This is a genomic window from Thermoleptolyngbya sichuanensis A183 (assembly GCF_013177315.1).
GTDB classification, from domain to species: Bacteria; Cyanobacteriota; Cyanobacteriia; order Elainellales; family Elainellaceae; genus Thermoleptolyngbya; species Thermoleptolyngbya sichuanensis.
This window is the reverse complement of the sequence record NZ_CP053661.1, coordinates 3,163,775-3,221,445: the sequence shown is the minus strand read 5'-3', so window position 1 is coordinate 3,221,445 and position 57,671 is coordinate 3,163,775. Positions and strand designations below refer to the sequence as shown.

General features: G+C 53.5%; 47 protein-coding genes and 2 pseudogenes (1 of these 49 cut by a window edge). 28 read left to right on the top strand and 21 right to left on the bottom strand.

Annotated features, from left to right (window positions below):
- Nucleotides 1-1,216, top strand: partial view of a glycine oxidase ThiO gene (gene thiO / locus HPC62_RS24195; protein ID WP_172356460.1) — the 3' portion only. 833 nt of this gene lie to the left of the window's left edge; only the last 1,216 of its 2,049 coding nucleotides appear in the window; its start codon lies beyond the left edge, outside the window; the stop codon is at nt 1,214-1,216.
- Between the two features lie 57 nt (nt 1,217-1,273).
- Here the strand turns inward: thiO and HPC62_RS13455 are convergent, their stop codons facing one another.
- From HPC62_RS13455 to psbA, 3 genes are all read right to left on the bottom strand, one after another.
- On the bottom strand, nt 1,274-1,696 hold the full coding sequence (locus HPC62_RS13455) for a bactofilin family protein (RefSeq protein ID WP_172356458.1): 423 nt from the start codon (nt 1,694-1,696) through the stop codon (nt 1,274-1,276).
- A 252-nt stretch (nt 1,697-1,948) separates the two neighbouring features.
- Nucleotides 1,949-2,845: a peptidoglycan DD-metalloendopeptidase family protein gene (locus HPC62_RS13450; RefSeq protein WP_172356456.1), complete on the bottom strand. Its 897-nt coding sequence runs from the start codon at nt 2,843-2,845 to the stop codon at nt 1,949-1,951.
- Nucleotides 2,846-3,112: 267 nt separating this feature from the next.
- Nucleotides 3,113-4,195: a photosystem II q(b) protein gene (gene psbA, locus HPC62_RS13445; RefSeq protein WP_172356454.1), complete on the bottom strand. Its 1,083-nt coding sequence runs from the start codon at nt 4,193-4,195 to the stop codon at nt 3,113-3,115.
- Between the two features lie 364 nt (nt 4,196-4,559).
- Here psbA and HPC62_RS13440 point away from each other — a divergent pair.
- Together HPC62_RS13440 and HPC62_RS24190 are read left to right on the top strand one after the other, a co-directional pair.
- A pseudogene (locus HPC62_RS13440) lies at nt 4,560-5,156 on the top strand (IS1 family transposase); the annotation flags it as partial.
- A 141-nt stretch (nt 5,157-5,297) separates the two neighbouring features.
- A pseudogene (locus HPC62_RS24190) lies at nt 5,298-5,474 on the top strand (hypothetical protein); the annotation flags it as partial.
- Between the two features lie 2 nt (nt 5,475-5,476).
- On the opposite strand, the gene coaE reads toward HPC62_RS24190, so the two are convergent.
- The 3 genes from coaE to glgB are packed head-to-tail and all read right to left on the bottom strand — an operon-like array spanning nt 5,477 to nt 10,179.
- Nucleotides 5,477-6,145 (bottom strand): dephospho-CoA kinase, encoded by a 669-nt coding sequence (gene coaE / locus HPC62_RS13430; protein ID WP_172356450.1) that lies wholly within the window; start codon nt 6,143-6,145, stop codon nt 5,477-5,479.
- A 17-nt stretch (nt 6,146-6,162) separates the two neighbouring features.
- Complete coding sequence (gene cobA / locus HPC62_RS13425) at nt 6,163-7,821, bottom strand: uroporphyrinogen-III C-methyltransferase (RefSeq protein WP_172356448.1); 1,659 nt, start codon at nt 7,819-7,821, stop codon at nt 6,163-6,165.
- Nucleotides 7,822-7,866: 45 nt separating this feature from the next.
- Entirely contained in the window at nt 7,867-10,179 is a 2,313-nt protein-coding gene (gene glgB / locus HPC62_RS13420; RefSeq protein ID WP_172356446.1) for a 1,4-alpha-glucan branching enzyme, read from the bottom strand.
- 617 nt (nt 10,180-10,796) lie between these two features.
- Here glgB and HPC62_RS24050 point away from each other — a divergent pair.
- Nucleotides 10,797-12,737, top strand: a complete 1,941-nt coding sequence (locus tag HPC62_RS24050) for an ABC transporter ATP-binding protein (protein WP_172356444.1) — start codon at nt 10,797-10,799, stop codon at nt 12,735-12,737.
- 31 nt (nt 12,738-12,768) lie between these two features.
- On the opposite strand, the gene HPC62_RS13405 is transcribed toward HPC62_RS24050, so the two are convergent.
- From HPC62_RS13405 to HPC62_RS13395, 3 genes are all read right to left on the bottom strand, one after another.
- Nucleotides 12,769-13,332 (bottom strand): Uma2 family endonuclease, encoded by a 564-nt coding sequence (locus tag HPC62_RS13405; RefSeq protein WP_172356442.1) that lies wholly within the window; start codon nt 13,330-13,332, stop codon nt 12,769-12,771.
- Between the two features lie 618 nt (nt 13,333-13,950).
- Nucleotides 13,951-14,905, bottom strand: a protein-coding gene (locus HPC62_RS13400; RefSeq protein ID WP_205370770.1) for an IS630 family transposase whose coding sequence is annotated in 2 segments (ribosomal slippage) — nt 13,951-14,563 and nt 14,562-14,905 — 957 coding nt in all. Because the reading frame shifts where the segments join, the coding sequence is not laid out codon by codon here.
- 330 nt (nt 14,906-15,235) lie between these two features.
- Nucleotides 15,236-15,661: a helix-turn-helix domain-containing protein gene (locus tag HPC62_RS13395; RefSeq protein ID WP_216655256.1), complete on the bottom strand. Its 426-nt coding sequence runs from the start codon at nt 15,659-15,661 to the stop codon at nt 15,236-15,238.
- 99 nt (nt 15,662-15,760) lie between these two features.
- Here HPC62_RS13395 and HPC62_RS13390 point away from each other — a divergent pair, with 99 nt between their 5' ends.
- Together HPC62_RS13390 and HPC62_RS24185 are read left to right on the top strand one after the other, a co-directional pair.
- Nucleotides 15,761-16,417, top strand: coding sequence for a nidogen-like domain-containing protein (locus HPC62_RS13390; RefSeq protein ID WP_216655255.1), 657 nt, complete (start codon nt 15,761-15,763; stop codon nt 16,415-16,417).
- 134 nt (nt 16,418-16,551) lie between these two features.
- Entirely contained in the window at nt 16,552-16,839 is a 288-nt protein-coding gene (locus tag HPC62_RS24185) for a PTPA-CTERM sorting domain-containing protein (protein ID WP_172356440.1), read from the top strand.
- Between the two features lie 389 nt (nt 16,840-17,228).
- On the opposite strand, the gene HPC62_RS13380 is transcribed toward HPC62_RS24185, so the two are convergent.
- Entirely contained in the window at nt 17,229-17,408 is a 180-nt protein-coding gene (locus HPC62_RS13380; protein WP_172356438.1) for a hypothetical protein, read from the bottom strand.
- Between the two features lie 21 nt (nt 17,409-17,429).
- On the opposite strand from HPC62_RS13380, the gene HPC62_RS13375 reads away from it, so the two are divergent.
- A complete protein-coding gene (locus HPC62_RS13375) occupies nt 17,430-19,205 on the top strand; it encodes a DUF3352 domain-containing protein (RefSeq protein ID WP_172356436.1) in 1,776 nt (591 codons plus the stop codon).
- Nucleotides 19,206-19,253: 48 nt separating this feature from the next.
- Here the strand turns inward: HPC62_RS13375 and HPC62_RS13370 are convergent, their stop codons facing one another.
- On the bottom strand, nt 19,254-21,443 hold the full coding sequence (locus HPC62_RS13370; protein ID WP_172356434.1) for a GumC family protein: 2,190 nt from the start codon (nt 21,441-21,443) through the stop codon (nt 19,254-19,256).
- Between the two features lie 564 nt (nt 21,444-22,007).
- Here HPC62_RS13370 and HPC62_RS13365 point away from each other — a divergent pair.
- The 15 genes from HPC62_RS13365 (at nt 22,008) to HPC62_RS13295 (ending at nt 41,485) form a co-directional block, all read left to right on the top strand.
- Complete coding sequence (locus HPC62_RS13365; protein ID WP_172356432.1) at nt 22,008-23,792, top strand: ABC transporter ATP-binding protein; 1,785 nt, start codon at nt 22,008-22,010, stop codon at nt 23,790-23,792.
- A 55-nt stretch (nt 23,793-23,847) separates the two neighbouring features.
- The gene (locus tag HPC62_RS13360; RefSeq protein WP_172356430.1) at nt 23,848-25,014 is read left to right on the top strand and encodes a polysaccharide pyruvyl transferase family protein; all 1,167 of its coding nucleotides are present in this window, start codon (nt 23,848-23,850) and stop codon (nt 25,012-25,014) included.
- A gap of 57 nt (nt 25,015-25,071) precedes the next feature.
- A complete protein-coding gene (locus tag HPC62_RS13355) occupies nt 25,072-25,998 on the top strand; it encodes a glycosyltransferase family 2 protein (protein ID WP_172356428.1) in 927 nt (308 codons plus the stop codon).
- A 207-nt stretch (nt 25,999-26,205) separates the two neighbouring features.
- Nucleotides 26,206-27,132, top strand: coding sequence for a phytanoyl-CoA dioxygenase family protein (locus tag HPC62_RS13350; RefSeq protein WP_172356426.1), 927 nt, complete (start codon nt 26,206-26,208; stop codon nt 27,130-27,132).
- A 2-nt stretch (nt 27,133-27,134) separates the two neighbouring features.
- Nucleotides 27,135-28,394, top strand: a complete 1,260-nt coding sequence (locus HPC62_RS13345; protein ID WP_172356425.1) for a glycosyltransferase family 4 protein — start codon at nt 27,135-27,137, stop codon at nt 28,392-28,394.
- Between the two features lie 11 nt (nt 28,395-28,405).
- A complete protein-coding gene (locus HPC62_RS13340) occupies nt 28,406-29,674 on the top strand; it encodes a glycosyltransferase (RefSeq protein WP_172356424.1) in 1,269 nt (422 codons plus the stop codon).
- Nucleotides 29,652-30,830: a glycosyltransferase family 4 protein gene (locus HPC62_RS13335; protein WP_172356423.1), complete on the top strand. Its 1,179-nt coding sequence runs from the start codon at nt 29,652-29,654 to the stop codon at nt 30,828-30,830. Before HPC62_RS13340 ends, HPC62_RS13335 begins: the two co-directional genes overlap by 23 nt.
- The gene (locus HPC62_RS13330; protein WP_172356422.1) at nt 30,827-32,074 is read left to right on the top strand and encodes a glycosyltransferase family 4 protein; all 1,248 of its coding nucleotides are present in this window, start codon (nt 30,827-30,829) and stop codon (nt 32,072-32,074) included. Before HPC62_RS13335 ends, HPC62_RS13330 begins: the two co-directional genes overlap by 4 nt.
- 17 nt (nt 32,075-32,091) lie before the next feature.
- Nucleotides 32,092-33,249 (top strand): glycosyltransferase, encoded by a 1,158-nt coding sequence (locus HPC62_RS13325; RefSeq protein ID WP_172356421.1) that lies wholly within the window; start codon nt 32,092-32,094, stop codon nt 33,247-33,249.
- Nucleotides 33,250-33,342: 93 nt separating this feature from the next.
- A complete protein-coding gene (locus HPC62_RS13320) occupies nt 33,343-34,509 on the top strand; it encodes a glycosyltransferase (RefSeq protein ID WP_172358942.1) in 1,167 nt (388 codons plus the stop codon).
- 33 nt (nt 34,510-34,542) lie between these two features.
- The gene (locus HPC62_RS13315; protein WP_225910547.1) at nt 34,543-35,922 is read left to right on the top strand and encodes a hypothetical protein; all 1,380 of its coding nucleotides are present in this window, start codon (nt 34,543-34,545) and stop codon (nt 35,920-35,922) included.
- A 198-nt stretch (nt 35,923-36,120) separates the two neighbouring features.
- On the top strand, nt 36,121-37,293 hold the full coding sequence (locus tag HPC62_RS13310) for a transposase (RefSeq protein ID WP_172353422.1): 1,173 nt from the start codon (nt 36,121-36,123) through the stop codon (nt 37,291-37,293).
- Nucleotides 37,294-37,339: 46 nt separating this feature from the next.
- Entirely contained in the window at nt 37,340-38,683 is a 1,344-nt protein-coding gene (locus HPC62_RS13305) for a GumC domain-containing protein (protein WP_172356419.1), read from the top strand.
- 231 nt (nt 38,684-38,914) lie between these two features.
- Nucleotides 38,915-40,228 (top strand): NF041680 family putative transposase, encoded by a 1,314-nt coding sequence (locus HPC62_RS13300; protein WP_172356418.1) that lies wholly within the window; start codon nt 38,915-38,917, stop codon nt 40,226-40,228.
- 302 nt (nt 40,229-40,530) lie between these two features.
- Nucleotides 40,531-41,485 (top strand): IS630 family transposase gene (locus HPC62_RS13295; RefSeq protein ID WP_205370770.1). Its coding sequence is split into 2 segments (ribosomal slippage): nt 40,531-40,874 and nt 40,873-41,485, totalling 957 coding nucleotides; the frame shifts between segments, so codons are not numbered across the junction.
- On the opposite strand, the gene HPC62_RS13290 is transcribed toward HPC62_RS13295, so the two are convergent.
- On the bottom strand, nt 41,467-41,628 hold the full coding sequence (locus HPC62_RS13290) for a hypothetical protein (protein ID WP_172356417.1): 162 nt from the start codon (nt 41,626-41,628) through the stop codon (nt 41,467-41,469). The genes HPC62_RS13295 and HPC62_RS13290 overlap by 19 nt on opposite strands.
- Nucleotides 41,629-41,635: 7 nt before the next feature.
- Entirely contained in the window at nt 41,636-42,604 is a 969-nt protein-coding gene (locus HPC62_RS13285) for a DUF362 domain-containing protein (RefSeq protein WP_172356416.1), read from the bottom strand.
- Between the two features lie 91 nt (nt 42,605-42,695).
- Between HPC62_RS13285 and HPC62_RS13280 the strand changes: the two genes are divergently transcribed.
- The gene (locus HPC62_RS13280) at nt 42,696-43,508 is read left to right on the top strand and encodes a class I SAM-dependent methyltransferase (RefSeq protein ID WP_216655253.1); all 813 of its coding nucleotides are present in this window, start codon (nt 42,696-42,698) and stop codon (nt 43,506-43,508) included.
- Complete coding sequence (locus HPC62_RS13275; RefSeq protein ID WP_172356415.1) at nt 43,508-44,077, top strand: GNAT family N-acetyltransferase; 570 nt, start codon at nt 43,508-43,510, stop codon at nt 44,075-44,077. The genes HPC62_RS13280 and HPC62_RS13275 overlap by 1 nt, the downstream gene beginning before the upstream one ends.
- Nucleotides 44,078-44,089: 12 nt before the next feature.
- On the opposite strand, the gene HPC62_RS13270 is transcribed toward HPC62_RS13275, so the two are convergent.
- From HPC62_RS13270 to HPC62_RS13255, 4 genes are all read right to left on the bottom strand, one after another.
- The gene (locus HPC62_RS13270) at nt 44,090-45,421 is read right to left on the bottom strand and encodes a ferrochelatase (protein ID WP_172356414.1); all 1,332 of its coding nucleotides are present in this window, start codon (nt 45,419-45,421) and stop codon (nt 44,090-44,092) included.
- Between the two features lie 349 nt (nt 45,422-45,770).
- The gene (locus tag HPC62_RS13265) at nt 45,771-46,514 is read right to left on the bottom strand and encodes a hypothetical protein (protein WP_172356412.1); all 744 of its coding nucleotides are present in this window, start codon (nt 46,512-46,514) and stop codon (nt 45,771-45,773) included.
- 77 nt (nt 46,515-46,591) lie between these two features.
- Nucleotides 46,592-47,731, bottom strand: a complete 1,140-nt coding sequence (locus HPC62_RS13260) for an aldo/keto reductase (RefSeq protein WP_172356410.1) — start codon at nt 47,729-47,731, stop codon at nt 46,592-46,594.
- 9 nt (nt 47,732-47,740) lie between these two features.
- Complete coding sequence (locus HPC62_RS13255; RefSeq protein ID WP_172356408.1) at nt 47,741-48,769, bottom strand: M28 family peptidase; 1,029 nt, start codon at nt 48,767-48,769, stop codon at nt 47,741-47,743.
- 18 nt (nt 48,770-48,787) lie between these two features.
- On the opposite strand from HPC62_RS13255, the gene HPC62_RS13250 reads away from it, so the two are divergent.
- From HPC62_RS13250 to HPC62_RS13235, 4 genes are all read left to right on the top strand, one after another.
- The gene (locus HPC62_RS13250) at nt 48,788-48,943 is read left to right on the top strand and encodes a hypothetical protein (RefSeq protein ID WP_172356406.1); all 156 of its coding nucleotides are present in this window, start codon (nt 48,788-48,790) and stop codon (nt 48,941-48,943) included.
- Nucleotides 48,940-49,851, top strand: a complete 912-nt coding sequence (locus HPC62_RS13245; protein WP_172356404.1) for an AAA family ATPase — start codon at nt 48,940-48,942, stop codon at nt 49,849-49,851. The genes HPC62_RS13250 and HPC62_RS13245 overlap by 4 nt, the downstream gene beginning before the upstream one ends.
- 333 nt (nt 49,852-50,184) lie before the next feature.
- Nucleotides 50,185-50,559, top strand: a complete 375-nt coding sequence (locus HPC62_RS13240; RefSeq protein WP_172356402.1) for a hypothetical protein — start codon at nt 50,185-50,187, stop codon at nt 50,557-50,559.
- A 67-nt stretch (nt 50,560-50,626) separates the two neighbouring features.
- On the top strand, nt 50,627-51,154 hold the full coding sequence (locus HPC62_RS13235) for a DUF456 domain-containing protein (protein ID WP_172356400.1): 528 nt from the start codon (nt 50,627-50,629) through the stop codon (nt 51,152-51,154).
- 60 nt (nt 51,155-51,214) lie between these two features.
- Here the strand turns inward: HPC62_RS13235 and HPC62_RS13230 are convergent, their stop codons facing one another.
- The 4 genes from HPC62_RS13230 to HPC62_RS13215 all read right to left on the bottom strand — a co-directional run bounded on the left by HPC62_RS13230 (nt 51,215) and on the right by HPC62_RS13215 (nt 57,496).
- Nucleotides 51,215-52,231, bottom strand: a complete 1,017-nt coding sequence (locus HPC62_RS13230; RefSeq protein WP_228721621.1) for a DUF389 domain-containing protein — start codon at nt 52,229-52,231, stop codon at nt 51,215-51,217.
- A gap of 276 nt (nt 52,232-52,507) precedes the next feature.
- Nucleotides 52,508-53,554: a glucokinase gene (locus HPC62_RS13225; RefSeq protein ID WP_172356398.1), complete on the bottom strand. Its 1,047-nt coding sequence runs from the start codon at nt 53,552-53,554 to the stop codon at nt 52,508-52,510.
- Nucleotides 53,551-55,941 (bottom strand): GumC family protein, encoded by a 2,391-nt coding sequence (locus HPC62_RS13220; protein ID WP_172356396.1) that lies wholly within the window; start codon nt 55,939-55,941, stop codon nt 53,551-53,553. The genes HPC62_RS13225 and HPC62_RS13220 overlap by 4 nt, the downstream gene beginning before the upstream one ends.
- A gap of 274 nt (nt 55,942-56,215) precedes the next feature.
- Nucleotides 56,216-57,496, bottom strand: a complete 1,281-nt coding sequence (locus HPC62_RS13215; RefSeq protein ID WP_225910546.1) for a polysaccharide biosynthesis/export family protein — start codon at nt 57,494-57,496, stop codon at nt 56,216-56,218.
- Nucleotides 57,497-57,671: the final 175 nt, after the last annotated feature.

Below are 57,671 nucleotides of genomic sequence, written 5' to 3'. Positions count from 1 at the left end.
GGGCCTGAACGAGCTGCTGGCGGGGGCGATCGCCGTCTATCCTGCCCTCCAGCACTTCCCGATTCAAGAAACCTGGTGGGGCTTTCGCCCAGCCACGCCAGACGAGATGCCTATCCTCGGCCCTGGTCCCTGCGATAACCTCACCCTCGCCGTCGGGCACTATCGCAACGGCATTTTGCTCACGCCGATGACTGCCCGCCTGATTGCCGACTGGGTGTGTCATCAGCAGGCTGACCCGCTGCTGGCTGCCTTCTCCTGGCAGCGATTTCAAGCGGGCGCTGGCTTGCTGCCTGCTCCAGTTCCCCAGCCACCTTCCTCCCAAGCCTCTCCCCCACCCTTAAATTCCGCTGCCATGATCCAAACTGCTACACCTGCTGACCCAATCTCCGCTGAAGTTCCCATTGCATCCACGTCAACGCCTGACCCAAAGCTGCTGATCATTGCTGGACGCAAATTCCGGTCGCGGTTGATGACGGGCACGGGCAAATATGCCAATTTCGACCTGATGCGCCGCAGCATTGCCGCTAGCGGCAGCGAGATCGTGACGGTGGCGGTGCGCCGCGTGCAGACCAACGCGCCGGGGCATGAGGGGCTGGGCGAAGCGCTGGACTGGAAAACGCTGTGGATGTTGCCCAATACCGCAGGCTGCAAGACGGCAGAAGAGGCAATCCGCGTCGCCCGACTGGGGCGGGAAATGGCGAAACTGCTGGGACAAGAGGACAACAACTTTGTGAAGCTGGAAGTGATTCCCGATGCCAAATATCTGCTGCCTGACCCGATTGGCACGCTCCAGGCGGCGGAGCAGTTGGTGAAGGAAGGCTTTGCCGTGTTGCCCTATATCAACGCTGACCCGCTGCTGGCCAAGCGCCTAGAAGAGGCGGGCTGCGCGACGGTGATGCCGCTGGGTTCCCCGATTGGCTCTGGTCAGGGCATTCGCAACGCTGCGAACATTCAAATCATCATCGAAAATGCCAGCGTGCCTGTTGTCGTGGACGCAGGGATTGGTGCGCCCAGCGAGGCCGCTCAGGCGATGGAAATGGGGGCCGATGCGCTGTTAATCAATACGGCGATCGCCCAGGCGCAAGATCCCGTCCTCATGGGTCACGCAATGGGCTTGGCGACCCAGGCCGGCCGTCTGGCCTATCTCTCGGGCCGCATCCCGGTGAAAAGCTACGCCAGCGCAAGCTCGCCGCTGACGGGCACAGTCACGGGATGACGCGATGACTGGGTGGCGAGGTAACGGGGAATAGGGTCGGGCGATCGCCCCTGATCCCTAGCCCCCAAGCCCGCCAGTCTGCTCTCGTCCAATTAGCTCTGGCAAGCGGCCGGTTCCAGGAAGCGACTTGGCATCCGTCGTGGCCATGTGCCCGGTGTAGAATGCGCCACCTTCGATGTCAATCGCGCCAGCCGTCACGTCGCCTTCCAGACGGGCGGTTTTGCTGACTGACAGCTTGCCATCTACCATGAGACGCGCCTTGACCACACCGTGAATAATCAGGTTGCGGGCGCGAATTTCCAGCCCTTCAACCAACCCGGTGTGCGACACTTCCATATCGCCCAGAACTTCCACATTGCCGTGGACAATGCCATCAACCCGCAGGTTGCCTTCCAGGTGGATATCGCCATTGATCTCGCACTTTTCACCCAGATAGGTCAACGAACCCGATGAAACCGCTGGCTTGCGTGCAAAAAACATCTTTCAATAACCCCCCAAACTGAGTTGCGTTGTCCCTCTACCCTGCACGAAATAACCTGCACGAAATAACTTGACTCCTCTAGGCAGAATTCTACAGCAGACCCAGCTTTGTACTATCAAAGCGGATACGTTCAAAGCGGATACGTTTGGCTGGTCGAGGCTGATCGAGAAAGTCAACACGACATCCAGAGAGATCCGAAGAACTACCGACGCGGTGCTTTAAGACGTAGATGCGCTGCTTCCAGCTAAATCCTACTCCAGATAGTCTTTGGGGTCGATGGGCTGATCGTTGTAATACACCCCGTAATGCAGGTGGGGGCCGCTGGAGCGTCCGGTGCTGCCTAGATAACCCACAAGGCGATCGCGCTCGATTTTCGCCCCCGCCTCGACCTCAACCTTGGTCATGTGGGCATAGAGCGTGCGATAGCCATAGCCATGATCCACAATGACGTGATAGCCATAGCCGCCCTGCGACCAACCCGCCGTCACAACCCGCCCCGGAGCCGTTGCATGAATCGGCGTGCCGTAGGCTGCGGTAAAGTCCATCCCCTGGTGTAGCTCGTAGCCGCTGCCAAAGGGGTTGCGTCGTAGCCCAAACTCAGAAGAAATCTCCACGCCTCGCCCTTTTAGCGGAACTCCCTTGGGGCGTGCGTCTTCGCGGATCAGCGTCTTTTCCAATGCAGGCTGCACCCGCTGCTGCAACTTTTGGAGCAATCCGGGAATTTGCGCCTGGGCCGCTTGCAGCATTAGTTCCGGCGGCACTGCCTGCGAGAGTCCACCCTGGAAGTTGCTGCTTTCAGACTGTCGAACGGGAGGACGCAGGGGGCGATCGCCCGCCGACTCAGCCTCAGCAGTCCCAGAATCGTCTTCCATGCCGGCCCGCTGCTGCAAGTCACCAATCTGCGCCTCCAGCACCTCAACTTGCTCTAGGATTTCCTTTGCCTGCTCTGCCAGGGCCGAGTTTTCCTCCGTAAGAGAGTGATTTCGCTGGGTGTAGTTGTAAAAAACTTTGCCAACTCCGACGATGGGGATCGCTGCAACCACGGCCAGAGTTGTCAGCACAACGGCAGGCCGAAAGGTGATTGTGAGGGGCGATCGCCCAGTGCAGGCGATCATCAGCGTGTAGCGTTTGGGGATACGTGGGTTCATGGAAACTCGAACAAACAACTCCGCTTTAAGTTCTTAAAACAGAATTAAGAAGCAATGAAACAAGACCTGAGAATACCAACAAAAAGGCAATCCCGCAACGGGGATCGCCAAGCCACAGGCTTTTCAGCTTGCAATCATAACGTTTGAAATTCGCTAAAGCACTATAAAAATTGGGCTAAAGCAGCATAAAAAATTGGGATGGAAGAACAAACTCCTCCATCCCAATCTGATGAATTCAAACTCAGCAACGCTGAATTGAAACAAACCCTAGCTGTTGATTGCCGGAGCCGTCAGCGCCACAGGAATCGCCTCACCCGAAGCCAGGTCAAGCGGGAAGTTGTGAGCGTTGCGCTCGTGCATCACTTCCATACCCAGGTTGGCGCGGTTCAGGATGTCTGCCCAGGTGTTGATCACGCGACCTTGGCTATCCAACACCGACTGGTTGAAGTTGAACCCGTTCAGGTTGAATGCCATCGTGCTGATGCCCAGCGCCGTGAACCAGATGCAAACCACCGGCCATGCACCCAGGAAGAAGTGCAGCGAGCGGCTGTTGTTGAAGCTGGCGTATTGGAAGATCAACCGACCAAAGTAGCCGTGGGCGGCAACGATGTTGTAGGTTTCTTCTTCTTGTCCGAACTTGTAGCCGTAGTTCTGCGATTCAACTTCGGTGGTCTCGCGCACTAGGGAGGAGGTCACCAACGAACCGTGCATGGCGGAGAACAGGGAGCCGCCGAACACGCCTGCTACGCCCAGCATGTGGAAGGGGTGCATCAGGATGTTGTGCTCTGCTTGGAACACGAACATGAAGTTGAAGGTGCCGGAGATGCCCAGGGGCATACCGTCGGAGAAGGAGCCTTGTCCGATGGGGTAGATCAGGAACACCGAGGTGGCGGCGGCCAGAGGTGCGCTATAGGCAACGCAGATCCAGGGACGCATACCCAGGCGGTAGCTCAGTTCCCACTGACGACCCATATAGGCAAAGATGCCAATCAGGAAGTGGAAGCACACCAGTTGGTACGGACCGCCGTTGTACAGCCACTCGTCCAGAGAGGCGGCTTCCCAGATGGGATACAGGTGCAGACCGATGGCGTTGCTGGAGGGAACCACTGCGCCGGTGATGATGTTGTTGCCGTACAGCAGGGAGCCTGCGACGGGTTCACGGATGCCGTCGATGTCCACGGGGGGAGCAGCGATGAAGGCGATAATGAAGCAGGTGGTTGCGGTGAGCAGGGTGGGGATCATCAACACGCCGAACCAGCCCACGTACAGGCGGTTGTTGGTGCTGGTGACCCAAGCGCAAAACCGCTCCCAAGCCGAGGCGCTATCGCGCCGCTGAATGGTTGTAGTCATAATAAATGCGATCGAATTGCGAATGGATAAATGAGACGGGCTAGCATAAAACCTTCCCGTTCTTTGCATAATAGTTACATTGAGTCAATCTAGCCAAGGTTCTTTACATTTATTTGTATGTTGAAAGGCTCCGATTTTCTTTAGAATTGCCTCAATTTGAGGGGCAGAATTTGAAATAAGGCTGGGGAGGAAGATTCCAGCTTTTTCTAAACAGCAATGGGCGACTTTGTATCAGAATGTGAAGCGAGCGATCGCCCCTTGATTTATTTCAAATTGTGGTAGTGGATTAACGTAAAGGATGGAGAGAAAAAGGAACGCCATCGCCTTTTGAGAGTTTGAGCGAGTAGGCTCCACGACTATCGAGATGACCTGTCCAACCCGTGGGTCCCATGACATCTCCAAGAACGGCACCACCCGGCGCGGTAAGCAAAACTACAAGTGCCAAGACTGCAACCGCTAGTTTGTCGAGAACCTCCAGTGGAAGCCGAAAGACAAGGACACTCGATCTTTCGTTGGTCTACTGCTGTTGGAGAAACTTCCGTTAGCGGGTATCGCCAGGGCTGCCAAGGTTTCGGCTCGCTGGCTCCAGGCTTATGTCAACGCGTGCTATGCAGCCGTGCCGCAAGCAGCAGCGGTCATCCCCAAGGCTAAAGGCAAGCTGAGCGTGCAGATGGATGAAATCGGGTCTTTTGTCGATCGCAGAGGCAACAAGCAGTGGGTCTGGGTGGCCATCGATGCCGACACCCGAGAGATCATCGGCTGCCACATCGGTGAGCGCTCTCGAACATCAGCGATCGCCCTATGGCAGTTCATCCCGGCGGTCTATCGACAGTGTGCCAAAGTCTATACCGATTACTGGGAGGCTTCTGTCACCGTCATTCCCAGCAAACGCCATACGGCTGTGGGCAAAGAGAGCGGCTTGACAAGCTACATTGAACGACTGAACAACACCCTGAGAGCTAATTTGTAAAGGAGCCTGAAAGCCTTGTTAATCAAGGATTTCCGAGAAACCGCTTTTCCTGGGCAAGCATGACCTCAAAGCCACACATGCCAAGAGTTTCAGGCTTCTTAAGATTTGCTTCATAAATTAGCTCTGAGGCAGCGGATTTCTCGGTTGGTGAGGAAGACGTTGTCCTTTTCCAAAAAGATTGAGAATCACATCGGTGCGATTTGGATGTTCATCCATGACTACAATCGTTGTGTCAGAGAGAAGCTAGCAGAACAGGAAGAGGCTATCTTTCCCTTACTAAAAGGCATTACCTCGTTATCTGCTGCCTAGTGTCAAGAGGCTGATGATTCTGATGCGTGTTGGAGTGCCCAGTCGATCTGTTTGAACAGATTGTCCAGGGTTGAGGTGTTTTGAATGATGACGTTGGCGTGGCTGATTTTCTGACTGATTGGCATTTGGCTGTCGATGCGAGCGTGGATCTGTTCTAGGCTGAGGCGGCCGTTGCCGGAGCCTTCTACGTCTCGCTGCATGAGTCGTTCAATTTGCTGTTCGCGAGGGCAGTTGACGACCCAGATTTCGTTGACTAGATCTGTCATGCGGGCTTCGAATAGGAGCGGCACGACGACGACTGCGATCGCCTCTCGCCGCCGTGCCAATTCCTGTAGCTCTGCGGTGATACGATCACGCACGTAGGGATGAATGCGCTGCTCGATCCAAAGACGCTCTGGCGGACTATGGAAGATAATTTCTCCGAGTCGGGCGCGATCGAGTCGTCCATTGGGCATGAGGATACTTGGCCCATATCGTTCCACAATTTCATGGAGTACGGCACACCCAGGTTCAACTGCTTCTCGTGCATATACATCGGCATCTAGTACGGGAAGCTGTCGGACTGTTGCTAGATAGTTTGAAATCGTGGTTTTTCCCATCCCAACGCCGCCAGTGAGTCCAATTGTGCGGGGTGGCGCACTCCGGGTAGAACTATAGCCGCAATCGCTCATAGAGTCACCCTGCTTGTTTAGGAACTCTTTGCCCATTTGACTAATGCTTGCGTCAATCCCTCCAAAGTATACTCTTCTGCCTCTATGTCCACTCGTCCAAATGCGGCTTGGCAGGCTTGTGAGGTTTGGGGACCGATCGATGCCAAGCAGATGGAGCTTGACAGTAAGCTGGGATTAGTGTCCAGAGTTTGACAAAAAGCGGTGAAAAGTTGCTTGAAGCAGTGTACTGTTTTCGAGCTTGCAAACGTAATGATATCGACGTTTTGGTTTTGAAAGGCGTGTTGTACTTCTGCCGCGATGGCTTTCGCGCAGCTTGATTCGTAAGCAGGGACTTCGACGACTGCTGCGCCGCTGTGGGTAAAAGCCTGAACGAGAACGTCTCGACCGCCCGTTTCGACTCTTGGGAAGAGAATGTTTAACCCTTGCAGAGGTTCGGGAAAATGCTCGACTAGGGCATCAGCCACAAAGTCAGGCGGGATAAAGTCGGGCTGAATGCCATAGTGCTGGAGCTGGGCGGCTGTTTTTTGTCCGACCACAGCGATTTTGATTCCGTTTAGGGAGCGGGAGTCCTGATTTTGGGCAAACAGGCGCTGAAAGAAGGCATCAACCCCGTTTGTTGAGGTCAAGATCAGCCAGTGGAACTTGGGCAGATGGGCGATCGCCCCATCGAGGGCATCCCAGCTTGAGGGCGGGCCTATCTCCAGAGTCGGCATTTCCAACACAGTTGCGCCCTGGGCTTGCAGGAGTTGTGTAAAGGAGCTAGATTGCCCTGCGGCGCGGGTTACTACCACTGTTTTGCCGGAGAGGGGCAGCGGCATGGGCTGATCTGCTGGAGAATTTATCTGCAAGGTGGAGTTGGACACGGGCGCGATTGCAGGTGACGAGGGAACTGAGCTAACTCCATTTTGGGCTGAGGACGGGGGATCAAGATAGGGGCGGAGGGCAACAACTTCACCAATTGTAATGACGGCGGGTGACAACGCTTCGTGGGCGGTTTGTCGTACGACCGCTTCCAGAGTGCTTGTCCACACTTGCTGCTGAGGATGCCCGGCCCAGCGAATAATGGCGATGGGGGTGTGGGGCGATCGCCCGTTGGCAATTAACCGCTCCACAACGACCGCAAGCTGCTGGGTTCCCATCAGCACGACCAGCGTATCGATCCCCGCCAGCGCTTGCCAATTGAGCGCATCTGGCTCATGGGCACTCACCACAGCAAAACTGCGGCTTAGCACCGGGTCTGTGAGAGGGATACTTGCCAACAGGGGCCCTGCCAGGGCTGAGGAAATACCAGGGATGACTTCAAAGTGACAGCCTGCTGCGTTCAAGGCCTGAATTTCAGACGCAGTCCGCCCAAAGATGAACGGGTCGCCGCTTTTGAGCCGAACAACTTGCAGCCCTTGCTGACACAGGTCAACCAAAAGGCGATCGATTTCTGATTGCTTGAGGCTGGGCTGCCCCCCGCGCTTTCCAACGTGAATGCGCTGGCAGATTGGTGGCGCAAGGTCGAGCAACTCTTGAGAAACAAGCGCATCGTAGACAACCGCTTCAGCCCGCTCCAAGCGTGATCGCCCCTGCAAGGTCAGGTAATCTGGCAGCCCTGGGCCCGCGCCGACAATGGACACGAACCCTGTCGGCACCCTGTCAGGACGCAAAGCCCGGTGGGGGGCGATCGCCATCAATCTCTACCTGTAAATGACACAAAAACCGGCTCAGGAGATTCGCTAAAGTGATTCCTCCGGAGGCTCCGAACCCGCAATCTCGCGAGTCTTGCTGCGATCGACCTTCAGCACTAGCACCCCCAACGGCGGCAGGCAAAGATCGATCGAGTAAGGACGGCCGTGGAACGACCACTCATCAGCCCACTTTCCGCCCAGGTTGCCCATGTTGCTGCCGCCATATTCCCGCGAATCGCTATTAAACAACTCACGATAGAATCCAGGTTCCGGCACGCCGACACGATAGTGCGCGTGAGGCTGGGGCGTAAAGTTGCAGACCGTAATCACATATTCCTGAGGATCTTTGCTCTGGCGAATGAAAGATACAACGCTGTGGCGATTGTCGTTGCAATCAATCCACTCAAAACCGTCGTAGGAAAAGTCTTGCGTGTAGAGCGCTGGCTCACTTCTATAGAACTCGTTGAGCTTGCTTACGAAATGCTTCAGCTTTTGGTGCGGTTCGTATTGCAGCAGATGCCACTCCAGGTCGCCCCACACGTTCCACTCACTCCACTGGCCAAACTCGTTGCTCATGAACAGCGTCTTCTTGCCCGGATGCGTGTACATGTAGGTATACAAGCATCGCAGGTTGGCATATTTTTGCCATTCATCTCCTGGCATCTTGCCGATCATGGCGCTCTTTCCATGCACCACCTCATCATGAGAAAACGCCAGCATAAAGTTTTCGCTGAAGGCGTACATGATGCTGAAGGTAATGTTGTTTTGGTGGAACTGGCGGAACCACGGGTCCATGTGGAAATAGTCCAACATGTCGTGCATCCAGCCCATGTTCCACTTCAGGTTAAACCCAAGCCCGCCAACGTAGGTCGGCCAGGACACCATCGGCCAGGTCGTCGATTCCTCTGCAATGCTGAGGATGCCAGGGAAGTAGCTGAAAATAACGTGGTTCATCTGGCGCAAGAAGTCTGCCGCTTCCACGTTTTCTCGACCACCATACTGATTAGTCACCCATTCTCCAGGCTTGCGCTGATAGTCCAGATAAAGCATGGAGGCGACCGCATCAACCCGGATGCCGTCGATATGATACTTGTCGAACCAGAACAGGGCATTGGCAACGAGAAAGTTGCGAACCTCGTTTCGAGAGTAGTTGAAGACCAGCGTGCCCCACTCTTTGTGTTCGCCCTTACGCGGGTCAGCGTGTTCATAGAGGTGTGTGCCGTCGAATAGTGCCAGCCCATGACCGTCTTTGGGAAAATGACCCGGAACCCAATCTACCAGAACGCCGATGCCATTTTGATGGCACTGATCGATGAAATACATCAGGTCTTGGGGAGAGCCGTAGCGCGAGGTCGCAGCGTAATAGCCTGTGACCTGGTATCCCCAGGAGCCATCAAAGGGATGTTCGGCTATCGGCAGTAGTTCGATATGGGTGAAGCCCAATTCCTTGACGTAGGGAATGAGCTTGTCAGCAAGTTCACGATAGGTCAGAAAGCGTGCGCCCGGTTTGAGGTCGGCGACAATGACAGGCGGCTCCTCGGTTCCATCAGGGCGGATGTAGGGTTCGGCAGAGGAGGCGTGGAGCCAGGAACCGAGGTGGACTTCGTAGACAGAGATGGGCTGGGTTAGCGGATCGGTCTGGCGACGCTTTTCGATCCAATCTTGATCCTGCCATTCATAGGTTTCCAGGTCTGCCACGATAGAGGCAGTTTTGGGGCGCACCTCTTGGAAGAACCCGTAGGGATCGGATTTTTCGTAAATATGCCCTTCCTGGTTTTTGATTTCGTATTTGTAGTGCGTGCCCACGCCTAGTCCTGGGATGAATAGCTCCCAGATGCCGTTGCCTATGCGACGCATCTGGTGTTTGCGGCCATCCCACCAGTTGAAGTCACCCAGTACGGAAACGTTTCGGGCATTGGGGGCCCAGACGGCGAAGTATACCCCCTTGACTCCATCGACTTCGGTGAGATGTGCGCCAAGTTTTTCGTAGATTCGGTGATGGTTTCCCTCGGCAAAGAGGTGGATGTCGAAGTCGGTCAGCAGCGGCGAGCGAAAAGCGTAGGGATCGTAGGTGACCCGCTCGTGGTCGCCCTCTTTGATGCGGAGTTGATAGTTGGAGAGTTCTGCACGATCTAGGAGGCACTCAAAAAAGTGGGGATGGTGAGTGATTTCCATCGGGTACTCGGTGCGCTCTTCGGGGCAAACCACCCAGGCTGCGTCGGCATTTGGCAGATAGGCGCGAACAACCCAAACCGTTTTGTCGTCTTGTGTGATCTGGTGGGGGCCAAGTACCTCGAAGGGGTCGTGGTGCTGGTTCCAGACAATGCGATTAACCTGGTCGGGTGCAACGGTCGATGACATGAAACTACCTGCCTGCAAGAGCAATCTAGACTAAGGGGCGGACGTAGCAAAACTCAACTTGACCTTACTATACAGGTCGCTTTGTCCAGTTCATCTATCTATCCTGATGGAACTATCCTGATGGAACAATCCTGACAGAATTGGTGGATGCACGCTAATGCGGAGTGTGGCTGCGGGGTGCAGATGGGCGATCGCCCCTGCCTAGGTCAACAAACGGTGAGCATTAAATCACTACTGCCAACCTGGCCCAGTTCTCAAGTACAAACACTCTGGGAAATCGTGGCCAACACTCTGAGCAATCCGTAAAAGGTCATTTAGGGTCAAGAAACCAAAACGTCAAAGAGCTTTGTAAACAAAATCCAACATTTGCTTATTTATCTGTAATAAACCGTAGCAAATTACGGCTCAAGTCTCAAACGATGTTTAATTTTCTGAAAAACAAAAAATACTGCTAGACCCTTTGGAGCAGTGGGGTGTCTAACCTCAAACTTTCTATCCATAACAAAGGCGCGATCGCAGGTGTGGACGGAGGCGTGGGGGATTTCTCGCCGACGCTGCTAGAATCACTAGAATTACAGATATCTTTGCAAACTCACTGATCCTATGGATCGTTCGCTATGCCAAATGTCGTTGATTTCGCGCCAGTGCTTGAGGTTCGCAACTTGCAGGTGCAGTTCAAAACCGAAGATCGGCTGAATACCGCGGTTGACAACATTTCGGTGCAGGTGAAGCCGGGACAGACGCTGGGCATTGTGGGCGAATCGGGGTCGGGGAAGTCGGTCACGTCGCTGGCGGTGATGGGGCTGCTGCCGCGGCCGGCGGGGCGGGTAACGGCGGGCGAAATCTGGTTTCGCGAGTCGCCGGAGGCAGAACCCGTGAACCTGCTGGCGCTGAGCGAGGAACAGCGGCGACGGCTGCGGGGCGGCAAGATTTCGATGATTTTTCAGGAGCCGATGAGTTCGCTGAACCCGGTTTATACGTGTGGGTTTCAACTCGTGGAGGCGATTCGGCAGCACACGGATATTTCCGAAGCTGAGGCGCGGCGGCGGGCAATGGGGCTGCTGCAAGAGGTGCGGCTGTTGCCCAGCGATGCGGAACTGGAGCGGCGCGTGGTGGAGGATTGGCAAAAGCGAGTGCCCACGGTGGGACGGGGGGGCATAACGGAGCGGGAACTGAGCGATCGCCAGATTCAGCAAGAGGTGATCCGTCAGAAGCAGGCGATGCTCGACCGCTATCCGCATGAACTCTCCGGCGGGCAAATCCAGCGGGTGATGATTGCGATGGCGATTTCCTGCAATCCGGTGCTGCTGATTGCCGACGAGCCGACGACGGCGCTGGATGTGACGGTGCAGGCGACGATTCTGGGCTTGCTGCGAGAACTGCGCGATCGCCGCAATATGTCCATTATTTTCATTACCCACGACCTAGGTATTATTGCTGAAATTGCCGACTGGGTGGCGGTGATGTATCGCGGGCGGGTGATGGAGATGGGCCCGGTGATGGACATTTTTTCTAACCCCCAGCATCCCTATACGCGGGGGCTGCTGGCGTGTCGTCCCCAGCCGGATCGTCGCCTGCGGTTTTTGCCGACGGTGGCAGATTTTATGGAGGTGGAGACCGGGCCCGACGGGGCGATCGCCATTACCGAAAAGCCGATGGATCGGGAACGCCAGCGCCAGTTGAGCGACGAGATTACCGATGCCGAGAGCCAGGAGCGGCTGGCTACCTTGCAGGGGCGATCGCCCTTAGTGTCTGTGGAAAATCTGGAAGTCGGCTTTCCGGTGCGCGGCCTGTTTGGCAGAACCCAGCGCTATCTGCTGGCGGTCAACGGCGTGACCTTTCAGGTGTATCCGGGTGAAACGCTGGGGCTGGTGGGCGAGTCGGGCTGCGGCAAATCTACCCTGTCGCGGGCGCTGCTGCGGCTGATTCCCACGATGGGTGGGCGGATTGTCTTTGACGGGCAAGACGTGACGCATCTGGATCAGCGCCAGCTCCGGCAGCTTCGCCGCGACATGCAGATTATTTTCCAGGACCCCTTCAGCGCCCTCGACCCGCGCATCAGCATTGGTGCGGCCGTGCTGGAGCCGCTGAAGATTCACAACATCGGCAACGCCCGCAGCCGCCAGGAGCGTGTCGCTTACCTGCTAGAGCGCGTTGGGCTAGACCCGCGCTGGAGCAACCGCTATCCCCACGAGTTTTCCGGTGGGCAGCGGCAGCGCATCTGCATTGCTCGCGCTTTGGCGCTAAACCCGCGCTTTATTGTGTGCGATGAGTCGGTTTCGGCGCTGGACGTGTCGGTGCAGGCGCAGGTGCTGAATTTGCTGAAGGAATTGCAGGACGAATTTAAGCTGACCTACATTTTTATTTCCCATGACCTCAGCGTGGTGAAATTTATGAGCGATCGCATTATGGTGATGAATCGCGGGCGCATTGAGGAAATCGGCCCGGCAGAGCAGATCTATCGCCAGCCCCAGCAGCCCTATACCCGCCAACTCATCGACGCAATTCCGGCAGGCACTCTCGACGCGATTCGTCAGCGGCAGTCTCAGCCCGGTTAAGGTGGCTAACTGTCTTGCGTGAGAGCTAAGGCTATTGAAAAACCGCCTGAACCCGCAGCGAAAACCCCGGTAGCAGCGGCGAAGTGAGTTCATCCTGCGGCGAGAACGTCCCAACCAGACGCAGCATTCCTTCACTGTGGCGATACACTGCGATCGCCTGAGCCTGCCAATCCACAATCCAATATTCCTGCACTCCGTATAGCGAATAGAGCTTAAGTTTGAATTCTTTGTCTCGTTGCTGATTCTGCGCCCCCTCTGAAAGAATTTCCACGACCAGCTCTGGGGCGATGATGAAATGTCCTGCCTGATCGATTCCAGTTTCCAACCGCTGATGACTCGCCCACACCACATCAGGAATCACCGCATCCGTCGGCGTAAACACCAGACCGGGCGTTTGGTAGGCATGACCTAACCCTGTTTCGTCTGACCAAACTTCGAGCCGTGTGCTAATCCGATTGGCAGCACCTTGATGGCGAATATGAGGGGCGTGGGTCACGTAAAGCTCTCCATCCACAATCTCATAGCGCTTCCAGCCCCCATCATCGGGCATGACTTCAAGGTCTCTGGTTGTCCATTTCAGAGAGTCTGCCACCATAGAATTTACCGCTGGAAGTTATTGATGGAATTTTGGATTAATTATACTTGAGTATCGAGAATGGTGACGATTTGGCGATGGCGATCGCACTAAGTTCGTCATGGGTAGAAGCGCGATCGCCCCGTTCCCATCATCCATGCTTTTTACGATACAGAAAGCACCCAACACCTGCTTTATGAACTTACTACGTAGAAACTCGCAGCCTTTATTAAGGTTTCCCTGAAGAACTACGGAAACACTAGATTATTTCGGGGGGGGAGTAAAACTGTGAACAGTGTTGACCGGAACCAAAAGACCTTTTGGGCAAGCATCTTCCACGTCATCCATTTCCAGTGCTGTGAAGTCTACGCCATCTCGATCGAATCAATGGGATTCGCATGGCGTTATGCCCACAAGCACTCAGAATCAAGCTTCTACCCACTAAAATCAAAACTTTAAAAGCCAAATTGGTCTAGCTTCTGCTGGTCACGCTTCAGAGCTAATTTGTAAAGGAGCCTGAAAGCCTTGTTAATCAAGGATTTCCGAGAAACCGCTTTTCCTGGGCAAGCATGACCTCAAAGCCACACATGCCAAGAGTTTCAGGCTTCTTAAGATTTGCTTCATAAATTATAGCGTTTTTCATTCTGGCGAGGCATAGTAACAGCAATGGGAGAACCAATTCTGTAGGTCATTCAATGACACTTGGGAGAAGGACTCCTCAATGGCTTTGTCTAGATCAAGATAGCTCCGTGCCCCAAGGGAGCGCAGAATACTCTTAATCTTTGAAAAGCAATTCTCGATGGGTGAAAAGTCCGGCGAGTACGGCGGTAGAAACATCAGTTTAGCACCTGCATCCTCAATCAACCTCCTAACTTCTTCACCAAGATGAATCGAGCAGTTATCCATGATGACACATGCCCCTTTCCACAACTTAGGAACGAGTCTCTGGGAAATGAAGGCTTCAAAGGTAAGTCCATCGACTGAACCGATGAGATTGGAATAGGTAATTACCTTTTTAAGGCTAATTGCACCAAGAATCGAGACCCGTTTCCCTCGTTTGCTGGGACGCTTGCCATGGGCTCGTTTTCCTTTCGGGGCACGTGCCCGGAGTCGAGTCAAAGCCAGGTTCACTCCTGATTCGTCAATAAAGATTAAGTCTTGAGCCAGGAATCCTCGAACCAGTTGCCAAAATTTGACTCGTTCGATTTGCACCCGTTCAGTTTCCTTTTTGTCGGGATACAGCGTTTTTTTTAAGGGTTAAGTTCAGTTTCTCTAACATACGAAACATCGTCGAAACGCCAATCCGAACACCGACCCTTTGTTCCAGCAAGTCACACAACTCTGCCAATGTCGCGTCATGATTTGATTCAGCAATCGTTTTTAGGATCTCTAGTTGCTCATTACTTAATTTGGTTGGCGTTTGCTCAGTGCGGCGTTTGGGGGCAATCTCACCTGTTTCCCGATATTGTTTGATCAGCTTTCGCACGAAACTGTAAGCAACTCGAAATTGTTGAGCGATTTGACGTTGCGACGTATTCCCTTCAATGTAGACATCAATAATTTTTTGTCTAAGATCTAGTGAGTAGGGTCGCATTTGAGTTAAGGGTAAAGTAAATTCACTGAATAGATTAATCAAAATACGCCTCACTAGGCTAGAAATTGCTATAGCTCTCAGGGACTCCTACCATTCACCTTGACTTATCTTGACTTATTAGGAGTACAAATGATAGCTACTTTTTCTTCGCGTCAATCCAAGTCAGTAGCAAGATTGATCAGTGCTAGTCTCGGTTTAATGGCTCTTTTGGCAACAACAATATCCCTTACTGAATCGGCTAGTGCTGCAGCTGTGCGTATAGGGGTATTTAATGCCAACACGCTTCTTGCAAACGATGATGGTTCCACAGGAGCAGTAGGTATTGGGTTTTCAATTGACTTCTTCGGAAGTACCTACTCTGACTTGTTCGTTAACAACAACGGAAACGTAACGTTTAATGCCGCGTTGGGTACTTTCACTCCATTTAACCTTCTGTCCACCAGCACCCCAATCATTGCGCCGTTCTTTGCAACCGACCCTTTGTTCCAGCAAGTCACACAACTCTGCCAATGTCGCGTCATGATTTGATTCAGCAATCGTTTTTAGGATCTCTAGTTGCTCATTACTTAATTTGGTTGGCGTTTGCTCAGTGCGGCGTTTGGGGGCAATCTCACCTGTTTCCCGATATTGTTTGATCAGCTTTCGCACGAAACTGTAAGCAACTCGAAATTGTTGAGCGATTTGACGTTGCGACGTATTCCCTTCAATGTAGACATCAATAATTTTTTGTCTAAGATCTAGTGAGTAGGGTCGCATTTGAGTTAAGGGTAAAGTAAATTCACTGAATAGATTAATCAAAATACGCCTCACTAGGCTAGAAATTGCTATAGCTCTCAGGGACTCCTACCATTCACCTTGACTTATCTTGACTTATTAGGAGTACAAATGATAGCTACTTTTTCTTCGCGTCAATCCAAGTCAGTAGCAAGATTGATCAGTGCTAGTCTCGGTTTAATGGCTCTTTTGGCAACAACAATATCCCTTACTGAATCGGCTAGTGCTGCAGCTGTGCGTATAGGGGTATTTAATGCCAACACGCTTCTTGCAAACGATGATGGTTCCACAGGAGCAGTAGGTATTGGGTTTTCAATTGACTTCTTCGGAAGTACCTACTCTGACTTGTTCGTTAACAACAACGGAAACGTAACGTTTAATGCCGCGTTGGGTACTTTCACTCCATTTAACCTTCTGTCCACCAGCACCCCAATCATTGCGCCGTTCTTTGCAGATGTAGACACCCGTGGATCTGGTTCCGGTATCGTATCCTTTGGTACTGGCACCGTAGATGGACGTACAGCATTCGGTGTTAATTGGCCCGGAGTAGGGTATTTCAGCAATCAGACTGACAAACTAAACACATTCCAGCTTGTGCTAATTGATCGTTCTGACACGGGTGCAGGTAACTTTGACATTGAATTTAACTACGACCAAATCCAGTGGGAAACAGGTGATGCCAGCAGCGGCGATAATGGTTTAGGCGGGTTTTCTGCACGGGTGGGCCTGGTTGCCTGACACAAGTCCCGAAAGCCCAGAAAATTCGTTGTCTTGGGATCGAAGCCCATAGCTCCTGAGTTGGAGCCGGAGGGCTTGGTCAGAGGAGCTTTTGGGCCAGCGTCCCCTACGAGAAATCAGGGGTTTCCAGAGATGTGTCAGGCAGTCAGCGGGTGGGCTATTCTAACGGAGTTAACACGGCGTTTGAGCTTCCCGGATCAGCTATTAACGGAGCATTCTTAGATGGTGGTTCAAACAGTCTAATTGCTAATCGCTTGAACTCAACTGTAGACGGACGTTATGTCTTTCAGGCAAGGAATGGGACGGTTGTGAACCCTGACTCCATTCCGACTCCGGCTCTGTTGCCTGGTTTGGTTGGCATGGGTGCAATGGCACTGCGGAAGCGGAAGGCGGAAGCGGTTGAGCAAGAGAGTGAGGCTTAATTGGCGTTAGGCGCTTGTTAAAACTCGGAGTTCTAAAGTCAAAATGAAGGCTCTGCCTGAAGACTGGCTCAGAACTCCGAGTTTTGTGTGACTGGGCGCGATCGCTGGGCTAAAACTCGGAGTTCTAAAGCCAAAATAAGGCTCTTGCCTGAAGGATGGCTCAGAACTCCGAGTTTTGTGTGACTGGGCGCGATCGCTGGGCTAAAACTCGGAGTTCTAAAGCCAAAATAAGGCTCTTGCCTGAAGGATGGCTCAGAACTCCGAGTTTTGTGTGACTGGGGACGATCGCCCTAACTTCCAAAATCTTTGATTTCTCCCGATATGCAATGCTGATGGTGGAGGTTTACCTACCATGATTCAGTTCTCTGCGTCTGAGTCAATCATTCGCTCTAAAACGGCTCGTCCCACGGTTCTCCCAGCAGCCAGGAAAAGAGCATCGCGCCGAGGGCGATCGCCAGCCACGCGGGCCAATGGAACAAATGGTTGACCAATACAATCGGGAAGTAGACCACCGCTTGCACTAGCGCCAGCGTGATGAAAAATGCCAACAGACCGATTGCAAACGCCACGAGTTGACCTGCTCCTTTGCGATGCGTGCAACCCCATGCTACAGCAAAGCGATTGGAGCGAAAGCCGTCTGCATTGCCCCGCTTCCTCGCTATCCTGATGGCAGCATCGGCATGAAAGGAAAGAAAGACATGAATCAAAAAAAGCCCAAGGGAAACGGTGCGGGGGCGTGGCTGGTGGCTGGGGCGGCGATCGCCCTAATTGCAGGCGGCGGGCTGGGCTACTGGCTCTCTCGCCAGCCCAAACCGGGCGCAGTCTCCGATGTACCCGCTGGGCTGGAAGCCGCTCCCCGCGATGCGCTGCTGGCGCTGTCGATTTCTACCCGCCCGGCCCAGTGGCGACAACTGCGTGAATTTGGCACGCCCCAGACCCGTGCCCGACTCGATCAAGCGCTGGTGAACTGGCGCGATCGCCTGCTCACGTCCAAGGGCTATCGCTATGCTCAGGACATTCAGCCCTGGGTAGGCGACGAGGTGACGCTGGTGCTGCTGGCTCCGGCTGCGGAAACCGAAAAACCGCCTGCCCTCTGGATCTTGCCGATCGAAGATGTCGAAAAGGCACAGCAAAGCCTGTCGCGACTGGGGGCGGGCGCATCTGCCCCTGCTCGCAGCCACAAGGGCATTGCCCTCCGCACCCTCGCGGGAACCGAAGGACAGACCCTCAGCGCGGCGGTGCTGGAGGATCGCCTAGTGCTGTTGTCGGACACGGCTTCAGCAATTGAACGGGCGATCGATACCTATCAGGGCGGCGAGGCGCTGACCCAGTTGCCGAATTATTCCCTGGCCCTGGCGCAAACGGCTGTGCCTGAACCCTTTGCGCGGCTGTATGTCAACGGGCCCCAGGCAAAGGCGATCGCCGCTGCGAATTCTATCCAGCCAGCGCCGCTGTTGGGCCTAACGCCCCTACAAAACAATCAGGGTCTAGTCGCCAGTGCCCGTCTTACCGAAACGGGGGTGCAACTGCGGGGTTTTAACTGGCTACCCGCCGACAGTCAGAATCGCTATCGGGTGATCAACAATGCCGGAGATTTGCCGAAGCGATTGCCAGACGATGCGCTGATGGTGGTTTCGGGCAGCAGCTTCCAGCAGTTTTGGCAGGGCTATAGCCAGCAGGGCAGCGTAGTCAATCCCCGCAATCCGCTGAACCCCAACATGCTGCGCGAAGGGCTGCTCAGCACCACTGGGCTGAACCTGGAAACGGATCTGGTGGACTGGATGAATGGTGAATTTGCTCTGGCGCTGTTGCCGCAGCCCGATGCGACGGGCGAACGTCGTCTGTCGCTGGCCTGGGTGGCGGAAACGAGCGATCGCCCCGCAGCAGAGGCCTCCCTTGCCAAATTAGACGAGGTGATGGGCAGTCGCTATCGGTTTCGCGTTACCCGAGCAGAGGTGGGTGGGCAACCCGTGGTGGGCTGGGCATCGCCCTTTGGCTCGATCAACGCAACCCACGGCTGGCTGAATAACAACACCGCCTTTTTGACTCTGGGTACGGGCACGCTTCCCAGCCTGCTGCCCCAGTCCGAAACGCCCCTGTCTACCGATCCAGACTTTTTGGCCGCCACCACGACCTCTCTGAACAATCAAAACGGGCAATTTTTTATCGATATTGAGCGGCTGCTGACGAGCGACACCCCCTTTCCACTGCCCAATCTGCCGAATGGGGCCGAGATTTTTCTAACAGGAATGCGATCGCTCGGCATTACCACTGCCATTGAGGGCGATCGCACGACTCGCTATGACCTAAACCTGATCCTGCAAAAATCGACCGAACCCGTTGCGCCCCTGCCGCCGCCAGAGTGAGGGAGGCGCAAACTTCGTTCTTCGTTTTTCGTTCTTCGTTCTTCTCCCTTAAACCCTCGTATAAGCAGAATAGACTGCTTTCTCGTTGACCCGCACCCGGTTTGCCACAATGCCCAAAATGGGCAGATTCGACACGCGGAAGGTTTCCAGCGCGTCGGACAATTGCTTACGCTGCACTTGACCCAGGCTGGCGACGATCAGCGTACCGTTGGTGTAGGCGGCGACGACGCTAGAATCTGCCAGGTTCAGAATTGGTGGTGTATCGTAAATCACTAGGTCAAACAGGCCAGCGCACTGGCGGGCGACTTCCTGCATCCGGGGAGACGTGAGCAGACGGATGGGGTTGGGAGCCATTGAGCCTGCGGTGATGACGTAGAGCGAGGAGTCGGGCGATCGCCGCCGGATCACCTGCTTTAGCGACACATCGTTGTCGCTCAGCAAATCCGTCAAGCCTAGATCATTCGGCAGGCTCAGCCGCTCGTGCAGCGTCGGTCGCCGCAAATCGGCATCCACCAGCAGCACCCGCTGCCCCAGCGAGGCCGCCGCCTGCGCCAGATACAGCGCCACGGTGGATTTGCCTTCCTCCGGTGTAGCGGAGCTAATGGCGAGCGATCGCAGCGGCTGCGACGCACTCAGCAAATTCACCCGCGTTAGCAAGGACTGGAATGATTCCAGAAACAACGGCGAGAGCTGCTGGTCAGCCGTGAAAATTGGCATCGGCTGGAGCGGAATTTGCCCCAGCACAGGCAGCCTCGCCCCCATCTTCAGTTCATCCGGCGCGTGATAGCGATCGGCCAGGATTTCGATCAGCAGCCCCACGCCAACGCCCAGCAGCGACCCTAACAATGCTGCGAGAAGCAAATACTGGCTAACGTTGATGCTGGCGATGTTGGTTGGATCGCCGTTCGCATTACGCAGCAGGGTTGGGGGGTTGATCAGCTCCCACGGGGTTTGCTCCTGGGCAGCATCGACCTGGAGCGCCTTTTGCCGGGCCGAAAACTCGGTGAGAATGCCAGTGGCAATGTTGAGCTGCCGCTGGAGTTCGTCGTATTCGTTGGCGGCGGCAGGCAGATTGCGGATCTGCTGCTGAATCTGGCTCTCGGACTGGGCGATCGCCCGGTTTCGGTCTTCTAGCACACGGATCTGGTCTTCGACTTTATCCAACACGCGCCGCGCTTCGCGGTTAATCAACTGCTGGATGTTGTTGCGCCGCTCCTGGAGATACTGCATGTCGGGGTTGAGGTCGGTCATGCGAGCGGCCTCGGTGGCCAGTTCTGCTTCATACTGCTGAAACAGTCCCAGCAGCGTGCCATATTCGGGTGCTTGGCTGAGGATGGCGACGGGATCGTTCGCAGCTAGGGCCGCATAGCGCGATCGCGCTTCGACCAGGTTGGTATTTGCGGCCAGTCGCTCTTGCCGCAAAGTGCCCGACTGCTGCGTCAGTTGCGTGCCCTCCAGAGCCGGATCAATCAGCGTGTTGCGCTCTCGAAAGGCCTGCAGCCGTGCCTGGAGGCGATCGACCTGCTCCTGCAATGCCGGAAGCTGGTCATCAATGAACTGTACTGCTTGCCCAATGCTGGTTTGGCGCTGCTCTAGGGCGTATTTTAAGTAATTACCTGAAAGCTCTTCCAGCGCAGCCAGCACCACTGCTGGATCACTATCTTGATAGGAGACTCGGATAATTTTCGTGTTTTCGTCTCTGTTGCCGATGCGGTTGCTGAGACGTTCCACCACAAGCCGCCGCTCCAAAATCTGCCGCGCAACTTCATCGGTCAAGTTGGGATCACGCGCCTGGAGGCGATCGACTAGGGGCTTGATCAGTTGCGGATTGCGGAGAATCCGAATTTGAGTAGGGTAGTCTAACCTTGGCCGACTCACGTCTGTGCTGCCAACTCCGTCAACCTGGGCAGCCGTTGTTTGGCGACTGGCTTGGACATCGCTGGTAACTGGCTCTACGAGTAAATCAAAGCTGCCGATGTAAGACGGTGGCGTGTTGTTTGCCTGGTTCAAGATCAAAAACGCGGCGGCTGCTGTAGTGCCAGTAGCCACGCCCAGGATAATTGGGGCGCGTCGCCGCAGCGCTGCAAAGACCCAGCCGATATTCCAGGATTCTTCTCCCGCAGCGCTATTGATAGTACCCTGATCGACTGTCTCTAGCCTGGCCAGAACAGGTTCTGACGTGGGCCAGCCAAAGCGCTGGGGATTGGAATTGGGTTGAAAGTTGGGTTCGCTTTTCATAGGCTGCTGAGAATCTGTGGGAGGCTTGACAACAACGTTCCGAATGCTGAGATAGATTCCCAAAATCGGTCGGTTGCTCAGACGACATGGGTTCTGTTAGATATTTACGCTTTTCCGCATTCGGGCCCGGATTTTTACGGAAAGTCGGATTAACGGCAGGGGTCGATTTTTTCTGGAGCAGCGGGCGATCGCCCCACAATTTCCTGCTCATCACCCCCTAATCCTCTTCAGATCCTCAGCACATCTTCAGATCCTCAGCACATCTGCCCTCAGCAAAGCGTCGCGAAAAGCACCCTCCGAAAATCTGGACAAACCAAACACCGCATCAGCAAATTTTCGAATACTCCGGATTTCCACGAAGCCTTCATGAACTTGGATACAGAAGGCTTCGAGTTCATGTTGCATTCTGTTAACTTGCCTTCGAGAGGCAGAAGGGCGATCACGCTGTTTATTTTTTGGAGAGCACCAGTTTAGAGTTAGAAAGCTAGCTTGAGTACCAAAGCTTTTAATTTAAAGCTAATGAGCCGAAAGCTCTAGAAGAATTAAGAATCGCACTACCTTCCTATGCTGCAATACTTGAAGAAGATCTGGTTTATTTTAGGGAATTCAAAGAGGCAGATCCCGCTGTTATTTCTGGTATTTACTATTTCTTCACTTGCTGAAACTCTGGGAATTGGGATGCTCGGGCCCTTTTTTACAATTGTTTCAGATCCACAAATTATTGAGCAGAATTCTGCTCTGTCAGGAATATTTGGTGCTTTAAGGATATCTTCTACAAGAGGCGTGATTACTTTTCTCTGTATTTTCATAGCTGTAACTTTTATTCTGAAGTCAGCACTCTACTTCTTTTCTAAGCTGTATATTCTTAAGTTCAGCCATATGCATAGGGCTAACATGATTCAGACTTTAAATCATGCCTATCTTTATAGTGATTACAATTACTTCATTTCCAAAAACTCATCAAGTCTAATTAAGAATATCACACTCGAAACGCAGGAGTTCTGTTACAAGATTCTACTGTCCTTGCTGTACGGCGTTTCAAATCTGTTTATTCTAGTTTTTCTATTTGTCTTAATGGCGGCAACAGATTTGCTTCTTTTAGCCGCAACCCTTTCCGCATTGCTGCCTGTTGTGCTGCTGATTTACTTCATGAGACATCGATTAAAGCGCTGGGGACGAAAGAGTTCAGAGGCACTGCAAGGCATTATTAAGACGCTCAATCATGGGCTAGGTGGATTTAAAGAAACTCGTGTTATTGGCTGTGCGCCCTACTTTGAAGCGCAAATGGCTAGCAATGCAAAGCAATATGCTCAGGCGGCTTCCTTTGCTGCAAGCTTTGACATGTTGCCTCGCATTTTGATTGAAACAGTGTTAGTTGTGTTTATCGTGTCATTCATTGCAATTTCACAGCTTTTTCTATCTCGTAGCACAGATCTACTAATTTCTAGCCTCAGTGTGTTTGCAGTTGCTTCGATTCGCCTGGTGCCTGCCGCTAGCCAACTCATGTCTACCATTGGTAATCTGCAAAGCACTCGCCACGTCCCGGATATTTTATATGCTGATCTGAAGGAAATTGAACAACGGTTCTCTGTATCTAGCAATAGCAGCCTAGGGTCTAGGGAAAGAGCTTTGAACCATACAGTTGCGATGGACTTTCAGCAGCAGATTCGATTATCGAATGTGGTTTATCGCTACTCAACGTCTTTAGACCCAGCAATTAACGATGTATCGTTAGAGATTCAAAAGGGAGAATCGATTGCGTTTATCGGAAAATCTGGAGCAGGCAAAACCACGTTGGTCGATATTATCTTAGGTTTGCTTACGCCTCAAAGTGGAGATATTACCGTTGATGGGGTGTCTATTTACCGAGATTTGCGAGCATGGCAAAACTTGGTGGGCTACATTCCACAATCTATTTTCCTGTTAGACGACACGATCGAACGAAATATTGCCTTTGGGGTTCCGGATCATCTGATTGACTATAGAAGGTTAGAGCAGGCGATCGCCGCTGCTCAGTTAGAGGAACTGATTGCCCAGATCCCCAAAGGCATTCATACTCGCATCGGAGAGCGCGGCGTGATGCTCTCCGGTGGACAGCGACAGCGAATCGGCATTGCCAGAGCGCTCTATCATGAGCGAGAAGTGCTGGTACTCGACGAAGCTACTTCTGCCTTGGATAACGAGACCGAAAAGAAGGTAAGCGAAGCAATTCAAGCACTGTCAGGTAAGAAAACAATAATTATTATTGCCCATCGCTTATCGACAGTAGAACATTGCAATCGAGTCTATCTATTGGAGACTGGAAAAGTTTTAAGATCTGGAAAATATAGGGAAATTATTGCCTCTTGAGAATTCTGAAAATTATTAGCTTACGCAGGAAATACTAGGCTGAAATATAAGACTTATGAAAAAGATGATTGATAGCCCAAGCAAAGCTTTGGCCTTCTATAGTGCAATAACTCAATTTGATAATCTTGGCGATCTCCTCATTAATAAGATTCTGATATCAGAAGTGAGGAATTATGCACGACTGGTAGTCAATGTCAATGGTGTTCCAGAATGGTACAGACAAGAACTTGGCTTGCTACCAGAGGAAATTATTGAGGAATCCAGAAGTAAATTTCGTGTTCGCATTATCTTGGCAGGTATCAGAAGGCTGTCCGGGTTCAAAAAAAATACCTTTGTGATTATCAATCCTGGACACAGTTATGGAGATATGAAAGTGCTAGGAGGTGTTTTTTTCAGAATATTGATAAACTCGACCCTGATCTACTTGTCTGGAGTCAGACGTTGCCGTTTTGGTTGCTCCATTGGCCCCTTTTGGGGAAGACGGGAAAGCCTAGAAAGATGGCAGTCTAGACTAACGTACTTTAATTCTGTAAGAGACAGCTCGTCAAAAAGCTATGCCGAAAGTATAGGAATCCAGAATACAGTATATTTTCCTGATTTAGCTTGGTTAATGGAAACACGATATACGCGAGAAAGGCCCTCTATTGAGTCTCGAGAGTTTGTAATTCTTAGCTTCCGAGATTCAACTCCTGGTTTCTTGGGTCAGCATTTAGACGCTCAAGAATATCAAAATCTACTATTCTCCAAGATAGATAGAATTGTAGAATATGCTTCGAACGTTCTATCAAAGAAGATTCTGGTTTGCCATCAAGTTGAGCGCGATGAATCTATGTCAAAGTTGATATATGAGCGCTACAAAAGCACGCATAAAGTTGATCTTCTGGACTCTAGAGTGACAGCAAGAGATATGGAAAAGGTGTATTCAAGTTCATGTCTTGCTTTTAGCAATAGGCTTCATGTCCTAATGTTTTCTATGGCTTTTGGATCTCTGCCTGTGGCTGTTATAGACTCAAAAAGGCATACGAAAATATCAGGAATTTTTATTGATTATAGTATGGAATCCTTGATACTAGATATTCATGATAAAGATACATTTGTACGGCAGAGGCTGGATGACTTGTTGCAGAGACAAATGCCATCCTTGAATGAAATTATTGTTGATTCTTATCAGAAAAACTCTGCTATTGCCAAATCTTTGATTCAAAAGACCATTTTGGGATAGTTTAATCTTTTGGATTTGATTTGCGACGGAATAAACCGTTTTAGACTGGCTAGAATCATGAAAAAAGCTGTGGCAATTATTATATTTAATCGACCAGATAAGACCCTGAAAGTGCTTGATAAAATTCGTCAAGCTAAACCTGAAAAGCTCTTTGTGATTGCAGATGGGCCGAGAAGTGAGAATATTAATGATGCAAAGAGGTGTTCTCAAACTCGTGCAATCATCGATCAGGTTGATTGGGAATGTGAAATCCTAAAAAACTATTCGGAACATAATTTAGGCTGTGGAAAGCGAGTCGCATCTGGTCTGGATTGGGTATTTTCGTTAGTTGATGAGGCAATTATTCTGGAAGATGACTGTGTCCCTCACTCCAGTTTCTTTTCTTTCTGTGAAGAACTTTTAGACCGCTATCGAGACGATGCTAGAGTTATGTCCATATGCGGAAAAAATGTTCAGTTTGGACGCAATTCAACTAAATTTAGCTATTATTTCTCTCGCTATGCTCACTGTTGGGGATGGGCAACATGGAGTCGAGCATGGAAATACTTCGATTATGACATGCTTAATTGGGAGATGGTAAAGTCTGAAAATCTTCTGGAAGATATACTGGGGGATTCTCGCTCTGTTGGTTATTGGACTAGTATCTTTCAGTCAGTTTACGAGCGAAGGTATCAGTCTGCTTCTTGGGCTTATCGCTGGCTGTTGTCTAGCTGGTTGCAGAATGGTTTAAGTATTTTGCCAGGTGTAAATTTAGTTTCCAATATTGGCTTTGGCGAAGATGCAACACATACAACAACGACGAGCGAGCGAAGCCAGTATGCCAATATGCAGACGGAAACAATGCAGTTTCCTCTTAAGCATCCGCCTTATTTAATTCGTAATCGAGCGGCTGACAAGTTTGAGCAAGATACCCTGTTTGACCCTAGCTTAATGACCCGTGCCAGAGCGAAACTGCTACGCATGCTTGGCAAAAAAGTGATTTAAGGTAAAGTAACTTCATTTCTGTTAGTTCCCTTGGTTTTCCGCGACCTTGATCTGCTAGCCTCTGAACCCCTTACAGTATGGTTAATCCTGATTGGCATTTTGAGGGTGGTGAATGAATCAGAATGCTAATGATTTCTTGATTTGTTCAGGCAATGTTCTTCCGGTGCTTCATAAAAATAGCTTGCAGTCTATTCCTGGAAATACATCATGTCAATTGCAAAATTTTCAGTTAACCAGCCGAAGGAGATTCAACAGTATTACCGAGAGCAAGGTTATGTTATTATTTGCAAGGCCTTGAAGCTTGACAAGATTGACGTATTGCTGGATCTGGTTGAGCAAAAGAAGCGCGATCGCCTGTTTGTCTTCAACAGCCAGGATACCCATATCCCCACCCGCCCTCGCCTTACCGAAGCAGGATTTATTGAAAACTCGATGCTAAATCCTGCGAATTTGAAGTTTTCGCCTCGACTATCTCGCGCTATTGAAAGCTGCTTGGTTGACCCAACGGTGGCCGAGATTCTGAGCGTTTTATCGGGCGATCGCGCTCATGTGATGATACAAAATATGCTGTTTGATAAGTCAACTGGCACAATCGAGCATCAAGATCACTATTACCTAGATGCTGATCCACCCGGCAATATGGTTGCAGCCTGGTATGCATTAGAAAATATTCAAGAAGATGCAGGCTGCTTTTTTGTTTTACCCGGAAGCCATAGGGGACGAGTAATTTCCAGAGCCAATGCCAAAAATTTTAGTGATCATGAAGACTATCGCAAGGAAATTATCACGCTGATTCACAATAGCGACTATCAATATAAGGCTTTTCCCTTAGAAAAAGGGGATGTTTTATTCTGGCACCCTTACACCATTCACGGAGCCTACAAAAATACTAATCCACAACATAGCCGCAAGTCGCTAACGGCACACTTTTATCCGGCTCAGTACAAGCCACTCTATGCAGCAAACGCACCCAAACTTCACGCTTCCATAAACCCGCGCATTTTGATGACAGGCGATGCGATCGCCCCCTATGTGGATAGCTTCAAAACCTACTTGCGCTTTGTTGCCAATGCTCTTCGGGGGCGCGGTCCAGAAATGGTCATGCGTCGAGAAAACTATGAAGAGGCTGCCTGAGCATGAAAATTTTACATCTCAGCACCTTTGACACCATTGGCGGCGCAGCGCGGGCAGCCTACCGGGTGCATCAGGGGTTGCGATCGCTCGGAGCAGATTCCTGGATGCTTGTGCAAAAAAGCACCAGTGGCGATCGCACTGTCTTGTCTCCAAAGACCCTACTGGGACAAGTCGCGAGTCGCCTTCGTGCTGAAATAGATGGACTAGCGCTGCGTCCCTATCCCCACGTCAACAAATCAGTTTTTGACATCCAGCGTACGCCCAACCGAATCTCTCCCCGTATCCAGCAGCTTAACCCTGATATTATTAATCTTCACTGGATTTTAAATAGCTACTTGCCTATTGAAAGCTTGACGCGCATCCCAAAGCCGATCGTGTGGACGCTGATGGATATGTGGCCGTTCACTGGCGGCTGCCACTACACGCAGGGATGCGATCGCTACACCCAGGCTTGCGGAAGCTGTCCCCATCTCGGCAGCACCAGCGAAAATGACCTATCTCGTCGCACCTGGCAGCGTAAAGCGAAGGCGTGGAAGGATCTCAACTTGACGATTGTTTCCCCAACGCAGTGGCTCGCAGAGTGCGCTCGTGCCAGTACCCTGTTCAAAGACTTGCGTATCGAGATTATTCCCTTTTGCCTCGATACGCAAACGTATAAGCCGATCGATCGCCAGGCGGCCCGATTCGCCCTCAACCTGCCGCCAGATAAGAAGCTGATCCTGTTCGGGGCCATTAGCGCTACCCAGGATCGGCGTAAGGGATTTCAGCTATTGCAGCCCGCGTTACAGCAACTTGCTCAGACTGAACTGAATTCGCAAGCTGAAGTCGTGGTGTTCGGCTCCTCCAAACCGGAGTTTCCTGTTGATTTGGGTTTTCCTGCCCGTTATCTGGGACATCTCAGCGATGACGTTACATTAGCCTTGGCGTATTCCGCTGCGGATGTATTTGTAGCGCCATCGCTACAAGAAGCGTTTGGGCAGACGGCATCTGAGGCGATGGCCTGCGGCACGCCGGTCGTTGCGTTCAAAGGCACGGGACTGGCGGACATTGTGGATCATCAGCACAATGGCTACCTTGCCAACCCGTTTGAGATTGAGGACTTAGCCCAAGGAATCCGCTGGATTTTGGAGCATTCCGATTCGGAGCAATCACTGCGAGTGGCTGCTCGCCAAAAAGCTGAACACGCCTTTTCACTTGAGTTACAAGCTTGTCGCTATCTAGAGCTTTACCAAGACTTACTGGCTCGAATGCCCCCTGCATAACCACACTTCCCATGCAGATCCCATCTACAGACCTAGAGTTCAGCCTGGTTTGTTTTGACCTGTCGATCTACGGTCATCATCCACACTATATTTTGCACCTGTGTAAAGGTTGGACGGCGCGATCGCCCCTGGGAACGCTCTTTTTCGTCGTGTCGCCCCAGTTCCTCAAGGTTCATGCCGATGTAGTGCGGCAGTGCAGCCAGGGTGCCTCTGTTCAGTTTGTGGCGATTACCGAAGCTGAACAGACTGCGCTGAAATCTCGCAGTTCTGGCATTGCTCGCAACCTTCGCAACTTCCAGGAATGGCGATTGTTTGCCAGGTATGCCCAACTGCTGCAAGCTGACCATGCGCTGATGCTCTATCTAGACACCTGTCTTTTGCCAATGGCAGCTGGACTATCGTTTCCTTGCCCTGTTTCAGGGATTTACTTTCGCCCTACATTCCATTACTACACCTTTAGCCCCCGCCCCCAAACCTGGCGCGATCGCCTACAGGCCTGGCGCGATCGCCTGATCCTCGGCGCTGCGCTGCGCCATCCCCAGTTTCGCACGCTGTTTTCCCTCGACCCGATTGCACCAGGCCATATCACGCCGCCCCCCCATGTCAAGGTCTGTGCGCTAGCCGATCCGGTCGATTTGGCTTACCAGTCGGCCGGTTCTGGGGTCGAACTCCGCCAGCAGTTAGAAATTGAGGGCGATCGCACTGTATTTCTCCTGTTTGGTGCGCTGACTGCCCGTAAAGGGATATATCCACTACTGGAAAGCTTGGAACTGTTGCCTGATGAAGTTTGCCAACAGGTTTGCTTGATTTTGTTAGGGGAGGCTAATGCTGGTGATCAGCCGCGAATTGCTCGTTCAGTATCGCTGCTGCGTCAGTGCAAACCGATTCAAATTCTAGAGCGCTATGAGTTTGTAGAAGATTCGGTGCTGCATCAATATATCGAAATAGCAGATGTGGTGCTGGCGCTGTATCAAAAGCATGTTGGTATGAGCGGCATTTTGATGCAGGCCGCGTTGCACCAAAAGCCCGTGCTGAGTTCGGATTATGGATTAATGGGTGAACTGGTGCGCCAGTATGAATTGGGGCTAGCGATTCAGTCGGAAAAACCAGGGGCGATCGCCAACGGAATTACCCATTACATTTTGCAAGGTCAAGAAATCAATATTAATCTCCACAGAACACACGAGCTCATTGCAAATCATACCTCAACGAAATTTTCTACTTCTATCCTAAGTGAGTGCGTCAGCCAGGAGATTTATGCAAAAGCCCAGCACCTCTAAAATTGCCTGGCTGCTGCCAACGACCTGGTTTTATTGGCAACCCGCTTTGAGTGAACTGACTCGATATTTTCCGCATACCAAGGTTTTTACGGGGCTATTTCCAGGTTTTGCAAAAGGACTAGAAAATCCTTTAGACGTAGAGATGGTTGGTAAGCAAAAAGTGGTGACAGTTACGAAGTCTGTTACCAGTTATGGCAATAACTTTACTTATCTTTCACCCAAGATCTTGCCTCGACTGTTCCAATATCGCCCTCAAGTTGTGTTTTCTAGCTCCTTTGGCATCTGGACATTGTTTGCACTGCTAACAAAATGGCTAGGCAGATGGAAAGTCGTCATTGCATACGAAGGCAGTTCGCCGGGAGTAGATTATCGAAATTCACCCCTCAGATTGGCGTTGCGTCGAGCAATGGTGTGGGCTGCTGATGCTTGCATTACCAATAGTCGCACTGGGCAAAAGTATTTAATTGACTGCCTGGGATCGCCGCCAGAACGAACCTTTGCTCAGCCTTATGAAGTGCCGGATGTGCGCTCTCTGGCAGCAGTGAATGAAATGCTGGAGATTGTTGTTCCGGGTCAGTTGCTCCGTTTTTCAGATTTGAGGCATCCAGTTTTTCTTTTTGTGGGCAGTATGGTGCCCCGCAAAGGGGTGTCATGTTTACTGGATGCATGCAAGCTCCTGAAGGACGCAGGAAGTAAGGAGTTCAGCGTGCTGTTAGTGGGTGATGGCCCGCAGCAAGAAGATTTACAGTCATATGCGCAGCAGCATCAGCTAGAGAATTGCGTCACTTGGGTGGGGCGGATCAGCTATGACGACATCAGCACCTATTTTCATCATGCAGACGTATTTGTGTTGCCCACACTGGAAGACACCTGGGGCATGGTGGTGCTGGAGGCGATGCTGCTGGGAAAGGTGGTGCTGTGTTCTACAGGGGCGGGTGCAGCAGAGCTCGTGCGAGAGGGTGAAAATGGCTATTGCTTTGCGCCCAATGACCCAGAGGCGCTGGCTGCCGCGATGCAGCGTTTGATCACCGATCCGTCTCAGATTGCTGCGATGGGAGAGCGTTCAAAAGCAATCATGGCTGACTATAGCCCGCAGCAAGCAGGCGTATTTCTAAGACATGTTGCAGTCATGGTCATGGGAGGCGAATCAACATGAACCAGCCTCTCTGCATTTTGCTGTCGGCCTATGCCTGTCGCCCCAATATGGGGTCGGAGCCAGGTGTAGGCTGGAACTTAGCGCGGGCGATCGCCCAGCATCACCCCGTCTGGGTTCTCACCCGTGAAGACAATCGCCCTTTTATCGAAGCCGAACTTACTCAGCATCCATTCCCAAATTTGCAGTTTATTTATTGCGATGTTCCGGGTGCAAAGCTTTGGCATCGTAGTAATAAGACTGTTCATCTTCATCATTATCTTTGGCAACTCAGCGCCTACAGCACTGCAAAACGCTTATTGTCGCAGATTCAGTGGGACGTAATTCACCACGTTACTTACGTTCGCTATTCCTCGCCCAGCTTTCTGAGTCTTTTGCCTGTGCCGTTTGTTTGGGGGCCTGTGGGTGGTGGTGAAATGGCTCCTGCCGCGTTTTGGGAAGAGTTTGATCTCTATGCGCGAGTATATGAAGTGCTGCGCTATTTATCCCATCGGCTAGGCGAGGCTGATCCATTCACGCGCTTGACGGCAGCTCGCAGCGCTCTGGTCAGGGCGACGACCAAAGACACTGCCGCACGCCTGCGGAGCATGGGCGCTCAGAATTTAGAACTTTACTCAGAGTCAGGGCTTTCTCAAGAAGAAATTGTCAAGCTTTCAACCCTGTGGCCACCTACTTCAGACCCTGTGAGGTTTATTAGCATGGCTCGGTTGCTGCACTGGAAAGGTCTGCATTTGGGCATCCGAGCCTTTGCCGCCGCAAAGCTGCCTGACGCAGAATATTGGATTTTGGGAGAGGGGCCGGAGCGCGATCGCCTTCAACGGCTAGCAGATGACTTAGGAGTTGCAAAGCAGGTAAGGTTTTTCGGTAAGCTCCCTCGTCATGAAACCCTAAATCGACTGGGTGAAAGCCATATTTTGGTGCATCCTAGCCTTCATGATTCTGGCGGTTGGGTTTGTTTGGAAGCGATGGCGTGTGGACGGCCAGTCATTTGTTTTGACTTGGGTGGGCCAGCCGTTCAAGTTACCGAGAGTACCGGAATCAAAGTCGCAGCCCACTCCCCCTCGCAAGCAGTTTGCGATTTGGCAAGCGCCATGACTCAGCTTGCAACAGATGCAGAACTGCGATCGCGCCTCGGCAAGGCAGGACGGGAACATGTTCAAGCCCACTTTTCCTGGGAGCAAAAAGCAAAGAGCTTAATGCAGATATATAAGTTAGTGAGCAAGAAGCAATTGCAACCCTTCATCTAGTCAAGAGCTAAAAAGTCATGACAACACGGAATATAGCCTACTTTACAGGCCGTCTCCTACCTGCATCAGAAACTTTTATTCGCGCACAAGCAGAAAGTTTAAAGACGTTTAATCCTCACTACATCGGTACACGCTATATTTCTGGTTTGCCACTTCCAAAAGAAAGAGTGTTTGCAGTTAATTCAAATCAGTTTACAGGGTCTGCTCAGGAGTTGATTTTTAAGCTTTCAGGGATTGCACCACATCTTGTAAAACACCTTAGGAAACTCGAAGTATCACTAATTCATGCACATTTTGGAGTGTGTGGAGCTTTAGTGTTACCCATTTCTAAAGCCTTGGATCTGCCATTGGTAGTCACTTTTTATGGACTGGATGCCACCATGACAGATGAGTATGCTAATCGTGAGTCTATCAGCACAAGAGTATATATAAGAAGACGAGAATCCTTGAAGAGATCAGCCTCTTTGTTTATTGGTGTATCCGACTTTATTCGAGATAGGCTAATTGCTCAAGGCTTCCCATCTGAAAAAATAATTTCACACTATTATGGCGTAAACACACAGGAGTTTTCCCCAAATCAAAGAGTTGAGCGTGAACCAATCGTGTTGTTTGTAGGACGCTTCACTGAGAAAAAAGGCTGTGAGTACATTATTAAAGCTATGGCAGCAGTCCAGTCTGCTTTGCCAGACACCAGTCTTATCTTAATTGGCGACGGAGATGAAAGACAAAAGCTTGAAGAAATGGCCTCCCAGATACTAAAACGATATCAATTTTTAGGCTTTCAACCCTCTGATATCGTGAAAAAGTGGATGAACCGTGCTTCAATCCTAGCTGTACCTAGCATTACTGCATCTAATGGTGACTCAGAGGGTTTGCCTACTGTAGTTGTTGAAGCGCAGGCGATGGGGTTACCTGTTATTGGTTCTAGACATGCAGGTATTCCGCAGGCGGTAATTCATGGAGAAACTGGATTCTTAACAGAAGAACGAGACTGGCAGACCTTAAGTAATCTAATTTTTCTGGTTCTTCAAAACAAAGAATTGCTGAGAAGCCTCAGCGTTCGCGCTAGAGAACATGCAGTTAGCAACTTTAATCTAGATAAACAAACTGAAGTTCTGGAATCTATATATAAAAACTTAATACACCAATTTAACAGTATCAAATCTAAACATTAGCTTGATTACTTGAGTACACAACATGAAGTCAATTTCGTAATGCAGCAGATAACAGTTAGAAGCTTTAAAGAGCCTCATCGCATATATTTACCCATGCACATCCTCAGCATTCACAACGCCTATCAAATTCGCGGTGGCGAAGATGAATCCTGTGCTGCTGAACAGCAACTCCTGCGGGAACAGGGTCATCAAGTCGATGTGTATCAAGAGGACAATGCTCGCATCCAGACGCTCAATTCAGCCCATGCTGCTATCAAAACCACCTGGTCTGCCGAGTCCTATCGGGACATCCGGCAACATCTTGCACAGCATCCGGTTGATATCGTGCATATCCAAAACTTTTTTCCCCTCATTTCTCCCTCTGTTCACCACGCCGCCAAAGATGCAGGTGTGCCTGTGGTACAAACCCTGCGAAACTATCGATTACTGTGTCCCAATGCGCTCTTCTTTCGAGCGGGCCAGGTCTGCGAGGATTGCTTAGGAAAACCCATTCCTTATCCTGGTGTGCTGCATGGCTGCTATCGTGAGAGCCGCGCTGCCAGTGCTGCTGTAGCTGCAATGCTGCTTGCCCATCGTCTGCTAAGAACTTGGATTGAAACCGTAGATTACTTCATTGCACTCACAGAATTCGCACGTCAAAAATTCATTGAAGGTGGTCTACCAGCCCACAAGATTGTTGTGAAGCCCAACTTTGTGAGTCCTGATCCTGGTGTAGGAGACGGGCGAGGTGGCTACATGCTCTACGTTGGGCGGCTCTCGGTCGAGAAGGGACTGGACACACTGATCGACGCATGGCAGCGGCTAGACTTATCAGTTCCCCTCAAAATCATTGGTGATGGCCCGCTCTCTGATCAGGTCAACGCTGCTGCTCAAACCCATCCCTCTATCGAATGGCTGGGACGACAGCCCATGAATCAGGTTCACAATCTTATGGGCAGCGCTATGGCCGTCATCTTTCCGTCTAAATGGTACGAAACCTTTGGGCGGGTAGCAATTGAGGCATTTGCTAAAGGAACCCCCGTGATTGCGTCAAATATTGGGGCGATCGCCGAAGTTGTCCAACCTGGCTACACAGGCCTACAGTTCCATCCCAATGATCCGGACGATCTGGCACAACAAGTGAAATGGGTATTGAATCATCCAGAAGCGCTCCAGCAAATGCGTCAAAATGCCCGTGCTGAGTTTATCGCCAAATATACTGCCAAAGCCAATTATCAAATGCTAATGGATATCTACAGCAAGGTTCAGAAGCAGGTTTAACTGTACTTCTAAATTCCTATATATAGTGCGTTTTTGGCTTTTAACAAGATGAATCAGGTTATAGATATCTCTGTGCAAAAGCGAGGACGGCTGAGAATTCCTTCGCTTGTTGTTTTTGCCTTCGCAACAGTCTTTTTTCCTCGTATTGTGGAGTCGGCAGGAGCACCCGCAGCGATTAACTTCCTTCACTTTGCAATTGTTCCTATAGTCTTTGTACTAACCTTTACTAAGATTCGCAACAAAGGTAGTTCAGGGATCTGGGTCACTCAACTTTTGCTGTTGGGCTTGTTTTTTCTATTGCTAAGCATGACTATCAGCGCCTTTTTAAACAAAGCAGGGTTGGTTAATCTATTCATTGGATACATGCTTTTGGCAGAGCCGTTTTTTCTACTGGCAATTATTGTCTACACGCCAATGAGTGCTCGTAATGTGCGCTGGATGCGAGGCTGGATTTTAGCATTTGGTGCTAGCAATGTGCTTCTAGCATTGGCCCAAAAGCTACTAATTAGCATTGGCGTACTGAGAGTGACCAGAATGACAGTAGCTGATAATATACAGGGCGTATTTTATCTCTCTGGAGCAGGTCATGTGGTGTCTGCCTCTGTTTCTCTTACGTTTGGTTTGTACTACTTTGCCAGTGCCAAAAACTCACCCCTATGGCTACGCATTACAGTTTTTGTTTCAACAATACTTCAGCTTTTATTCGCTGACGCTAAGCAAACGCTGCTAGTTTTTCTGGCTGCTTGGGGGATCCTGATTTTGGTTAAGCTGACGGATATTCGAGTAGTTATTCAATACATCATTAGCGGCATTCTGGCTTTTTACTCATTCCTCTGGGCATTGAGAAATGTGCCATTATTCGCAGCATTCAACGGTTGGATTCGTCCTGGACTCTACGGCCCCGATGGCGATGCAACTGTACTTAAACTTAGCGGCTTTTCAATTATTGTTTCATTTTATGAAAACTTTTTGAATTGGTTGTGGGGATTGGGCCCAGGACATACGGTTGGACGTTTGGGAGGCTGGCTGCTGAAAGAATACTCCTCATTGCTAAGCCCACTGGGAGCGACTACTCGACCTGTCAGTTCTGAGGTCGGAAGAGTCTGGGGAGAAAGCTATCTAGATTCCAGCTTCTTCTCGCCTTTGTTTGGCTGGATTGGGATTTGGGGAGATTTCGGCTTGTTGGGGTTGGGGGTTTATTTATTTCTGTGGTGGGTCGTTTGGCATTTCCTGTGTCAAGACGACTTCTCTAAATTCACAGTGATTACTGTGTTTATCTTTGGGTTTATTTTCACCCAGATGGAAGAACCGGGCTATATGCTGACGGTCACGACCTTGCTTGGATTGCGATGGCAAGAACTGTGTGCAAAGGAAACTCCTCCTACTCGACGAGTCTATTTACAGCTTTCCTGATGGGATGAATGGTAAGCGAAGTAAGTGGATATAACGTCTGCACGATCGCTTCTGAGGAACATCTCTCTGGTTTTGTGCCGTTGGTGTGTGAATAGATCGCTGCTTGACTGACAAAACAGGTTAAAGCTGGAACGAAAGCCATGCGGGAAGCAGAGCATGATTTAGGCTGAGAAGTAACCACACAAACCAGTCAAATCAATGTCACCGACTTCCCGTCTTTATGATGCGTTGAATGATTTTCTGCGTCAATGCGACATTCAGTGGCAGGATGCTCGCCATCTGCAAACACTGTGCTGGATGATCATTGGCATGATTGGAAGCCAAAACGTTCATCTCAATGGATTTGGGGTGTATGTGAGGAGTCGCGCTCAAATGGCTCAATCCCACCAACGCCGGTTTCGCCGCTGGTTGTCGAATCGGCGGATCAATGTCGCGTCCGCTCATCATGCGCTGATTGGGCAGGCTCTGTCCAACTGGCAGACCCAACGACTCTACTTAAGCCTCGATACAACGGTCGTATGGAATTGTTTCTGCATCGTCTGGGTCGCAGTGGTGTACCGAGGAAGAACGGTTCCGGTCGCTTGGAAAGTGGTGGCGCAATCAAGCAGCACCGTCAGGTTGTGGACGATTCAACGGGTACTGCGGCAAGCGCAACGGCTGATGCCCGAGGGTGTCGCGATTGTCCTTTTGGCAGACCGAGGGTTTGCCGATGGCAAGTTGATGAAATACCTCCGGGAGAATCTGGGTTGGCATTTCCGCATCCGCATCAAACGCTCCTTCCAATTTCAGCACCAAGGGCAGTGGCGCCAGGTATCGTCGGTTCAATTGCAACCAGGACAAGCTTACTTTACGCCTGCAGTGTCGGTGGGTAGAACAAAGCCCTACGACAATGTTTACCTTGCCTTTGCCCACGACAAACTCAGCAGCGAGAATTGGACAATTGTGAGTGATGAGCCGACGAACTTGCAGACGTTTGCCCAATATCGACTGAGATTTCAGGTGGAGGAGTCGTTTTTGGATTTGAAGTCCAACGGGTTTAATCTCGAAGCCTCCAGACTCAGAGACAAGGTTGCCCTTTCCCAGTTGTGTGGGGTAATCGCCTTGACGATGCTGTTCTTAGTTCTCCAAGGGGTGCAAGTGGTCGCATCCGGCAAGCGTCGCCAAGTCGATGCTCACTGGAAGCGCGGCATGAGTTATCTCAAGCTGGGCTGGAATTGGATTCGGCTGGCTATCACTCACCAGTGGAAGATTCACGTTTATCAGTTCCTCTCCTGTTCACCTGACCCTCAACCTGCCATCGCATCAAGGCGACAACACGATGACTCCCTAAAGCGTGAATTCACTGTCCTCAGCCGTATTCCAGCTTCTTAGTTTTGTCAGTCAAGCAGGAATAGATCGTCCTTTTTAAGAGTATGCTATGACCCAGGCAGCTACCCTCACGCTTACGCTCCAGCCCGTTGCGGGTCGGCACGTCTTCGTTCCGCCGGAACCTGTGCTTCAGTTGCGGCGGGCGGCGCGGGCGGAGGGGGAGAGCCTTTCGCCGCGGTGGGTTAGTGACGATCGCCCCCTCCTTTCTCCCCGAGTTCCCGCAGCCGTTCCGCATCGACTCGGTGTGGCGGTGGGCGTGGCGATCGCCGCTACTGTGGGCACCAAGCTTTACCAGAGCCATACGCCGCTGCTGTATAAAAGCACGTTTGAATTGACCCCAGTGGCGCAGCGATCGCAGACTATCGGCACAGCCACAGCCACGACTGACATTCGTCCAGAGGTGGATCAGGCGACGCTGATTCAGGTGTTTCGGAGTCATCAGGTGTTGCTGCCTGCGGTGCGCGACTTGCGGGCGCATAACATCAATCTGAGTCCGGCAGCGCTGGCGCAAAATCTGGAAATTGTGCCGCTAGCGGATGGGCGACTGGAAGTGCGATACCGCCATCGCAGTGAGCGTGTGGCGCAGATGGTATCGCGGCAGCTTGCCCAAACCTATGTGGACTATGGCGATCGCTGTCGGCTGGATGCGTGCTACGCGCTGGATCAGGCAAAGGCAGATTTGACCGAGGCGACCGGGCAGGTGGCGCGGCTGGAGCAAGCGATCGCCCAGTTCCGGGCCCGCCCCGATGCCCAGAACCTCCGCCATCGCGCCGACACCCTCACCCGCCGCACCGCAGAATTCACCCGCTACCTGACGCAGACTGAGCAGGAGCTAAAGCTGGCGCAAGAGCGATATCAGACACTTCAGACCCAGCTTCCTATCGCCAGCGCCCAAAGCATTTTGCAGCAGCAGGCAGACTATCCAGCATTGCTGCAAGACCTGCACCAGACCGAGGGACACATTGCTACGCAGCTTGCCCAGGCGCAGCCCGATAGCCAAACCCTATCTGCCCTTTACCAGCGCCACCAGATGCTCAGCAGGCAACTGAATCAACAAGTGGCGATCGCCCTCAACCAGTTCCTCCTGACGCAATTTCCAGACCTAGCCGCCGACTCAGAAACACTGCCGCCCGCGCTCTCGCAAATTGAACAAGCGTTTGGACTGGCGCATCAGGTGAACCTGCTCAGCGCTCGTCAGCGGGCGATCGCCCCCATCCACCAAGCCATGCAAGCCGACAAGGTGAGGCTAGCAGAGCTACTGCAATATCAGTCCAAGCTGGAAACCCAACTGGCGGTGCAGCGGCGAATCTTGCAAGAGAGCCAGCAGCAGCACGCCCGCCTCCAGCAGGAAATTTCTGAGCGTCGAATCGTATGGCGTGTAGCAGGTGCTTAAGCGTCACTTTCGAGCTTGACTCGAAAGCATAGAGTTGAGTGAGCATGACGCTGTACGCCTGCACATGGCAGCAAAGCACCAGATTTAAGCACTTGCGATGAACTTGCTAGATTTTGGATGTTTTTCCTCTGGCGGTATTCCCTTTAGTTTGGACTAATGGTGAAGAGGAAGGCAGTCAATGAGAAGCACCGACTGCCGTAAGGTCAATGAAGTACAACCAACATTGACCCCATGATTTTCAACGAACTTCAGCAATTTCGCCAAACGTTGTATGCCAGCTTGGGAAACGCCAGAGATGCCCTGTTTGATCTGATGGATGCCGTGTTAGTGAGTGCGTGCATCGTGTCGTTTGTGAGGCTATCGCAGAGTCCTGTCTTTCGTCGCCAGTGGTCGAGCACCTATGAAGCGTTGCGCGATAGCCGCCTACCCCGATCAAAGGTGCTGAAGCTGTTGGTGCAGCAGATACCGACTCAGCAGCAACCGTTGTTGGCAGGTGATGCGAGTCGGTGGAACCGTCCTGCTGCCAGGCGTTTGAAAGACCGCACCTTATCAGGCAGAACAGGACATGCCCCGATAGCCGGACAAAACTACAGTACCTTAGCCTGGATTGCTGAAGACAGGGGCAGTTGGGCATTACCATTGCGGCATGAGCGCATCACCAGCTTTGAAACACCCGCCAGTAAAGCGGCATTCCAACTCAAACAAGTGACTCGGCAGTTAGCGGTGCGTCCGTTGGCGATCTACGACCGAGGGTACGGCAATGCCAGTTTTGTCAACCAAACGGCAGGGATTGAGGCAGACTTGCTGCTGCGGGTTACATCCAATCGAAGTGTCTATGGCGCGCCCCCAGCGTATCGAGGGCGAGGCGCACCTGCCAAGCATGGACATAAGATGAAACTCAATGACCCTGACACTTGGAGTGTCCCGGTCGAAACCGTTGAAGTCGATGATCCCAACTGGGGACGAGTGCGGGTCAGTCGTTGGAGTGCATACCATTTCCGCAAATCCCCCAAACGGGCAATGGAAGTGTTGCGCGTGGAGGTGCTGGAGACACAGAGCAGCACGCGACGCTTGGCTCCTTTGTGGTTAGTTTGGCTGGGTGAGCAGATGCCTCCGTTAGAAACCCTGTGGTTGCACTACCTCTGTCGCTTTGCCATTGAACACTGGTATCGCTTTGCCAAGCAGAGGCTATATTGGACACATCCCCAGTTCAGTTCTGTATCGGCAACCGAACAGTGGAGCAGCCTGATGCCGTTGCTCAGTTGGCAGTTGTGGTTAGCGCGAAAGGACTGTACTGACCACCCCTTGCCCTGGCAGGCACCGCAAGAAACGTTGACTCCGGGTCGGGTCGCACAAGCGTTTGCAGGCATTTTGGCAGCGATTGGCACCCCTGCTCCTGCGCCTAAACCTCGTGGTAAATCGCCAGGACGAGGCAAGGGGCACAAGCCAACTCCTCGTCCCTGCTATCCGATGGTCAAAAAACGAGCCTCGAAACGCAAGACATCCGAACAATCCCTGAACAGTCCGGTTGCAACAGCAGCTTAACTGCGAGCAGGATTGTATCCAATTCCTTAAGTTCAACTGTTATGAACGGTTGAGCAGATTCTTTATGGCATCCTGTTGAGCATTATTGTGATGCCAGTTAGTCCAAACTAAAGCTTCCGGTTGGGTAAGCGATTCGCCCCCCAATTGCAGAGGCTGGGTTCTTCGAGATCTGGGTCAAGCCGAACACTCCCAGCCGCTTCCGGGTCAGCCGCAGAAGTTGGGTAGCGATATAGCAATTTCTAGCCTAGTGAGGCGTATTTTGATATAATCTATTCAGTGAATTTACTTTACCCTTAACTCAAATGCGACCCTACTCACTAGATCTTAGACAAAAAATTATTGATGTCTACATTGAAGGGAATACGTCGCAACGTCAAATCGCTCAACAATTTCGAGTTGCTTACAGTTTCGTGCGAAAGCTGATCAAACAATATCGGGAAACAGGTGAGATTGCCCCCAAACGCCGCACTGAGCAAACGCCAACCAAATTAAGTAATGAGCAACTAGAGATCCTAAAAACGATTGCTGAATCAAATCATGACGCGACATTGGCAGAGTTGTGTGACTTGCTGGAACAAAGGGTCGGTGTTCGGATTGGCGTTTCGACGATGTTTCGTATGTTAGAGAAACTGAACTTAACCCTTAAAAAAAACGCTGTATCCCGACAAAAAGGAAACTGAACGGGTGCAAATCGAACGAGTCAAATTTTGGCAACTGGTTCGAGGATTCCTGGCTCAAGACTTAATCTTTATTGACGAATCAGGAGTGAACCTGGCTTTGACTCGACTCCGGGCACGTGCCCCGAAAGGAAAACGAGCCCATGGCAAGCGTCCCAGCAAACGAGGGAAACGGGTCTCGATTCTTGGTGCAATTAGCCTTAAAAAGGTAATTACCTATTCCAATCTCATCGGTTCAGTCGATGGACTTACCTTTGAAGCCTTCATTTCCCAGAGACTCGTTCCTAAGTTGTGGAAAGGGGCATGTGTCATCATGGATAACTGCTCGATTCATCTTGGTGAAGAAGTTAGGAGGTTGATTGAGGATGCAGGTGCTAAACTGATGTTTCTACCGCCGTACTCGCCGGACTTTTCACCCATCGAGAATTGCTTTTCAAAGATTAAGAGTATTCTGCGCTCCCTTGGGGCACGGAGCTATCTTGATCTAGACAAAGCCATTGAGGAGTCCTTCTCCCAAGTGTCATTGAATGACCTACAGAATTGGTTCTCCCATTGCTGTTACTATGCCTCGCCAGAATGAAAAACGCTATAGACTTCGGTCAGTGTGCAACGTCCCAAAAGGTATCCGAGGGGCGATCGCCCAAAGGGGTCGGTGCTGCCAGATGAGGGCGATCGCCGAAAGGTACGGGTACAAGGAGATGAAGGGCGATTGCCCGGACTCATCCCACACTCAGGTTTCCTGCCGTCGTGCGTAGGCCGTCATCGGCTCCTTGATGAAGCGGATGTAGAGATGGCGGAAGGTGGACTTGATCACGCGGGGCATTCCGAAGTCAATCGGCATGAGGCGATCGGAGAGTTTCCAGTTTTCGATTCGCAGGTCGGCGGGTTGGCAAAGCGGAAAATTGATTTGCTGTAGCGACGGACATAGCCCCATCCGCTGGGAGGCGGCAACCGTGGGCACTTGGTCTGGATTGACCTGGAGGATATCGACGAGAGCGCGATCGCACGCAAAGACATCTGCCGACGCAGCCAGCACGCCCAGCATCCTCGGTTCGCCGCCGCTGGGGCCGTTGCCTTCGTGGCCAATGATGCCGTCGGCAATGGTGAGGTTGGGGGCGATCGCCCGCGCAGTTTCGACCAGCATTTCCCCAAAGCGGCGGCTGTCTTTGCCTGCCTCCATGTGCCACCAGGCTTTCATTTTGCCAGGGACGCAGCCAAATAAATTCTTCACACCCAGCGTCAGCGTCAGTTGCATGTGTGACTTCACCTTGGGCAAATTGATCACCACATCTGCTTCCATTGCCTCTTTGCACAGCAGCAGGTGGTTGAAATTCTCGCTCACGGTTTCGTAGCGGCGGCCGTTCCATTCCACAATCGGCAAATTTAGCTCGTCGATTAGCGGCTGATAGCCATTGGCGATCGCCACCCCCCGCGCACTGCCAAAGGCGGGACTGTCGCCCAAAAACGGCTTGCCGCCTGCTTCTTGCACCAGTTGCGCGACAACGTAGACCAGTTCCCAGCGCGTTACGCATTCCTTTTTCGGTCGTGCCCCCGTCAGCAGGTTTGGCTTGAGCAAGACGCGATCGCCCGGTTTCACGAACGCCCCCATGCCGCCCAGGGGTTCCAGCAGGGTTTGCAGGGCTTGGCGCAGCGATTCATGTTCGTAGCTGGTGGCCTGCAGCAGGCTGACTGTAGACATAACGCAAGACCTAACGCAAGGTTGAAAAACTATCTTGATTTTGCACCATCTCGCCCAAACGAGTAGCCGCTCACCCGTCCCACCGGAAATAATGGAGAAGACCCACTCTATCCCTCGTCGCCCCATGCCCTACCGCCGTCTTCTGGCGATCGCCCTCGCCTGCCTGCTCTGGTTCTGCGGAATTTCTCCCACCCGCGCTCAGGATCTTGCGCCCGTGCTAACGCTCGACCCGCCGCCGCCCAATACGGAATTTTACGAATATCGCGTGCTGCACAATCCCGACGGCATTGGCAAATTTTACATGGGGCGAGAAATCGCGCAGGTGATGGGGCATCAGGGGGCGGCGTGGCTGGAGCGGCCGGGGCGATCGATCCAAGAGCAGCCCGACAAAGTGCTGCCCGCCCTCAACCTAAAGCCAACCGATGTGGTTGCCGACATTGGCGCAGGCACGGGCTATTTCAGCTTTCGCCTGAGTCCCCTAGTGCCCCAAGGCAAGGTGCTGGCAGTAGACATCCAGCCAGAGATGATCGATATTCTTGAATTCTTTAAGCAGGAGGCCGCAGAAGCGGGCACACCTGCCGACAACGTGGAACCCGTGCTGGGCGAGCCGGATAATCCCCAGCTTGCGCCAGACAGCATCGACCTGGCGCTGATGGTCGATGCTTACCACGAGTTTGAATATCCCCGCGAGATGATGGAAGCCATTTTCAAGGCGCTGAAACCGGGCGGCCGCGTGGCGCTGGTGGAATATCGCGGCGAAAATCCCTTCATCTCTATCAAAGGGCTACATAAAATGACCCAGCGCCAGGTAAAGCAGGAAATGCAAGCGGTGGGGTTGGTCTGGCGAGAAACCAAGGGCTTTTTGCCGCAGCAGCACCTTATGATCTTTCAAAAACCTGCATAATGCACTGGCACATCCGCGATTTGCAGCCCGATGAACCCGACACGATTCAGCAATTGGCAGCAATGCTGGTGGATGTCTTTGGCCAGATGGAGCATGGCTGGCGCGATATGCCGTCTGCGGTGGCAGAGGTGGAGGAATCGCTAGAGGGCGATCGCCTCAGCCGGATTGCCGTATTGCCGACGGGTGAAGTGATTGGCTGGATTGGGGCGATCGCCCAGTATGGCGGTTCTGCTTGGGAGCTACATCCGCTAGTGGTGCAGCGCAACTGGCGCGGGCGGGGTGTCGGGCGATCGCTCGTACAAGACCTAGAACAACAAGCCGCGGCGCAGGGTGTCCACACCCTGTATCTGGGCACAGACGATGAACTGGGTCAAACCAGCCTGTTTGGGGTTGACCTCTACTCTGACCCATTTCAGCACATCGCCCAAATTCGCAATCCCGGCAACCACCCCTACGAGTTCTATCAAAAGATGGGCTTTCAGATTGTCGGTGTGCTGCCCGATGTCAACGGGCCCGGCAAGCCCGACATCCTCATGGCAAAACGGCTAGTGCAGGATTTCCTGACCTGAAGTCGTACCTACTCAATGCCTGTGAGAATGCTCACCGTGGGAAGGCTGGTGGGAATGGTTATGCGTATGTCCGTGGGCATAACGATGCTCAGGCGGGTGAGCATGTCCAGAATCATGCGAGTGGGAATGTCCGTGGGAATGCCCGTGGGAATGCCTGTGGGAATGTCCGTGAGAATGTCCGTGGGAATGTCCTTGGGAATGCTCGTGGTGATAGTGATCTGCATAGGACTGGGCCAGGGCGATCGCCAGCGATGGATTCACCGCCAGCGCCTCTGCCTCCAGCAAGTCAGCAATCTGCCCATCAGCCCAGTCTGCTGCCATTTGCAGAAAGTCAGGGTGGTCATTGACGCAGGGCATCTGCACGCAGGTCACTTCGGGATGGCGGCGACGCAGCCCGTGGATGATGTGATCCACATCCAGCAAGGTTTCGTGGTTTTCGGTGGCAAAGCCAATGGGCATGAACACCAGCGCCGTTGCGCCCAAGTCGATTAGGTTTCTGGCAGCCAGTTCGGCATTGGGCTGGGTCCACTCGATTAGCGGTGTTTGGTGATTCAGCCAGCCCACGGAAATCAGCGGATAGCGGTGAATCAGCTTTTCGCGCACCCGCTCATAGAGCGCCTGACTTTCGTCAATGCCGGAGGTAAAGCCCTTGGCCTTGTGAGGGCAGCCGTGATTCATCAGCACAATGCCCGTCTGTGACGGCAGGTGCGCCACCGCTAGGTCAGCGTGAATCTTGTCTTCGACCAGCCGCGCCATCAGGTCGATGTATTCTGGCTCGTTGTAGAAGGAGGGAATGTAGCGCGTGCCTTTGAGCCAATGCTCGGAGCCAACAAAGGTTTTCGCCAGGGCTTTGTTAACCTGCTCCACTGCAATGCCACTGGTAAAGATTGAGTCCACCACCAGTAGTGGATAAATTAGCAGCTTGTCGAATCCCTCTGCCTGGATTTGCGCCAGCACTTGCTCCGGTAAAAACGGGGCGCAAAAGTTGAACGCCTTGAAGACCTTGATGCGATCGCCCCATTTTTCCTTCAGCCGCGCCTCGATACCCGCCCGCTGCTGCTCAAAGATGGCGTTGTGCGGCGAGATAAAGTGATCGTGCTGATGCTGCCACTCGTGTAGGTCAAACACGGCCAGCAGCTTGGCCAGCGGCGGATAGATCCATGTGGGAACGGGGGCAAATTTTGCCGTCAGCAGGTTCAGCGCCTGCTCGTTGTAATTGGCGAAGTCTTCGTAGCTCTCGACCTCGCCGTAGCCCATCAGCAACACCGCCACTCGGCTGGACGGGGCCACGCCGGGGGAAAGCTCGGTGGGAGTTTGCTCAAGTCGTTCGGGAGTAGCAACCACGCGATACACCTACCAGTTAACGTATGGGGGCAATGTGATAAGGAATACAGGGATACATTGAAGCGGTTCCCAGCATCCTCCATAGCCTAGCATCCCCCTACCGGGTATGGGCATTTTTTTCCCGCAATCTCTAACATTTTACCGCTGCGACGATCAGCGTTGCTGAATAGCGACAGGATTTACGCACTTGCAACAGGATTTCTGGATTTTGGACAATTTCTCGCGGTCGCAGATCGCGAGAAATTGTCCAACTGCGTAAGTTCTAAGCTGAATAGCTAAATATGAATTAGGACTGACCCCAAACTGCCCTCACCCGAACGCCCTCTCCCGGACGGTATTGCCGAACCATTTACGGCTCCACCCGAAAGAAAAATGCAGATTCGCTACTCAAAAAGCCCTTAATCTCTATCCGAACGTCAACACCCCAGGCGACCCAGTGCCGCCCATAGCCAGTCTTCTCCTCGATTGTGGGAACCGCGTCGGGTGGCAGGCAAAACTGCCAGGTGTGTTCAACCTGCATCAGCCCAGAGGGCAGGTCTTTGTCAGGTAGATTTTCGATCCAGAAGGGTGAAGCGCGATAAGTTGATGTCTCATCGGTAGTATCTTTCTGCACGTCCAGTCCAAAGGCCATTGCCGAAACTTTGCCGGGGTTGCTGCCCGACGGGGTTTTGAAGCGGCGAGAAAATGTCACGGTTACCCAATCGCCGGGATGGAGGGGATAGGGCGAAACCCGAAGCTCAGCGGGTTCTGCCCGCCGGGTCGCCTGAAGCTGAAGAATCATGCGCCGAATTATCCCAATGCCGCCCAGCAGGGCGATCGGCCCCAAGACGAAAAACAATCCCCGCAGCAACAAGCCAGTCCATCCGGGTCTAGTTCCCGTGATCGCCTGCCCCAGCATCCCCAGCCCAATCAGCATCACAAGCCCACCGACGAGGGCTTGCACGGTAGGTTTGATCCCTACCCGCGTGCCCAGCGGGTCAAGCAGGACGGTTTCGCCATTGCGCTGCTCCAGGCAAATCCCGTGTCGGTCGAGCTGGTCTGCCAAATACAGCGATCGCCCTGAGCCAAACCTGGCAAGTCGTTCATCGGTCATGCTTTTCCCTCCACAATCACTACGCTTCCAAGCTAGCCTTGCTGGGATCTGAGCGGCAAATTTTTGCGACGGAGGCATTAACCCCAGAGGCGGCGACGCGGCGATCCGCCCAGGCGGCGATGGGCATCGCGCAGCAGAGTGGGAATGTCTAGTGCTTCGGGACATCGCGGCAGGCAGTCGCCACAGTCGGTGCAGCGATCGCCCCGGCGACCAGGAAACCAGTGTCCCGCGTTTTCAAACATACCGTAGCGGTAGGTGCCGTATTGGGTCATGTCGTAGGCCACTGCCAGGTTTCTCAGCCGCAGCACTTCGGGAATATGGATGTCTTCGGGGCAGGGCAGGCAGGCATAGCACTGGTTGCATTGGTCGGTTCCCAAGACGGCAGATTGGTGCGATCGCAGCCGTTCCAAAATCTCTACCTCTGTGTCTGTGAGCGGGTGCGTTTGGTCTGCCATTTCCAGGGGCCAATCCAGTTCCTCTGGTCTGGCTGCGCCCAGGCTGAGGGTGGTGATGCGCGGGTCGCTGAGTAGCCAGCGATAGCCCAGGTGCAGCGGCGATTGGGGGTGGCATAGCGTGTCCAATCGTTCTGGCGGCGTGTAGAGCAGGCCGCCTTTGTCCGCTGGGGAAATGATGAACACACCCATGTCCTTTTGGTGCGCCAGTTCAACTGCGGCTGCGTTGCGCTGGAACAACCAGTTGTAGTGCAAGTTCACAAACTGGAACTGGTCGGTGGCGATCGCCCCCAAAATCACATCCAGCGGCCCATGCGTCGAAAAGCCCACCCACCGCACACGCCCATCGGCGATCGCCGCCCGCACCGCCGCCATGCAGCCCCTTTCCACCGTCAACATTGCCAGATGTTCTGCCGTATTCACCCCATGAATCGCCAAGCAGTCTATATAGTCCAGCCCTAGCCGCGCCAGCGATTCGTCAATGCCCCGCGCCATTGCATCAGCATCGATGGTGGGTGGCAGCTTTGTGGTGATGATCAGATCTTCCCGCTTTGCCCGCTCTTCCCGCCGCAGCCCCGCCAGCGCCTTGCCCAGAAAGATTTCGCTGTTGCCATAGCCCCGCGCCGTTTCGATGTGGTTGATGCCGAGGGCGATCGCCCGCTCCACCGTCTGCCGCGCCGTTTCTGCCGAGGCCAGATAGCGCATCGTCCCCAGCGAGAAGACAGACAGATGCAGATGGGTTTTCCCAAAGCGGCGATAGTGCATGGCTGCGAGTTACGCTTGCGAGTCGCCCTCATGCAGGAGCCAGTCTACTGTCTTCACTACCAGCCGCGCCGAACCGAGGAAAAACGCTGTATTGAGCGTGTCGGGGGTGTCGCTGGGCTGGTGATAGTGGGGATTGCGGAAGTTGGCGGTGTCGGTGAGCAGCACTGCGCTGATGCCCGCTTTCCAGAAGGGGGTGTGGTCGCTGCGGAGGAGGTCGGGAGTGAGGTCGCCCAGCAGCGGCACGGCCAGGCTGAGGACGGGGGGGACGGCGGCAGACGGGGTATCGGCAATCTGGTGAAACGCCTGGATGAGCGGGGGGCGATGCCCGTAGGGATTGTGTTGCAAATCGCCAAGCACCGCCAGAAAATTGCCCCGATCCGTCGGTGGGGCGATCGGCAGCATCGCCGGATAGGACTGGCAGCCCGCCACGTCGCAGCCATAGCCGATCATGTCCATCACCACCGCGCCCCGCACCCCCTGCCGCCGCGCCGCCTCCGCCACAAACGCCTCGCTGCCCTCCAGCCCCGCCTCTTCCCGGTCAAACAGCACCAGTTCCAGGCGGGCGGGCGCGTCCTGCGGGTCGAGCAGCCGGGCCGCTTCCAGCACGGTTGCTACAGCCGTCGCATTGTCGTCGGCTCCGGGGGAATTCTTTACCGTGTCGTAGTGGGCCGCCAGCAGCAGTTTGGGACGATCCGGCGGCGCGTCTGGGCGGGTGGCGATCAGGTTCTCTCCAGCGATTTCGCCTGCGCCGAAGGGCTGACGCGCTACCTGCCAGCCCGCTGCGGTCAGCGATCGCTCGATATATTCTGCTGCTCGCTGGCGATCGCCCGCTTCGTATCGCACAAAGCTGAGCGCCTGCACATCTCTCAAGAGCCGTTCGGGGTTGATGTCAGGCGTAGACAGGGCTGGTCGCAAAGCGATGGGCTGTGGGCGGGAGTGCGATTCCCCCAGAAACCCCGCTGGCAGCAGCCCCGCTACTAGCCCTACCAGCAGCGCGATCGCCAGCCACAGCCCCACCCAACGCCGTCGAATTCGCATGGTGAACGGTTCAGCGTTTTGCAAAATGAATCCCCAATCATCCTAGCGCCATTGCCGGGCCTTGGGAAATCGCGGCAGTCTTGGGCAAAACCCGCAGAATTCCTGGCCCGATTGCGGGCGATCGCTGCCATGATGGAGCAGAGCGTTTCGCAACTCCGCGCCACCCTATCATGAGAGACCGCATCGAACAGCTTGTAGAAAATTTGGGACGCACCATCGTCGGCAAATCGGAGGCGATTCGGCTGGTGCTGGTGGCGCTGTTTTCGGGCGGCCACGCGCTGCTGGAGGACGTGCCGGGGGTGGGCAAAACGCTGCTAGCCAAGTCCCTGGCGCGATCGATCGACGGCCAGTTTCAGCGGCTGCAATGCACGCCCGACCTGCTGCCGTCGGATGTCACCGGGACGAATATCTGGAATCCCCGCAGCGGCGAGTTTGTGTTTATGCCGGGGCCCGTGTTTGCCAACGTGGTGCTGGCCGACGAAATTAACCGCGCCACGCCCCGCACCCAGTCTGCTCTGCTAGAAGTGATGGAAGAACAGCAGGTGACGGTGGATGGCGTGTCGCGCCGCGTGCCCACGCCCTTCTTTGTCATCGCCACGCAAAACCCGGTGGAATATCAGGGCACCTTCCCGCTGCCCGAAGCCCAGATGGATCGCTTTGCCCTCTCGCTGAGCCTGGGCTATCCGACGGAGCTAGAAGAATTGCAGATGTTGCAGCGGCTAGATGGTGGTAGTGTGCCCACCGAAGCGCTGCGCCCCTGCCTGTCGCTAGAGGAGGTGCAGGCGCTACGACAGAAGTGTGCGGCGGTGCATGTAGAGCCGCATTTACAGCAGTATATGCTGAGCTTGGTGCGGGCGACGCGGCAGGATGAGGAGATTTTGCTGGGCGTGAGTCCACGGGGGACGGTGGCGCTGCATCGGGCCGTGCAAGCGATCGCCTTTTTGGAAGGACGCGACTACGCCATCCCCGACGACGTGAAGTATCTGGCCCCGTTCGTGCTGGCTCATCGCCTGATTCCCGCAGGCGGACGCAAAGCACGGCTAATCGTCGATCGTCTGCTGCACACGGTGGCGATTCCGTAGCAGCGATAAGGGGAGGGTTGGAATGGTGGAGGGAGGAAGAAGGAGAAATGAAGAACGAAGAACGAAGAGGGAAGAGGGAAGAGGGAAGAGGGAAGAACGAAGAGGGAAGAGGGAAGAACGAAGAGGGAAGAGGGAAGAGGGAAGAGGGAAGGGGTTCTGGTTTTCGGTTTTCGATCTTTCCGTCCCTTTCGCCTGTCACCCAAATCACCCCGTCACCCAAATCTCCCTACCAGTGCGCCCAAGGGTGCCGATTCCGGCTAGATTGATGTTAAGGAATATTTTCTTTTTGGTTTTTCCGTTTCATCCTCTGAATCTGCACTGAAGGAGTCCGTTGTGCCGTACTACTACTCAAGCGCTCCGTATTTTTTGTTTGTGGCGGGGCTGTTGGCGGGGCTGGCATCGGGTGCGGCCTTTTCGGCAACCCTCAAGCAGCAAGTCAACGAATGGGACAAAAACCGCTCGACCCGCACGCTGGCAAATATGCAGGGGCCGCAGCTTTTGGTGCCGTTTTTAGGAATTTCCGGCGGCGTGTGCTTCTTTCTGGCGGCGGGGCTGGAAATTTTTGGGTTTCCCACCAAGTTGGCCTACGCGGTTGCCATTCCGCTGACGGTTCTGACTGGACTGCTGGTGTGGACTCAACTGGCACGACTGCTGGAGCAACTGGAGCGTGGCGGCTCTAAGGCGCTCGATCTGGACTCTTTTGGCTAAAGTGAAGGAGTGGCTAAAGATCGTATCTCGACCTCTACGCCAAACCTCTATTCCTTAACCCCTAAACATGGTCTACCTCTACTGGATTCTTGTTGCGGTGATGCTGGTGGGCGTGATCGGTTCCATTGCGCCTGCGATTCCGGGAATTGGGCTGATTGCGCTGGCGATCGCCGTTTGGGGACTTGTCAATGGATTTACCGGCCTGGGCATTCCCCTGACGGTGGCAGTGGTGTGCCTACTGGTGGGCACGGGGGTCGATTTTCTGGCCACCTACTTGGGCGCGAAAAAAGCTGGCGCTAGCAAGTGGGGGCAAATTGGTGCAGTGGTGGGGCTGCTGCTGGGCTTGTTTGGGCTGCTGCCTGCGCTCCCCTTTGGTGGCCCGTTTTTGGGGCTGATTATCGGGCCGATTGTGGGCGCAATTTTGGGTGAGCTTCTGTTTCGCAGAAACCTGAGGCTGGCGATTAAGGCCGGTTTGGGGATTGTGGTGGGGTCGCTGATTGGGCGGCTGATGCAGTTCATTCTGGCGATCGCCACCTTTGCGGTTTTCCTGTGGACGACGCTGCCCACTGTGACAGCAGTTCCGGGCGCTGCCTGATCTTGGCTATTGGTTAGAAGAGAGTCCTGATATTGGTTGGAAGAAATACAGCGTGTGCCTCTAGGGTTCGCGCCGCACTTCTTCGACTTGGCTGACGGACAGAATCAGCGTCATGGGTCGTCCCAACTCTCGGCTCACAAATTCTTCCAGCAGTTCCACCTGGCGCGGGGTGACAGGTTCTCGGCTCCTCACCGTCAGCCGTACCTCTGGCGGCTGAGTATACCAGTTGATGTCGCTATCGACCAATTGCACGCGCTGAAAGGTTTCTGTGCGCGTCAGCAGCGCCCGTTTTAGGGCGGTCTCAAGCTGGTTTTGCTGCACCATTTGCACAAAGCTGACCCCCAGCGGAATCAGCAACAGCCCGGTAAAGGTGAAGGCCCACAGCAAAGCTCTTTGCGCCTGTTCGATAGGCGTATAGCCCGCTAGCAAAAAGGTCAACATGCAGGACAGCGTAATCCCCAACAGGTTGGTGAGATAGAGCAGCGTCGCCCCCAGGCTGAGATGCCAGTCGCCCTGGGAGAGGCCTAGCCCAATCACGCAAACGGGCGGCATGAGTGCGACGGCGATCGCCGTTCCGGGCAGCGAGGCCGACACTTTGGGATTGATCTTGGCGTAGCCGCTCACCCCGCCAGCCGCCACGGCCACCCCCAGATCCAGCAGGTTGGGGCTGGAGCGGGCCAGCACCTCGCTGCCAAAGCTGGCAATGCCCACAACGCGCCCCAATAGCCAGGCGATCGCCATGGCCAGCAGCGTTCCCAGCAAAACCGACGCAGCCGCTCGCCGCACCAGCAGAATGTTCCCCTCCAGCGCCCCAAAGGCCAGCGCCCGAATTGGTGACATCAGGGGAGCGATAATCATTGCGCCGATGATCACAGCCGCGCTGTTGGACAGCAGCCCAAAGGTGGCGATCGCGCAGGATGTGACGACCAGCACCAAGTAGGGCGTATCCGCAACGGACTCGCTCAGCATGTCGCTGTGCAGGCGCTCCAGTTCCGAGAGGTTGATCCGCCCCCGCTGGAGCGTTTTCACCGTCTCCCAAAAGTTCGCCATGAATAGCGCTATCCGTCTTCGCCTCATCGTTCCTCCTCCCTGCTGAGCGATGCAAGCAGATGGTCATCCCCGTTCAGGAGACGCAAGTCCTTTCAGACGCAAGTTTTAGAAGCAAGTCCTTTCAGACGTAGCCTGCCGCATCGCAGATATTACGCTTACAGGGACTATCATTTCAGATGATGGAGCCAGATGATAACAGGACTTACGCACTTGCGATAAGCTCCTTGGGTTTTGGACAATTTCTCGCGGGCTGCGCCCGCGAGAAATTGTCCAACCGCGTAAGTCCTAGATAAATCAACTTCGCTACAGTCGGGCGGCTCTTACGGCGGCCCCGATCAGCCCGACCTGAGGATTCAGCACTACATGCACCGGGACTTGCTCCAGCAGGGGACTCATGCGCCCCTTGTCAAGAAACGCCTCCATAAAGCCGCCCGCCTTTAGCACGTCCAGGTTTTTGGCCGCGATGCCGCCTGCGATGTAGAGGCCGCCAAAGGGCAGTAGCTTCAGCGCTAGGTTGCCTGCTTCGGCTCCATAGGACGAGGCAAAGAGGGTCATGGTCTGCTGGCAGAGGCGATCGCCCGCATGAGCGCCCAGGGAAATCACCGCGCCCGGATCGACGGATTTTTCTGCCTTGCCCGCCTCGCGCTCCCAGGTGAGGATTTTTGCGCCGATGTCGGGTGACTCTTCGGCAAGCTGGCGATCGCGCAAAAACTGATAAATTGACACAATCCCCTGCCCCGACACAATGCGCTCGGCCGAGAGGCGATTGATGCTGAGCTTGTCTAGCAAATATTTCAGCAGTTGAAATTCCAGTTCTGAACGGGGCGCAAAATCAGCGTGTCCCCCCTCCGACGGGTAGACGTAATACACGCCCCCTTGAGGAATCAAGAAGCCCTGACCTAGCCCTGTGCCTGCGCCAATGACGGCGATGGGGGCATTGGGCTGGGGCTTGCCGACCTGGAGCGTGTAATAGTCGTCTTCACCCAGGCCTAAAATGCCGTAGCCGACGGCTTCAAAATCGTTGATCAGGCTGATATTGGGAATGTTGAGTTCGCGGCTGAGGCGATCGCCCTCCAGGGTCCAGGAGAGATTGGTCAGCACGGAGGTATTGTTGACCACGGGGCCGGCGATCGCAAAGCAGGCTTTCTCGATTCCAGGAGCGCAGCCCATGCAGCTTTCTGCATCTGCCAGAAACGCCCGCACCATCGGCACCAGGTCGAGATATTCCGCACTGACATAGCGCATCTCATGGAGCGTTTGCAGCTTAATCGGGCCGTCGTCGCTGTGGACTTCTGCCAGCCGCAGAATGGTCTTGGTGCCGCCGATGTCGCCTGCCAAAAGTCGAGTCATGATGCGATGTCATCCACAAATAGGGGGTCTAGAACGGGCTGGGGGGCTTCGTCCGCGTCGTCGTCCTCAACGTCCTCAAAATCATCGACATCGACATTGTAGGCGGGATTGTAGTCGGGTTCCAACTCGGCTGCCGCCGCTGCCCAAATTCCTTCGGAATCTTCATCGTACTCGTCGTATTCATCATCCTCTTCAGATACTGCGGCAGGGGCGATCGCCCGGTTGGCCACCGTGCCGATAATGGGCAGGTGAAATTCCTCCAGCTTTTTCAGCACCTCTTTGGTCTTGGAATAGGCCGTCTGGCGCACTGCCAGCACCAGCAAGATGCCGTCTGCCTGGGCCGCCAAGAAGTTGGCATCCACCGTGCTGCCCAGGTTGGGCGTGTCGTACAGGATCAGGTCAAACTGGGCATCAAACGCCGCCATCAGGTCTTTCATCTGGGGCGAGGCCAGCATTTTGGTCGTGCCGGGGGGCGTTTGCCCTGCGGTGAGGATGCACAGATGCTCCAGGCTGGGGCACTCTTGGATGGCATCTTCGGGATAGACTTTTTGCGCCAGCAGTTCACTCAGCCCGCATTCATTCGGCAAGTTCAGAATGCTGTGCAGCTTGGGCGATCGCAGGTTAGCATCCACCAGCAGCACGCGCTGCCCCGCCGCCGCCGCCGTCTGCGCCAGGTGGAGGGCAGTGGTGGTCTTGCCGTCGCCCGCTGCAGGAGAGCAAACGACGAGCGATCGCACCAGGTTGTTGGGGTTCAGGAACCGCAGGCTGGCGTAGAAATTGTTCACCGCGTCCAGAAACGGGAAGGCATCCTCGCTCAGTTCCCCACTGCTGGGCGCAATGCTAAGCAGGCTGCCGCAGGGGTCGGCCGTGGCGCAGGCCGGCAGCACCCCCAGCAGAGGCACGGGCACGGCATCTTTCACATCTTCTGCGCCGAAAAAGATGTTTTGCCGCTTTTCAATCAGCACTGCCGTTCCCAGTCCCAATGCCAGCCCAGCCACCATGCCCATCATCAGCTTCTTGCGAGAGCTATTCGGATCGGGAATGGCAGCGCCGCTAGGATCACGAGGCAGCATGGGTTCTGAGATTAGTTCCCACGGCACTTGCGTCTGGGCGGCTTCTACTCGCAGCGTCTCGCGCTGCCCCAGCAGTTGATCCAGCGTGCGGGTGGCCACGCCCAGCTCGCGCTGAATCTCGGCATACCGACGGGCGATCGCCGGAAACTGCTGCACCTGGCGCGAAACCTCTGCCTGTCGCCGCGCCAAAAACTGATCCCGCATCTGCAACACCTGCATCTCGTTCGCCGTCGTGATCAGTTGTTGAATCAGCCCCAGCCGCAGCGAGTCTTGATAGGTCAGCGAATCCGCCTTGCGGGCAAGCTGTGGTCCCAAAATGCGATTGGCCTGCTGCCCCAGCACGGTCGTCAAATTGGCCTGCCGCTGTCGCAATCGCTGAATAATCGGGCTTTCGTCGGTAAAGCGACTCGACTCCAGCGCAATCTGGCTGTCGATTTCATTGATGCTGCTGAGCAACTGCTGATAGCGCGGATCCTGGCTGAGGGCCGAAGCGGCGATCGCCTCATTGGGCGACAGACCCAACTGCCGTTGCAGCGTGTTATAAAGCACGCGCTGTTCTTGAATCTGCTGCTGGGTTGCGACTTGCTGCTCCGTCACCGTCTGGAGTTGCGAAAAGATTTGCCCCCCCTGCGAAGATGGATCGATGAGTTCGTAGGATTGCTGCAATTCCTGGAGTTGTTTTTCTAGCTCAGCCACCCGCCGTTGCAGGCTAGGAAGCTGATCTTCGATGAACTTCACCCCCTCACTAATGCGAGACTTGCGATCCTCCAGGCTATAGCGCAGATACTTACTCGCCAGCTCATTCAGCACCATCTGCACCAGTTCCGCATCAGAGCCAGAGTAGCCCACCTGCAAAATCTTCGTTTCCGTTGTGCGAGTATTGCCAATTCGCCCCAGCTCCAACCCCTGGATGAGCTGAGAGTAAGTAAACGCTGGGTACTTCGCCTGAACCTTTTCATACACCTCTTCCAGCACCTTGGGACTCCGCAAAATTTGCAGTTGCGTCGGATAGTCCAGGCTGAAAATGTCCCGACTGGGCACACCGCCCGCAGAACGGGTCAACGCCGTTGGCTCGGCAATCCGCGCCTCCGAGGTCACAGGCTCCACCAGCAGTTGAAAGTTGCCGCGATAGGTGGGCAGATCAGAGGCAGTGGATAACCAGGCGGCGATTGACAATGCCCCCGTCATTCCTCCAATGATCAAGATCTTCCGCTTCACCATGCGGATCAGTCCGCCGATTGGCAGTCCGCCCTTTTTCGGAGCGCTGGCTTCTCCAGGCTCATCGAGGGCTTGCATATCCAAATCCTGATCCATAGTTTTCTCGCTGTGATGTCTCTCGCAATGCGGGGTCATCCATTTGCCTATGGAAACCGCTAGGGCTTAAAGGCTGATAGGAACCCCTGAATTTTTTGCTTAGAACCTTGAGAATCCGCGCTTAAATTTCAGGTTGAACGCCCCACTCTGAAAGGCGTTTTTTGAAAGGCGTTTTTTGAAAAGCGGCTCTAGAATGCACCCCCAACCGAACCAGCCATGCGTCTTCGCCAGAAATTGCCCAAACCCTGAGCCATTTGGGTAGCTCCCCTCTGCTCTAGGGGTTCCGAGGAGACGGGGCCAGGAGATTGCCCAGCCCATCAAACACGCGAAAAATGGAAAACACGCCGTTGAGCGGGCTGAGCAGCGTATTTAGAAAATCAGAGGTAGATGCGAGGGACGATCGCCCGACTACGATAATGTCGTTACTGCGAAGCGGCGGATTGGTGGCATCGTTCAGGCTGGCCGCAAAATCAATCTCTACATCGCGCTTCGTCACGGTTCCGTCGGGATTTAGCCGGATCAGGCTGACTTCGCTCTGGCGGGCCCGCTGTCGATTGAACCCGCCCGCCGCCATGATGGCCTGATTCAGCGAGACATTCGGCGGCAGCGCAATAGTGCCCGGTCGCATCACCTCGCCCACGATGTTGACGTTAATCGTAGCGGGGGAAAAGCTGGCGGCGGCAATCTGGGCGGATTCTGCCGGGTCGATAGTGTCGGCCTGAGGAATGACCACCGTATCACCATCTTGCAGCGCAATATCTTGAGAAATGTCGCCGGCCTGCAAGAATCGCCACAGATCAACCGTAATGCTCTGCTCTCCGCTGGGCGTGGGGCGGCGTACCTCGATAGCCCGCACGTTGGCCAATTGGGTGATGCCACCTGCCGCCTGGATGGCGGTGCTGACGGTTTGCTTTTGGGAGGTTGCGCCCGTTGCTGGGTTGACGGTGTAAATTCCAGGGCGATTCACCTGACCGATAATCCCAATCCGCATGGGCCGGGGAGCCAGCAGCGTCACGGTAATCAGCGGATCGTCGATATAGCGGGCGTAGCGCTGAGCTAGGGTGTTGGCGGCCTGCTCCAGCGTCATGTTCTGCACCGATACATTGCCAATCCAGGGCAGGTTTAGAGAGCCATCCGACAGAATGGTGTACTGCCCATTCTGCCCGCTGAATTCTGGCACGTCGAAAATATCAATGCGAATCGCGTCGCCTGCGCCCAGGATGTAGGTATCGCGGCCTTGGGCGGCGGGTAGGGGCTGTTGGAGGGCGAAGGGCGAGTCCGTTTGGGGTGTGGCGGGCAGGAGCGGCATCAAGGGCTGCAACCCCGGTTGGGGCGAGGGTTGTCCCTGCGCTGGGGCGTTTGTCATCGGCGCAGCAGGAGAGGTCGGGGTTGCTGTCCATCCTGTCGAAGACGTGCCTGTCGAAGACGTTTGCGCGGCAACAGGGAGGGCAGTGGCGCTAATGACGGACAGGGCAATAGTGCTAATGAAAACTGTTAATGCCGTATTAACACGGATATTGTTGCGGTGGGCGATTGGACGGACACGCTGCGGCACAGGAGGGCAGAGAGCGTCGGGAAGATGAGTCGCAACAGTCTGGATTGGGGGTGTCATAGACGCTGATTTTTAAGTGAGACGCATCTTTGCGATCGGTGCAGTTTGAATTGGGCTTAGGTGAATGAGCGGGTTTTCAATTTTGGTGCTGTTCGGTGCTGGATTCGACTCTGGTAAA

What these genes read in the sequence shown, in the direction of transcription:
- HPC62_RS13455 (WP_172356458.1), bottom strand. Translation starts at nt 1,696, where the DNA reads ATGTTTTTTGCACGCAAGCCAGCGGTTTCATCGGGTTCGTTGACCTAT.
- HPC62_RS13450 (WP_172356456.1), bottom strand. Translation starts at nt 2,845, where the DNA reads ATGAACCCACGTATCCCCAAACGCTACACGCTGATGATCGCCTGCACT.
- psbA (WP_172356454.1), bottom strand. Translation starts at nt 4,195, where the DNA reads ATGACTACAACCATTCAGCGGCGCGATAGCGCCTCGGCTTGGGAGCGG.
- coaE (WP_172356450.1), bottom strand. Translation starts at nt 6,145, where the DNA reads ATGAGCGATTGCGGCTATAGTTCTACCCGGAGTGCGCCACCCCGCACA.
- cobA (WP_172356448.1), bottom strand. Translation starts at nt 7,821, where the DNA reads ATGGCGATCGCCCCCCACCGGGCTTTGCGTCCTGACAGGGTGCCGACA.
- glgB (WP_172356446.1), bottom strand. Translation starts at nt 10,179, where the DNA reads ATGTCATCGACCGTTGCACCCGACCAGGTTAATCGCATTGTCTGGAAC.
- HPC62_RS24050 (WP_172356444.1), top strand. Translation starts at nt 10,797, where the DNA reads ATGCCAAATGTCGTTGATTTCGCGCCAGTGCTTGAGGTTCGCAACTTG.
- HPC62_RS13405 (WP_172356442.1), bottom strand. Translation starts at nt 13,332, where the DNA reads ATGGTGGCAGACTCTCTGAAATGGACAACCAGAGACCTTGAAGTCATG.
- HPC62_RS13395 (WP_216655256.1), bottom strand. Translation starts at nt 15,661, where the DNA reads ATGCGACCCTACTCACTAGATCTTAGACAAAAAATTATTGATGTCTAC.
- HPC62_RS13375 (WP_172356436.1), top strand. Translation starts at nt 17,430, where the DNA reads ATGCGTGCAACCCCATGCTACAGCAAAGCGATTGGAGCGAAAGCCGTC.
- HPC62_RS13370 (WP_172356434.1), bottom strand. Translation starts at nt 21,443, where the DNA reads ATGAAAAGCGAACCCAACTTTCAACCCAATTCCAATCCCCAGCGCTTT.
- HPC62_RS13365 (WP_172356432.1), top strand. Translation starts at nt 22,008, where the DNA reads ATGCTGCAATACTTGAAGAAGATCTGGTTTATTTTAGGGAATTCAAAG.
- HPC62_RS13360 (WP_172356430.1), top strand. Translation starts at nt 23,848, where the DNA reads ATGAAAAAGATGATTGATAGCCCAAGCAAAGCTTTGGCCTTCTATAGT.
- HPC62_RS13355 (WP_172356428.1), top strand. Translation starts at nt 25,072, where the DNA reads ATGAAAAAAGCTGTGGCAATTATTATATTTAATCGACCAGATAAGACC.
- HPC62_RS13350 (WP_172356426.1), top strand. Translation starts at nt 26,206, where the DNA reads ATGTCAATTGCAAAATTTTCAGTTAACCAGCCGAAGGAGATTCAACAG.
- HPC62_RS13345 (WP_172356425.1), top strand. Translation starts at nt 27,135, where the DNA reads ATGAAAATTTTACATCTCAGCACCTTTGACACCATTGGCGGCGCAGCG.
- HPC62_RS13340 (WP_172356424.1), top strand. Translation starts at nt 28,406, where the DNA reads ATGCAGATCCCATCTACAGACCTAGAGTTCAGCCTGGTTTGTTTTGAC.
- HPC62_RS13335 (WP_172356423.1), top strand. Translation starts at nt 29,652, where the DNA reads ATGCAAAAGCCCAGCACCTCTAAAATTGCCTGGCTGCTGCCAACGACC.
- HPC62_RS13330 (WP_172356422.1), top strand. Translation starts at nt 30,827, where the DNA reads ATGAACCAGCCTCTCTGCATTTTGCTGTCGGCCTATGCCTGTCGCCCC.
- HPC62_RS13325 (WP_172356421.1), top strand. Translation starts at nt 32,092, where the DNA reads ATGACAACACGGAATATAGCCTACTTTACAGGCCGTCTCCTACCTGCA.
- HPC62_RS13320 (WP_172358942.1), top strand. Translation starts at nt 33,343, where the DNA reads ATGCACATCCTCAGCATTCACAACGCCTATCAAATTCGCGGTGGCGAA.
- HPC62_RS13310 (WP_172353422.1), top strand. Translation starts at nt 36,121, where the DNA reads ATGTCACCGACTTCCCGTCTTTATGATGCGTTGAATGATTTTCTGCGT.
- HPC62_RS13305 (WP_172356419.1), top strand. Translation starts at nt 37,340, where the DNA reads ATGACCCAGGCAGCTACCCTCACGCTTACGCTCCAGCCCGTTGCGGGT.
- HPC62_RS13300 (WP_172356418.1), top strand. Translation starts at nt 38,915, where the DNA reads ATGATTTTCAACGAACTTCAGCAATTTCGCCAAACGTTGTATGCCAGC.
- HPC62_RS13290 (WP_172356417.1), bottom strand. Translation starts at nt 41,628, where the DNA reads ATGAGTCCGGGCAATCGCCCTTCATCTCCTTGTACCCGTACCTTTCGG.
- HPC62_RS13285 (WP_172356416.1), bottom strand. Translation starts at nt 42,604, where the DNA reads ATGTCTACAGTCAGCCTGCTGCAGGCCACCAGCTACGAACATGAATCG.
- HPC62_RS13280 (WP_216655253.1), top strand. Translation starts at nt 42,696, where the DNA reads ATGGAGAAGACCCACTCTATCCCTCGTCGCCCCATGCCCTACCGCCGT.
- HPC62_RS13275 (WP_172356415.1), top strand. Translation starts at nt 43,508, where the DNA reads ATGCACTGGCACATCCGCGATTTGCAGCCCGATGAACCCGACACGATT.
- HPC62_RS13265 (WP_172356412.1), bottom strand. Translation starts at nt 46,514, where the DNA reads ATGACCGATGAACGACTTGCCAGGTTTGGCTCAGGGCGATCGCTGTAT.
- HPC62_RS13260 (WP_172356410.1), bottom strand. Translation starts at nt 47,731, where the DNA reads ATGCACTATCGCCGCTTTGGGAAAACCCATCTGCATCTGTCTGTCTTC.
- HPC62_RS13255 (WP_172356408.1), bottom strand. Translation starts at nt 48,769, where the DNA reads ATGCGAATTCGACGGCGTTGGGTGGGGCTGTGGCTGGCGATCGCGCTG.
- HPC62_RS13245 (WP_172356404.1), top strand. Translation starts at nt 48,940, where the DNA reads ATGAGAGACCGCATCGAACAGCTTGTAGAAAATTTGGGACGCACCATC.
- HPC62_RS13235 (WP_172356400.1), top strand. Translation starts at nt 50,627, where the DNA reads ATGGTCTACCTCTACTGGATTCTTGTTGCGGTGATGCTGGTGGGCGTG.
- HPC62_RS13230 (WP_228721621.1), bottom strand. Translation starts at nt 52,231, where the DNA reads ATGAGGCGAAGACGGATAGCGCTATTCATGGCGAACTTTTGGGAGACG.
- HPC62_RS13225 (WP_172356398.1), bottom strand. Translation starts at nt 53,554, where the DNA reads ATGACTCGACTTTTGGCAGGCGACATCGGCGGCACCAAGACCATTCTG.
- HPC62_RS13220 (WP_172356396.1), bottom strand. Translation starts at nt 55,941, where the DNA reads ATGGATCAGGATTTGGATATGCAAGCCCTCGATGAGCCTGGAGAAGCC.